Annotated in this window: 55 protein-coding genes and 4 tRNA genes (2 of these 59 running past the window's edge); 26 read left to right on the top strand and 33 right to left on the bottom strand. The window is 49.7% G+C overall.

The genetic code is table 11. From position 1 onward, the window contains the following. From dnaB to rpsF, 5 genes are all read right to left on the bottom strand, one after another. Positions 1-2,150 carry the 5' portion of a replicative DNA helicase gene (gene dnaB / locus EHSB41UT_RS09660; RefSeq protein ID WP_087109208.1) on the bottom strand. 751 nt of this gene lie to the left of the window's left edge, so only the first 2,150 of its 2,901 coding nucleotides appear in the window; it begins with the start codon at positions 2,148-2,150; its stop codon lies off the left edge, out of view. 139 nt (positions 2,151-2,289) lie between these two features. Next, on the bottom strand, positions 2,290-2,736 hold the full coding sequence (rplI, locus tag EHSB41UT_RS09665) for a 50S ribosomal protein L9 (RefSeq protein ID WP_087109210.1): 447 nt from the start codon (positions 2,734-2,736) through the stop codon (positions 2,290-2,292). Between the two features lie 27 nt (positions 2,737-2,763). Then, entirely contained in the window at positions 2,764-3,624 is an 861-nt protein-coding gene (locus EHSB41UT_RS09670; protein ID WP_133060459.1) for a hypothetical protein, read from the bottom strand. Between the two features lie 46 nt (positions 3,625-3,670). Then, the gene (gene rpsR, locus EHSB41UT_RS09675) at positions 3,671-3,895 is read right to left on the bottom strand and encodes a 30S ribosomal protein S18 (RefSeq protein WP_087109214.1); all 225 of its coding nucleotides are present in this window, start codon (positions 3,893-3,895) and stop codon (positions 3,671-3,673) included. A gap of 64 nt (positions 3,896-3,959) precedes the next feature. Beyond that, positions 3,960-4,352, bottom strand: a complete 393-nt coding sequence (gene rpsF, locus EHSB41UT_RS09680) for a 30S ribosomal protein S6 (RefSeq protein ID WP_087109216.1) — start codon at positions 4,350-4,352, stop codon at positions 3,960-3,962. A 320-nt stretch (positions 4,353-4,672) separates the two neighbouring features. On the opposite strand from rpsF, the gene EHSB41UT_RS24610 reads away from it, so the two are divergent. Then, positions 4,673-4,891: a cysteine-rich CWC family protein gene (locus EHSB41UT_RS24610; RefSeq protein ID WP_087109847.1), complete on the top strand. Its 219-nt coding sequence runs from the start codon at positions 4,673-4,675 to the stop codon at positions 4,889-4,891. Between the two features lie 5 nt (positions 4,892-4,896). Here the strand turns inward: EHSB41UT_RS24610 and EHSB41UT_RS09690 are convergent, their stop codons facing one another. The 3 genes from EHSB41UT_RS09690 to EHSB41UT_RS09700 form a co-directional block, all read right to left on the bottom strand. Further along, positions 4,897-6,123, bottom strand: a complete 1,227-nt coding sequence (locus EHSB41UT_RS09690; protein ID WP_087109218.1) for an EAL domain-containing response regulator — start codon at positions 6,121-6,123, stop codon at positions 4,897-4,899. 116 nt (positions 6,124-6,239) lie between these two features. Further along, complete coding sequence (locus tag EHSB41UT_RS09695; RefSeq protein WP_087109220.1) at positions 6,240-7,388, bottom strand: polyamine ABC transporter substrate-binding protein; 1,149 nt, start codon at positions 7,386-7,388, stop codon at positions 6,240-6,242. A 263-nt stretch (positions 7,389-7,651) separates the two neighbouring features. After that, positions 7,652-8,101 carry a c-type cytochrome gene (locus tag EHSB41UT_RS09700; RefSeq protein ID WP_242667273.1) on the bottom strand — a complete coding sequence of 150 codons (450 nt, stop codon included), beginning with the start codon at positions 8,099-8,101 and terminating at the stop codon, positions 7,652-7,654. A 379-nt stretch (positions 8,102-8,480) separates the two neighbouring features. Between EHSB41UT_RS09700 and EHSB41UT_RS09705 the strand changes: the two genes are divergently transcribed. Both EHSB41UT_RS09705 and EHSB41UT_RS09710 read left to right on the top strand, forming a co-directional pair. Further along, positions 8,481-8,557, top strand: a tRNA-Arg gene (locus EHSB41UT_RS09705). A 406-nt stretch (positions 8,558-8,963) separates the two neighbouring features. Continuing rightward, positions 8,964-9,614: a hypothetical protein gene (locus EHSB41UT_RS09710; RefSeq protein WP_087109225.1), complete on the top strand. Its 651-nt coding sequence runs from the start codon at positions 8,964-8,966 to the stop codon at positions 9,612-9,614. A gap of 58 nt (positions 9,615-9,672) precedes the next feature. On the opposite strand, the gene EHSB41UT_RS09715 is transcribed toward EHSB41UT_RS09710, so the two are convergent. Continuing rightward, on the bottom strand, positions 9,673-9,933 hold the full coding sequence (locus tag EHSB41UT_RS09715) for a hypothetical protein (RefSeq protein ID WP_087109227.1): 261 nt from the start codon (positions 9,931-9,933) through the stop codon (positions 9,673-9,675). A 151-nt stretch (positions 9,934-10,084) separates the two neighbouring features. Between EHSB41UT_RS09715 and EHSB41UT_RS09720 the strand changes: the two genes are divergently transcribed. Further along, complete coding sequence (locus EHSB41UT_RS09720; protein ID WP_087109229.1) at positions 10,085-11,320, top strand: ankyrin repeat domain-containing protein; 1,236 nt, start codon at positions 10,085-10,087, stop codon at positions 11,318-11,320. A gap of 19 nt (positions 11,321-11,339) precedes the next feature. On the opposite strand, the gene EHSB41UT_RS09725 is transcribed toward EHSB41UT_RS09720, so the two are convergent. Beyond that, entirely contained in the window at positions 11,340-12,926 is a 1,587-nt protein-coding gene (locus tag EHSB41UT_RS09725) for a hypothetical protein (protein ID WP_087109230.1), read from the bottom strand. A 121-nt stretch (positions 12,927-13,047) separates the two neighbouring features. On the opposite strand from EHSB41UT_RS09725, the gene EHSB41UT_RS09730 reads away from it, so the two are divergent. Then, a complete protein-coding gene (locus EHSB41UT_RS09730; RefSeq protein WP_087109232.1) occupies positions 13,048-13,392 on the top strand; it encodes a DOPA 4,5-dioxygenase family protein in 345 nt (114 codons plus the stop codon). A 25-nt stretch (positions 13,393-13,417) separates the two neighbouring features. Here EHSB41UT_RS09730 and EHSB41UT_RS09735 read toward each other — a convergent pair whose 3' ends face one another. Both EHSB41UT_RS09735 and EHSB41UT_RS09740 read right to left on the bottom strand, forming a co-directional pair. Further along, positions 13,418-14,224, bottom strand: coding sequence for a prolyl hydroxylase family protein (locus tag EHSB41UT_RS09735; RefSeq protein WP_087109234.1), 807 nt, complete (start codon positions 14,222-14,224; stop codon positions 13,418-13,420). Positions 14,225-14,240: 16 nt separating this feature from the next. Further along, positions 14,241-15,578, bottom strand: a complete 1,338-nt coding sequence (locus tag EHSB41UT_RS09740) for an aldehyde dehydrogenase family protein (RefSeq protein ID WP_087109237.1) — start codon at positions 15,576-15,578, stop codon at positions 14,241-14,243. Between the two features lie 161 nt (positions 15,579-15,739). Between EHSB41UT_RS09740 and EHSB41UT_RS09745 the strand changes: the two genes are divergently transcribed. Both EHSB41UT_RS09745 and EHSB41UT_RS09750 read left to right on the top strand, forming a co-directional pair. Then, positions 15,740-16,096, top strand: a complete 357-nt coding sequence (locus EHSB41UT_RS09745; RefSeq protein WP_087109239.1) for a winged helix-turn-helix transcriptional regulator — start codon at positions 15,740-15,742, stop codon at positions 16,094-16,096. Between the two features lie 2 nt (positions 16,097-16,098). Then, positions 16,099-16,662, top strand: coding sequence for a pyridoxamine 5'-phosphate oxidase family protein (locus tag EHSB41UT_RS09750; RefSeq protein ID WP_087109241.1), 564 nt, complete (start codon positions 16,099-16,101; stop codon positions 16,660-16,662). Positions 16,663-16,701: 39 nt separating this feature from the next. On the opposite strand, the gene EHSB41UT_RS09755 is transcribed toward EHSB41UT_RS09750, so the two are convergent. Further along, complete coding sequence (locus tag EHSB41UT_RS09755; protein ID WP_087109243.1) at positions 16,702-19,200, bottom strand: ricin-type beta-trefoil lectin domain protein; 2,499 nt, start codon at positions 19,198-19,200, stop codon at positions 16,702-16,704. A 196-nt stretch (positions 19,201-19,396) separates the two neighbouring features. Here EHSB41UT_RS09755 and EHSB41UT_RS09760 point away from each other — a divergent pair, with 196 nt between their 5' ends. From EHSB41UT_RS09760 to EHSB41UT_RS09780, 5 genes are all read left to right on the top strand, one after another. Further along, positions 19,397-20,239, top strand: a complete 843-nt coding sequence (locus tag EHSB41UT_RS09760) for a hypothetical protein (protein ID WP_087109246.1) — start codon at positions 19,397-19,399, stop codon at positions 20,237-20,239. 112 nt (positions 20,240-20,351) lie between these two features. Beyond that, a complete protein-coding gene (locus tag EHSB41UT_RS09765; protein ID WP_207626611.1) occupies positions 20,352-21,401 on the top strand; it encodes a phospholipase A in 1,050 nt (349 codons plus the stop codon). A gap of 600 nt (positions 21,402-22,001) precedes the next feature. Next, entirely contained in the window at positions 22,002-22,640 is a 639-nt protein-coding gene (gene pdxH, locus EHSB41UT_RS09770) for a pyridoxamine 5'-phosphate oxidase (protein WP_087109248.1), read from the top strand. 144 nt (positions 22,641-22,784) lie between these two features. Next, positions 22,785-24,842: an elongation factor G gene (fusA, locus tag EHSB41UT_RS09775; RefSeq protein WP_087109250.1), complete on the top strand. Its 2,058-nt coding sequence runs from the start codon at positions 22,785-22,787 to the stop codon at positions 24,840-24,842. A gap of 900 nt (positions 24,843-25,742) precedes the next feature. Next, positions 25,743-26,087 carry a hypothetical protein gene (locus tag EHSB41UT_RS09780; RefSeq protein ID WP_087109252.1) on the top strand — a complete coding sequence of 115 codons (345 nt, stop codon included), beginning with the start codon at positions 25,743-25,745 and terminating at the stop codon, positions 26,085-26,087. A gap of 2 nt (positions 26,088-26,089) precedes the next feature. On the opposite strand, the gene EHSB41UT_RS09785 is transcribed toward EHSB41UT_RS09780, so the two are convergent. Beyond that, the gene (locus EHSB41UT_RS09785; protein WP_087109254.1) at positions 26,090-26,926 is read right to left on the bottom strand and encodes a hypothetical protein; all 837 of its coding nucleotides are present in this window, start codon (positions 26,924-26,926) and stop codon (positions 26,090-26,092) included. Positions 26,927-27,002: 76 nt separating this feature from the next. After that, entirely contained in the window at positions 27,003-27,878 is an 876-nt protein-coding gene (locus tag EHSB41UT_RS09790; protein ID WP_133060460.1) for a hypothetical protein, read from the bottom strand. Between the two features lie 144 nt (positions 27,879-28,022). Here EHSB41UT_RS09790 and EHSB41UT_RS09795 point away from each other — a divergent pair, with 144 nt between their 5' ends. Both EHSB41UT_RS09795 and EHSB41UT_RS09800 read left to right on the top strand, forming a co-directional pair. Next, positions 28,023-28,703 (top strand): zinc metallopeptidase, encoded by a 681-nt coding sequence (locus EHSB41UT_RS09795; RefSeq protein WP_087109258.1) that lies wholly within the window; start codon positions 28,023-28,025, stop codon positions 28,701-28,703. 99 nt (positions 28,704-28,802) lie between these two features. Then, positions 28,803-29,993 (top strand): BaiN/RdsA family NAD(P)/FAD-dependent oxidoreductase, encoded by a 1,191-nt coding sequence (locus EHSB41UT_RS09800; RefSeq protein WP_087109260.1) that lies wholly within the window; start codon positions 28,803-28,805, stop codon positions 29,991-29,993. Positions 29,994-30,063: 70 nt separating this feature from the next. Here EHSB41UT_RS09800 and EHSB41UT_RS09805 read toward each other — a convergent pair whose 3' ends face one another. Beyond that, a complete protein-coding gene (locus EHSB41UT_RS09805; RefSeq protein ID WP_087109262.1) occupies positions 30,064-30,408 on the bottom strand; it encodes a DUF7225 domain-containing protein in 345 nt (114 codons plus the stop codon). Positions 30,409-30,651: 243 nt separating this feature from the next. On the opposite strand from EHSB41UT_RS09805, the gene EHSB41UT_RS09810 reads away from it, so the two are divergent. The 3 genes from EHSB41UT_RS09810 (at position 30,652) to EHSB41UT_RS09820 (ending at position 33,590) form a co-directional block, all read left to right on the top strand. Further along, positions 30,652-31,362: an AraC family transcriptional regulator gene (locus EHSB41UT_RS09810; RefSeq protein ID WP_087109264.1), complete on the top strand. Its 711-nt coding sequence runs from the start codon at positions 30,652-30,654 to the stop codon at positions 31,360-31,362. A gap of 131 nt (positions 31,363-31,493) precedes the next feature. Next, complete coding sequence (locus EHSB41UT_RS09815) at positions 31,494-32,408, top strand: DMT family transporter (protein WP_087109266.1); 915 nt, start codon at positions 31,494-31,496, stop codon at positions 32,406-32,408. Positions 32,409-32,555: 147 nt separating this feature from the next. Continuing rightward, positions 32,556-33,590, top strand: a complete 1,035-nt coding sequence (locus EHSB41UT_RS09820) for a CNNM domain-containing protein (RefSeq protein ID WP_087109850.1) — start codon at positions 32,556-32,558, stop codon at positions 33,588-33,590. A 50-nt stretch (positions 33,591-33,640) separates the two neighbouring features. On the opposite strand, the gene ybaK is transcribed toward EHSB41UT_RS09820, so the two are convergent. Beyond that, positions 33,641-34,120 (bottom strand): Cys-tRNA(Pro) deacylase, encoded by a 480-nt coding sequence (gene ybaK, locus EHSB41UT_RS09825; protein WP_087109268.1) that lies wholly within the window; start codon positions 34,118-34,120, stop codon positions 33,641-33,643. Between the two features lie 143 nt (positions 34,121-34,263). Here ybaK and EHSB41UT_RS09830 point away from each other — a divergent pair, with 143 nt between their 5' ends. The 5 genes from EHSB41UT_RS09830 (at position 34,264) to EHSB41UT_RS09850 (ending at position 36,994) form a co-directional block, all read left to right on the top strand. Then, positions 34,264-35,577: an NAD(P)-binding domain-containing protein gene (locus EHSB41UT_RS09830; protein WP_087109270.1), complete on the top strand. Its 1,314-nt coding sequence runs from the start codon at positions 34,264-34,266 to the stop codon at positions 35,575-35,577. A 115-nt stretch (positions 35,578-35,692) separates the two neighbouring features. Further along, positions 35,693-35,779, top strand: a tRNA-Leu gene (locus EHSB41UT_RS09835). Between the two features lie 47 nt (positions 35,780-35,826). After that, a tRNA-Leu gene (locus tag EHSB41UT_RS09840) sits at positions 35,827-35,913 on the top strand. Between the two features lie 280 nt (positions 35,914-36,193). Beyond that, a tRNA-Thr gene (locus EHSB41UT_RS09845) sits at positions 36,194-36,269 on the top strand. Between the two features lie 179 nt (positions 36,270-36,448). Beyond that, positions 36,449-36,994, top strand: coding sequence for a hypothetical protein (locus tag EHSB41UT_RS09850; RefSeq protein WP_087109272.1), 546 nt, complete (start codon positions 36,449-36,451; stop codon positions 36,992-36,994). Here EHSB41UT_RS09850 and EHSB41UT_RS09855 read toward each other — a convergent pair. Beyond that, positions 36,984-37,652 (bottom strand): recombinase family protein, encoded by a 669-nt coding sequence (locus EHSB41UT_RS09855; protein WP_087109274.1) that lies wholly within the window; start codon positions 37,650-37,652, stop codon positions 36,984-36,986. The genes EHSB41UT_RS09850 and EHSB41UT_RS09855 overlap by 11 nt on opposite strands. Positions 37,653-37,810: 158 nt before the next feature. Here EHSB41UT_RS09855 and EHSB41UT_RS09860 point away from each other — a divergent pair, with 158 nt between their 5' ends. Then, positions 37,811-38,242 (top strand): terminase small subunit, encoded by a 432-nt coding sequence (locus EHSB41UT_RS09860; protein ID WP_207626612.1) that lies wholly within the window; start codon positions 37,811-37,813, stop codon positions 38,240-38,242. A gap of 98 nt (positions 38,243-38,340) precedes the next feature. Here EHSB41UT_RS09860 and EHSB41UT_RS09865 read toward each other — a convergent pair whose 3' ends face one another. The 7 genes from EHSB41UT_RS09865 to EHSB41UT_RS09895 all read right to left on the bottom strand — a co-directional run bounded on the left by EHSB41UT_RS09865 (position 38,341) and on the right by EHSB41UT_RS09895 (position 43,379). Continuing rightward, positions 38,341-38,697, bottom strand: a complete 357-nt coding sequence (locus tag EHSB41UT_RS09865) for a hypothetical protein (RefSeq protein WP_087109278.1) — start codon at positions 38,695-38,697, stop codon at positions 38,341-38,343. Next, a complete protein-coding gene (locus EHSB41UT_RS09870) occupies positions 38,694-40,304 on the bottom strand; it encodes a hypothetical protein (protein WP_087109280.1) in 1,611 nt (536 codons plus the stop codon). Before EHSB41UT_RS09870 ends, EHSB41UT_RS09865 begins: the two co-directional genes overlap by 4 nt. Beyond that, positions 40,301-41,173 (bottom strand): toprim domain-containing protein, encoded by an 873-nt coding sequence (locus tag EHSB41UT_RS09875; protein WP_087109282.1) that lies wholly within the window; start codon positions 41,171-41,173, stop codon positions 40,301-40,303. Before EHSB41UT_RS09875 ends, EHSB41UT_RS09870 begins: the two co-directional genes overlap by 4 nt. Positions 41,174-41,249: 76 nt before the next feature. After that, complete coding sequence (locus EHSB41UT_RS09880) at positions 41,250-41,474, bottom strand: hypothetical protein (RefSeq protein ID WP_087109284.1); 225 nt, start codon at positions 41,472-41,474, stop codon at positions 41,250-41,252. Beyond that, positions 41,471-41,749: a helix-turn-helix transcriptional regulator gene (locus EHSB41UT_RS09885; RefSeq protein WP_087109286.1), complete on the bottom strand. Its 279-nt coding sequence runs from the start codon at positions 41,747-41,749 to the stop codon at positions 41,471-41,473. Before EHSB41UT_RS09885 ends, EHSB41UT_RS09880 begins: the two co-directional genes overlap by 4 nt. Positions 41,750-41,999: 250 nt before the next feature. Beyond that, on the bottom strand, positions 42,000-42,917 hold the full coding sequence (locus EHSB41UT_RS09890; protein WP_133060461.1) for a hypothetical protein: 918 nt from the start codon (positions 42,915-42,917) through the stop codon (positions 42,000-42,002). 102 nt (positions 42,918-43,019) lie between these two features. Continuing rightward, the gene (locus EHSB41UT_RS09895; protein ID WP_087109290.1) at positions 43,020-43,379 is read right to left on the bottom strand and encodes a hypothetical protein; all 360 of its coding nucleotides are present in this window, start codon (positions 43,377-43,379) and stop codon (positions 43,020-43,022) included. Positions 43,380-43,473: 94 nt separating this feature from the next. On the opposite strand from EHSB41UT_RS09895, the gene EHSB41UT_RS09900 reads away from it, so the two are divergent. Continuing rightward, positions 43,474-43,707, top strand: coding sequence for a hypothetical protein (locus EHSB41UT_RS09900; protein WP_087109292.1), 234 nt, complete (start codon positions 43,474-43,476; stop codon positions 43,705-43,707). 39 nt (positions 43,708-43,746) lie between these two features. On the opposite strand, the gene EHSB41UT_RS09905 is transcribed toward EHSB41UT_RS09900, so the two are convergent. The 8 genes from EHSB41UT_RS09905 to EHSB41UT_RS09940 all read right to left on the bottom strand — a co-directional run bounded on the left by EHSB41UT_RS09905 (position 43,747) and on the right by EHSB41UT_RS09940 (position 55,725). Beyond that, positions 43,747-44,142: a hypothetical protein gene (locus EHSB41UT_RS09905; protein ID WP_087109294.1), complete on the bottom strand. Its 396-nt coding sequence runs from the start codon at positions 44,140-44,142 to the stop codon at positions 43,747-43,749. Positions 44,143-44,283: 141 nt separating this feature from the next. After that, entirely contained in the window at positions 44,284-45,183 is a 900-nt protein-coding gene (locus tag EHSB41UT_RS09910) for a hypothetical protein (RefSeq protein ID WP_087109296.1), read from the bottom strand. After that, a complete protein-coding gene (locus EHSB41UT_RS09915; RefSeq protein ID WP_087109298.1) occupies positions 45,183-46,676 on the bottom strand; it encodes a DUF3696 domain-containing protein in 1,494 nt (497 codons plus the stop codon). Before EHSB41UT_RS09915 ends, EHSB41UT_RS09910 begins: the two co-directional genes overlap by 1 nt. A 146-nt stretch (positions 46,677-46,822) precedes the next feature. Then, on the bottom strand, positions 46,823-47,944 hold the full coding sequence (locus tag EHSB41UT_RS09920; RefSeq protein WP_207626613.1) for a restriction endonuclease subunit S: 1,122 nt from the start codon (positions 47,942-47,944) through the stop codon (positions 46,823-46,825). Then, positions 47,941-49,563, bottom strand: coding sequence for a type I restriction-modification system subunit M (locus tag EHSB41UT_RS09925; protein ID WP_087109301.1), 1,623 nt, complete (start codon positions 49,561-49,563; stop codon positions 47,941-47,943). The genes EHSB41UT_RS09920 and EHSB41UT_RS09925 overlap by 4 nt, the downstream gene beginning before the upstream one ends. A 27-nt stretch (positions 49,564-49,590) precedes the next feature. After that, positions 49,591-50,670 (bottom strand): Fic family protein, encoded by a 1,080-nt coding sequence (locus EHSB41UT_RS09930; protein ID WP_242667274.1) that lies wholly within the window; start codon positions 50,668-50,670, stop codon positions 49,591-49,593. Positions 50,671-50,822: 152 nt separating this feature from the next. Next, entirely contained in the window at positions 50,823-54,227 is a 3,405-nt protein-coding gene (locus EHSB41UT_RS09935; RefSeq protein ID WP_207626614.1) for a DEAD/DEAH box helicase family protein, read from the bottom strand. A gap of 76 nt (positions 54,228-54,303) precedes the next feature. Next, on the bottom strand, positions 54,304-55,725 hold the full coding sequence (locus EHSB41UT_RS09940; protein ID WP_087109306.1) for a tyrosine-type recombinase/integrase: 1,422 nt from the start codon (positions 55,723-55,725) through the stop codon (positions 54,304-54,306). Positions 55,726-56,105: 380 nt separating this feature from the next. On the opposite strand from EHSB41UT_RS09940, the gene EHSB41UT_RS09945 reads away from it, so the two are divergent. Further along, on the top strand, positions 56,106-56,519 hold the full coding sequence (locus tag EHSB41UT_RS09945; protein WP_087109308.1) for a NirD/YgiW/YdeI family stress tolerance protein: 414 nt from the start codon (positions 56,106-56,108) through the stop codon (positions 56,517-56,519). A gap of 242 nt (positions 56,520-56,761) precedes the next feature. Further along, positions 56,762-56,943 carry the 5' portion of a hypothetical protein gene (locus EHSB41UT_RS09950; RefSeq protein WP_133060462.1) on the top strand. It continues 2,446 nt past the right edge of the window, so only the first 182 of its 2,628 coding nucleotides appear in the window; the start codon lies at positions 56,762-56,764; the stop codon falls past the right edge of the window.

Consider the following 56,943-nt stretch of genomic DNA (forward strand, 5'->3'; position numbering starts at 1 on the left):
TTATCAACCGTCAGGTCATAAACCTGTTTGTTGCCCATCGACTCGATAGAAACAATCTCGTCCCAATACACATCGGACTCAGAGAGGTTTCGCAGATAATCATCATGGAAAAGCTCAGCTAACAATGCCGCACGCGTTCTGCTGATGCCACGACGACTGGCTCCTACCAGATGCGGGTTATAACCATCCGGGCAAACCTTGCCAGCAGCTGCAAATATCTCAGGCCAGCTGCGCTCACCTTTCAGGCCTAGAATGTAGTCACACACAGATTCCGGCAAGGTATCGCTGTTGTCGTGGGACTGCTTTGCACTCAGGGCAGTGCGCACTGCATCAACACGCTCTTCCTTACTGAAGATACCGATCTCATCAATAAAGGTCTGAATACCGGACTGACTGAGAATCTCCAACTCCCATGGCGTCTGGGCATTCTCATAGTTGTTGGCTTTCGCACGAATCTTGGCATTAATGCCAAAACGAATCAGCAGGTGTTGAATCCCGCGAATCAATTCCGGGCTGGAAGACGCATAAGAGATTCGGCACTGACCATTGCCCTGTACAAAGGCACTGCCATCACAGGTAAACAGATGACGAAGGAAGAGTGCGAGATCAGACTTTTCAAGCTGATAAACAATTTCAGGCAGCTCTTTCTCGTAAGCCAACTTATTCAACAAGTCCTGTTGTTCAAGCCAGGTCGCAACGCTGTTTTTACCTAACCAGGACGCAGCAGGGACACCCTCTCCAAACAGAGCGCTCTCTTCAACATCTAGAGCTTTGCACAATGCAGGAACAATACTTGAGTCAGGCGTGGAGATCGCGTTCTTCCAATGGCTCACGGTTGATTTGGCGACACCCAGAGCTTCGGCAAGTTGCTCACCTGTCAGATGCTTCTGTGCCATTTGCTGGCTCAATTGCGAGGCAAAACTCTCACGTGCACTCTGCACCTGCTCGTTATCACTGCTGACACGAATCGAAGGTGTTCTGGTTCCGTTATCAATGCGTGTACATTTAACTGATTCAAAACCACTAATGGCTGATTCAAAGTCAGCAAGAACAGACTCGTCCTTGTTGGTAAAGCGCAGAGAAGACTGCGTCGTACCGCCATCGCCAATAAAATAAGCAAGGGTTTTCAATTGGTATTCAGGTAACGTCTCACGACCAAAGACTGGCAGCACACGAGGAACAGCAACACAATCGCCAACACTCAGCTCACCCAGAGGCTTCCAGCCGTCAGCAGACAAAAATGGATGAGTCAGTGTTGTCTCAATGGTTCTACCCAAAGCCGTTCTGACTTTAAATACTGGCTTCATGCCATCATCGACAAAAGCACTTGGGCTAGCAGGCAGAAGACGGAAATCATCGCCCAGCGAGAGCAGCACGCCTTCTTTATTACGTACGATGTCATCGATCAGAACCAGCTTGCCGGTTTCTGGATCAAGCACCCGACTGCCGGCAACGATGCACTTACCCATGGACGGACGTGCAGCTACGACGATCATGTCCGACCTTTGGAAACCGGATGTCATCTCATCCAGATCTTTAAAACCGGTAGTAATACCCGTTATGGCGCCGGTGGTTTTGTAGAGTTCGTCGATCTTCTCTACGGCCTTTTTCAGAAGTTCACGCGCCCCAATTGGGCCGCCTTCCTTCTCGCGGGATTCGGAGATGTTGAACATCTCTCGCTCGGCCATCTCGACAATATCATCCGCCTTCTTTCCTTCCGGGCGATAGGCAGAATCAGCAATACGTTGGGAAGCACTGATCAAACGACGCAGTACGGCACGCTCACGGACAATTTCCGCGTACGCGTCCATATTGGCAACGCTGGGAATGCTTTCTACCAGTTCGGTGAGGTAGATAACGCCACCGGCATCCTGCAGCTCACCTTTACGGTCCAGCTCTTCAGCTACAGTCACCGGGTCAAACGGCTTCATCTCCTGCGCCAATACCTGGATGCAGAGATAGAGCTTACGGTGAGCCGGGTTATAGAAGTCTTCCGACGTTAAAACATGGCCGACCTTGTCCCAGGCCTCGTTATCCAGCATCAGGCCGCCCAGCACAGACTGTTCCGCCTCAATCGAGTGAGGAGGTGTTTTCAGCGCAGCCAGCGCCTCATCAATAGGCAGCTCTTGGTTAGTCTCTGTGTCGAGCATGATGGTGGCAGGAACCTGTAACGAAGAAGATCAATTAAAAAATATCTTACCCGCAAGAGGCAGATAAATAAAAAGGCGGGCATAAAAAAACCGCCAGCATCAAGGATACCGGCGGTTTTTATTAAGAGCGTTCGGAAACTTATTCAGCTTCAACGAAGATCTTAACGGTAGCAGCTACGTCAGTGTGCAGCTGCAGAGCGATGTCGAATTCGCCAGTGGTACGGATAGGACCGGCAGGCAGACGAACTTCGCTCTTGGCAACTTCAACGCCAGCAGCAGAGATAGTCTCAGCCAGGTCACGAGTACCGATGGAACCGAACAGCTTACCTTCGTCACCAGCCTTGGCAGTGATGGTCAGTTCGATTTCACCCAGTTGCTCTGCACGCTTCTGTGCTTCAGCCAGCTTCTCAGCAGCAGCAGCTTCCAGTTCAGCGCGACGAGCTTCAAATTCTGCAACGTTAGCCTGGGAAGCTGGAACAGCCTTACCGAAAGGGATCAGGAAGTTACGGCCGTAACCAGCCTTAACCTTAACCTTGTCACCCAGGGTACCCAGATTTGCAACTTTCTCGAGAAGAATAACTTCCATTTGTCTCTACCTTTCACCAGGTTTGGATTAGTCCGACACCTTGTTTGCCATAAGTTCGAGCCGGGCCCGAAAATCAAACAAGCTGTCCAGACAGGCAATAAATACAACCAGCGGATACACCACAAGCAGCAACAAGTAGTAAGGCAAAAGCCAGACTTTCCCTACCCACTGCTTCCAGACCAGGGCGTGTACAAGAACAGACCCCATAACCAGAAACGGCATCAGCAGGAATGGCTGCCATGCTGCGGTTATCAACGACTGGTTGAATGAAACCAGTACAACTGTCGCCAACAGCAAAAAGCTGGCAACAGGCGAAAAGCGTGAAAGGTACAGTTCCCGCTGAAAACCACCGGGGTTATACAGCAAATCCTGCCACTTCCGTCCTATCATCAGAGCCAGCACAGCGCTGAAGCTGACAATAAAACCCACACTTTCCAGAAAACTGCTTTCGATAAGAGCATCAAGCTCCTGTCCACTCATTGCCAGCAACGAGTGTAGTTCTGATCCGAAAAGCTGATAAAAGACACTTCTGACTTCTTCCATCAGGGGCCCGTAATACAGGCTGATTCCCCAGGCTGAAAGCAGTCCGGAAGGTACCAGACTCATCAACGTCATAGACCAGGACTGTGTTTTCCTGAGACACATGGCCATAACCATGGCAACAAGAATACAGAACACCCCGAGGGGCTGTCCGGCCCAAGCCCAGATCAGAGCTGGTAGTAGCGCCCAAAGCCCCACTACCAGTCCATCAATGTTGCCACGCCGTAATATCACCAGCGTGACAGCCGATGCGCTTAACCAGAACAACATTGGCAAAGCCGCCATCAGCAAAGCAAATACGCACGCATGAAAGCGGCTGCTCATCACAATACCAGCCAGAGTGCGCATATGCATTTAACCGGCTATTTCATGTGAAAGCCGTTTGCCCGACTGATCAGTGGCTGTCAGTGTAAGGCAGCAGAGCTACATAACGAGCACGCTTGATGGCAGTAGCCAGCTGACGCTGGTAACGAGCCTTGGTGCCAGTGATGCGGCTAGGTACGATCTTACCGGTTTCGGTGATGTACGCCTTCAGGGTGTTCAGATCTTTGTAATCGATCTCTTGAACGCCTTCAGCAGTGAAACGGCAGAACTTACGACGACGGAAAAAACGTGCCATGTGCAACGCCTCCTTTCTGTGTCCCGAGCCGAAGCTCAGAACTGACGGTTAACCTGGAACAGGATTACTCTTCTTCAGAAGAAGAAGTTTCAGCTACTGCTGGCTCTTCACGACGCTCACGACGCTCTTCGCGACGTTCTTCAACCTGCATCATGATGGAGGCTTCAGTGATAGCTTCGTTACGACGAATAACCATGTTACGGATAACAGCGTCGTTGAAACGGAAGTTGCTGGTCAGTTCTTCCAGTACAGCTTCGCTACATTCGATGTTCATCATCACGTAGTGAGCTTTGTGGATCTTCTGGATTGGGTAAGCCAGCTGGCGACGGCCCCAATCTTCCAGACGGTGTACGCTGCCGTTATCTTCTTCGATGAGCTTCTTGTAACGCTCAACCATTGCAGGTACTTGTTCGCTCTGGTCAGGGTGTACCAGAAAAACGATTTCGTAATGACGCATGACTGCTCCTTACGGGTTAATAGCCTCCCACGGCCTGCAAAAACCCACTTTCGTGGTACTACTGCAAAAGCCCGGTAAGGCAAGGAGTAAATGGGAACGTCTGAATGGTTTCAGACAAAAACCCACAGATAAACCTGTACACGAGTGGCACAGGAACAGGGCATTCTAGAGAAGGGCGATGCCCTGCGCAAGTGGCGGAGTCGCTGTCGGCGCTGCTGCCATCCGTCAGCCACCTGTGGGAACCCGATATTTTGTCTCGCATCCACCCGCAGGTATATTCTTCAACCGCCATTATTTCGAGTTCCGGCACAGGTTATCTCATGGAAAATGAACTGCAGACCGAAGATCAATGTCCCTTATGCGGTGAGCCCGTAGGTTGCGGTATTACTGCCGGAAATGACCATTGCTGGTGTTTTGAAATGCCACCCTCACCACCAGATATGGAAAAGCCAGAGGGTCTGGATGGGCAGGCCTGCCTGTGCAACAGCTGCCTGATGAAGCTGAAGAAAGGGGAGAAGCTGGCTACACCAGCCAAGTAAGCGGTTTAATTCTGGTCAGACAACCCAGCCTGAAACCTTTGCTGCCAGCCCTGCTCCCAGGAATCCAGATGATTCCAGGGCATGGGGCGGGCGACAAAATAACCCTGAACCAGATCACACCCCATACCGGCCAGGGTATTCCATTCATCGATCTGTTCCACACCTTCTGCCACGGCTTTCAGCTTCATCCGCTGGGCCAGCTCGATATTGGACTCCACTATCGTTCTGGCACTGGCTTTGGTCTCCAGATCTCTTATAAAGGTGCGATCAATCTTCAGCTCGGTGAAAGGAATGCGGTTGAGCTGCTGGAAGTTGGAAAAGCCGGTGCCGAAGTCATCAATGGAGAGGGGGAAGCCTTTCATTCGCAACCGAGCCAGGGTTTCCAAGCTGCGCGCCACATTCTTCATAACTGCGGTTTCTGTCAGCTCCAGCGTCATCCGACAGGTTGATACGCCGTGGTGCGCCATAATCGCCTCCAGCTTCTGGGGCATATCAACATCCTCCAGCAACACCGGAGAGAGGTTCACGGCTATCGAGAGGTTACGGCCTTCCATCTGCCATTTACGCAGATCCTCAATAATCTGGTGAACCTGCTTCCAGGTCAGCAGATCAATCAATCCATGCTCCTCCAGCAAAGGAACATAGCGGGCCGGCATCACGATGCCTTTTTCCGGATGATTCCAGCGGGACAACGCCTCCGAGGAGATCCAGGCACCGTCCTTTATTTGCACCTTGGGCTGATACCAGACGGTGAACTCATCGTTATCCAGCCCATGACGAATATCTTCGACGGTGAACTCTTCCGGTTCAGCCGCCGGGTTACGGGATCTGCGTTCCTTGCGGTACTGCTCGATCACCCCACGCATCTTGTCCCGGGTGACCGGCTTTTCCACATTGGTCAGCACCTGAACCCCATGTTCGTGAGCCATATCTTCGACGGTATGAATCAGGGCTGAGTCCAGGGCGCTGGCAATCACTACTGCGTCTGCAAGATTGCGCTCGGCCAGGTGCCGCAGAAACTCCACGCCATCCATGCCGGGCATATCCAGATCACTGAGAACAATATGAATTCTATCGGGGTGGCCAACTATCTGGCGGAGGGCATCATCGCCATCGGAGGCGGCAAGGACATGGTCGCAGCCAAGGTCTTCCAGCACCTTGGCGGCTACTGCTCTCTGGAAATTATTATCTTCGACGACCATCAGGGTCAGTCCTTTACCCTCATCGGTCATATTCCGAAAGCCTCTGGCATCGATAAGTCCTGTTACGGGAAGTTGGAGCTAACAGGGTATTTATCGACGCTTTCCGGCCTGGCTCAAGAGAGCCAGACCGGCATTAGCAGCAGGGATCAGCCGCCAGTGGTCAGACGCGTCCACTCACGGGTGATCAAACGGCGCAGCTTGTTATCAACCGGCTCGAACAGCCACAGGGTTTCTTCAACCTGTGCAGTCGGGTAGATACCCGGATGGTTGCGCAGCTCTTCGGTCACCAGCGGGGTGGCAGCCTTGTTCGGGCTTGGGTAGTACACATAGTTCACGATATCAGCGGAAACCTGAGCATCCAGCAGGTTATTCATGAACTTGTAGGCATTGTCCTTGTTCTTGGAATCCTTAGGCATGGCCATCATATCGATGGAGATGCCAGCACCTTCCTTAGGAATCACGTAATCAACCTTCACACCATTACCCGCTTCAACCGCGCGCTCGGTCGCGATCATGGCATCGCCAGTCCAGGTGACAGCCACACACAGATCACCATTCGCCAGATCAGTCAGAGCACGGGCCGGGTTGAAGTAGCGAACGTGAGGAATGATCTTGGACAGCATTTCGGATGCCTGACGGTAATCACTGGTGTCCTTGGAGTTTGGATTCTTACCCATGTAACGCAGAGCAGAGGAGAAGATCTCGGTTGGCGCATCAGCGAAGGCCACACCACACTTCTCCAGCTTTTCCATATTCTTTGGATCAAACACCAGTGCCCAGCTATCGACTGGCGCATCCTTACCCAGCACTTCTTCAACCTTGGCACGGTTCAACGCGATACCGGTTGTTTGGGACAGATAAGGAATACCGTACATGTTGCCCGGATCCACAGTCTCAAGCAGCTTCATGGTGGCAGGATTCAGGTTGCCGTAGTTAGTCAGCTTGCTCTTATCCAGCGGCTCGTAAACACCAGCCTTGATGTGGTTCGCCAGAAAGTCGTGGGATGGGAACACGACATCGTAACCGCTGCGGCCAGACAGCAGCTTTGCTTCCAGAACTTCGTTGCTTTCGTACACATCATAGGTAACCGCAACATCGGATTTCTTTTCAAAGTTCGGAACTGTGTCTTCAGCAATAAAGTCATACCAGTTATAGACAAACAGCTCTCCGTTCTTTTTATCAGAACCGGAATCAGCTTCAGCAGAAGCAAAAGAGGCTGCAGGCATCACTGCTGCAAGAACGCTGGTAACGGCAGCAAACTGCGCTGCGCGAAACGAACTGAGAAAACGAACCATGATAAGGGTTCCCCAGATATGTAAAGAATGGAAAGTATAGATTTGACCGAATGCACAGCTAAGCAACGAAAGGCTCAAAGCCAACACAACGGACAACAAGACCAAATCCTGCGTCTTAGCAAAATCGGGTGCGGAGAATAACAGCTCTATCCCTGCATTCAAGAGCTGGAGACAGGAAACAACAGATAATTACATAAGGGAGATATAAGCAACCTTACAGCGAAGGTTGCTTATGACAGGAGCAGACGAATCAAGGCCCGTTATTAAGGCTTAAGACCACTCATGTATTCGATAGCAACACTGATCTCTTCATCGGAACAGTCCATGCAGGTACCTTTTGGCGGCATGGAACCAATACCCTTGATCGCATTGCTCAGCAGTTGGCTATAAGAGCCTGCTGCGGCCAGCTTGGTATCCCAGGCGGCCTTGTCGTCTTTCTTCGGTGCTCCCAGAACACCGGCAGTATGACAAGCTGTGCAATAAGTGTTGTAGATAGCATCTCCGGTGCGGGGACCACTGCTGGCAACAACTGGTGCTGCAGAAGCGCAAGGCTGCCCTTCCAGGCAAACTTCACCTACAGGAGCAATACGCTCAGCGATCTCTTTACGGGTAGCCTTATCGACGTCGGCCGGCGCTGCCAGCACCAGACCGCTCATCATTCCCCCAAACAAAACAGCGGCTTTCAGTGCGCGCGTGCTAATGACGTTTGCCACTCGTCGTTCCTCATGATTACTCACGGACTTATTTGTGGCCAATCACCCTCAATGCTTACCTTCTTTTTGTGTAATGCGCCTGTCCATGTTCATTAGTGCAAGTGCAGATTCAGGTAAACGAGTAAAAGACCCATTTTTTATAGACAGACGCGATTATAGACAATCGCCACCCTGCCAACAATCACACAAGGCAATGGTCAAGACGTATCCTACACAATTTTTATAGTACGTATTTCCAAACCCGCCCCAATCACCGCTACGAAGCCTGTCAGAGCTTGAGAATCCGTAAAAAACCCGTAGACTTGCCCATGCGTCATGAGTATTATGAGCGCCGTTTTCTGAGTGACTCTTTGGGGTAATTTAGAAGACATTTGCATAAGCACCCATAGCTCAGCTGGATAGAGCGCTGCCCTCCGGAGGCAGAGGTCAGAGGTTCGAATCCTCTTGGGTGCGCCATGCACATCAAAGACTTACAGCCAAACGGCGTAGGTCTTTTTTTGTATCTGAATTTTGGGTCGTCAACAGGGCGTCTCACCCCAGACATATTGCGCTCCGCTCCCGCTCCCCCTTCGCTTTCTGCAATCCACTTTTGCTCCCATCCCCCACTTACCTGACTCATTCAGCACCACTGCCGAATGAGGAAAGAGCCTAAGCGTATATCTGAATAAGTATGGTGAGTTTCATACTTTAAAGCGGTCCCCACCGTGATGAGATCCTTTCCTTCCACTAACAGATTACGGCCATTAAAAACAAGAAATTTATTTAAAGTGCCTTAGTAAACTTTTCAAATCCCCCTGTGATACAAATCCTTCACTGCATTTCATGCAGGCGTTTTATAAGACAAATAATAAAAAGGCTCTCTATGATTGGACTATGCGGTGCCAATAAAAACGACAAGATCACACTGGCAAAACAGATCAGTCAGAAAGAAGACTTTCTTCTTATCTCTATCGATGAAGAAAAAATACTCACCAGTCTGGGTATGAAACTGGGCGAAAACTATTCATTTTCTGAGCGTCTTGGATTTTATCAGAGCCTGTTATCTCACGCTGAAAAGGAGTGGAGCGATACCAATGGCAACAACTTCATCACAGACTTCACACCACTCGATATCGCCGCACGTTTGATGGTAGAGACAGCCAACACACCTCTTTCCGCCATGGAGCAGGCGACACTCTATGAGTTTCGGGAGTCCTGTGAATATCAGACAGAAGACAGCTTTACAGCCACACTTTACGTTGAGCCCACTGAGACCATGATGGGAAAAATCGCCGAAAAACCGGGGGATATCACTGCAAGTCACCGCGAGTGTCTTGATGCTGTAACCCGAGGATTAATGTACGGCACTTATCCGGTGGGCACGATGGGAGGCTCCCCCATACGATTAGGAGTCGTCTCTCGTTATGAGAGTGAAGAGAGCAGCAGAGCAGATTCAGCAATCAAGTTGCTGGACGAAGTTATGGGCATCTTTGAAATTATTAGGCCCGATAGGGAAAAATCTCCCGTGCATTAAGAACAATAAAACACGCGCGTGCAGCTCTCGCTGCACGCGCTATTCTGAAAGGTCGCGATTAACAACCACCATCTCCCCCACAGCCTCCATCACTTCCGCCACCACTGCCATCCCCATAAAACACACCAGATGAACCGCCAGAGCCTGTTCGAGTACTGCCGGAAGATGCACTAGGGAATATGAGTGAAACAAACGCACCTACAGAAAAGAACCAGCCCATCACATACAGGACATCACTGATCAATAAGGAAGAGGATTCGGGATCATTGAAATGAAAGCAGGCAACGGCACAGGTAATGAGTAAAAACAGTTTCAGCATAAGCGACCTCTTTTAATATTTTCTATTCGGCCTGCTTTTATCATACCGTTCCGTTAAGAATTTACGAATCTCACCGCTAATCCCCAGACAGAAGTATTCCCGCCTGCAGCCGATATCCAGTGGCATCAGCCTCTCAGGAATCGCCGGATCAATGAAGAACCCTCTGATAACCGCATTGCTCTCTTTATCTCTGCCCCTTATTGCGGGCTTGAGCACAGCGGACAATGCCGTTGATAGCCAGATTATTCCCGAGTATGAGCTTGCGGAGACTAAGACCGCGAACGATAAGGTGGAAGAGATTGTTCTGCGAGCCTATGCCCAAACCTTCGAGCAGTTAAAGCAATCCGAAGGTCCAGATGAGGCCATTGCCCTGTTGAATGCACCTATTTCCGGCAAAACAGAAAAACGCGGCCGTCACCTGTTGTCCTTTGCTGCCTTCAGTGGCTTCAGGATGCTGGCACAGTGGGGGCTGGAAAATGGTGCCGATATCAATGCCGGGGATAAGGACAATGCCACAATGCTGCGTATGTCCATGGCTAACCGGCTGTATTACATGGTTGATTTCGTTTTGCATCACGGTGGCAACCCCAATCTTATTGCCGGTGATGGCCAAAGAAATATGATTGGGGACATGATGACTTTCGGGTGGCCCCTGCGAGGGTTTGAGCTGGCCTGGGAGTACGGAGCCCGACTGGAGAATGCAGCACAGAAGACCAGGTTGATTCAATATCTAAGCGAGAAAGACATGTCTCGTGAGGACAACGCCAGGCGGCAGGCATTCCTCCGCCGCCTTGATGCTCCGGAAGCAATCTATTCAGGAGCCTGGCAGCAGGCTGCCCCTGCCAGACAAGTTGAGACAGAGATGATCGATGTTATGGATCGTGAAATCATCGCGGCTATTGAAGGGGGAGAGTTACCACCCTCTTTTATTGCCGCTTTCAGCTGTCATGGAACGCCGCTGCCGCACTATCTCTCTTTCAACGGTATGACCAAGAGCCTGAACATGATTCTTGAGCAAGGCAATGGTGTTGAACTTGCCAGACTTCGCGATAGAACGGGCAATGATTTACTCACTGCCGCCATTAAAAGTTTAAATGTGGACGCAGTCAGGGCTGTTTTGAATGTCTATCCGCAGGCTGTCGTGCAGATAACGCCTAATCTCCCCAATTACTACAGTGCCGGAGATTACCCACTTCATATAGCCGTTAAGTGGATGGTCTCTGATGAAATCTTTGCTCTGCTGCTCAAGCATGGTGGCAGTGATTCTTTAAACAAGAGAAACAAATCCGGCCAGACACCTTTAGAGATGGTTGAGTCATGGTATACCTATGGTTATCTGGAGCAGGACGCTTATGACAGGCTCAACCGTGCACTACAACAATATTAAACGAAGAGGGAACTTTCTCTTAAGTTCCCTTCCCATCATCGCTTTCAATTTGATTCAACCTTTGGGTTATCGACACAAGACAAAGCGCTTTGCGATCATCAGGCAAGTCTCCCTTTTCTATACGACTATATAGACCTTTCAGAATTTCCGTGCTCATACATTCATAAAGCTGACCAAAGAACGAGATAGCTTTATCCGGCGTAAAGCGGCAGACCTGTTCATGATTCTGCCAGTTCTGCGGCATAAGCAGAGAGACCTCCTTTGGATAATCTCGCAGTACATAACAACCGACCATCTGCCCATTATTATCCTGTTTCATGCCGCTACGTGGACGACAAAGCATCTCTTTTTGCTCACGCAACAGAGCCAATGTCTCAATGGCTAATTGAGCACGGCTTCCGGGGAAATCTCGGGGGATCAGTTTTTGAATATCCGCCTCAAGATTCTTGGCATCCTCACCACTGACCGGTAATTGCTCGACCATACTCTGGTATAAATCATCCTCGGCCTCCTGATCAGTTTCATCATTCAGGGTTTTCAGATGAATCTTGGCATCGTTGTACCAACCCCGCAGTTTCTGGCCAACCATATTTGTCAGTGCTTCACGTTGAGGTTCTGCATTGGCACCTCCTGAAAAGTGAACCCTCCGCAGACCTTTAACCGCAGATGGCTCTTGGCGGGATTTTTCAAACATTGCATCCAGCATGGATAAAGACGTAGCGGCCGAACAACCTGTCGCCTTAACCAGTGCCTTTTGCAGTAATGGCTCCAGAAGATCCCCCTGTGCAAAAAGGTGCTGCAGGGCTGCAAGGATCTCTAATGCTTCAGCCGCCACTTCTCCCAGTTCATTTACAGGAATAAAACCATGATGAATGCTTTCCAGATCGTTATAGTCGAGTCGAGCAATACACTCTTCCAGCGACGCAAGCCTTTCAGGTTTATACAGCTCCCGGAGATGAGCCGTTAGCAGCTGTTCCACTGTCTGGATTTCTTCTTTCAGCCATTGCCTCGATTCCGCACTCAAATCGGTATGCGCTGATTGTTTATGGAGTGCCCATGATCGAGTCAGTAATAGTTTTGCACTTTCAATAGAAGGTTCGATGGATGCCAGCTCGGCACTGGGATAATCCCTGTTCACCATAAATGGCGACAGGCTTTGGCTTAGAATTGCCAAGGCTTTGTCCTTCTCTCCGATACAACCTTCAATGCTTTCGGCTAAAGCAACGTCCAGACACTTTCCAACGTCTGGAAGCTGTTCAAACTCCAGCCAATCGCGCAAAGCCTTCGACAGCTGTTCTCTGGTTACCTTATCAGGATCCCCACCCAACAGATCCAGAAGCTCGGTACCCTCGAATCCCATCATAAGAGTATCTTCAGTTACCGGTCGAGTTGGGCAAACTTTCAAGGGTCTTACCTTACGGGTAGCACCTTGATCGGGAGGAGCATCCGATTCTGAAGACTGTCTTAAACCCTCTGTCACATGCGGATTCGGCTGAGCCTCTTTGACTCGGGTATGGCCAAAGCCGACAGATTCCGTCTCTTTAGTCTGAACAGTCTGGTCAGCGGGTTGTCCCGAATTTGGTGGGGAAGCGGGTAGGCGATCCATGGCCTTTCTATCCTGATCTTTTCTTCAGTGTAAGACATGCCGGAGGTGACTAATCAGAGTACACTGCGCTGATACCGGCTAAGCCAAAAACAATAACATCCCAATAATTGGAGCAGTCACGTTGTCTAAACCTCCAGTCAATATCCATAAGGTCTACCACGCCCACGTTTATTTTGATCAGAGTACTCTGGCTTTCGCCACAGAACTCTGTGAGCAGGCTGGGCAGAAGTTCGGCCTGAAGGTTGGTCGTGTCCACCAGAAGAATGTTGGTCCACACACCCGCTGGAGCTGCCAGATTCTGTTTACCTTTAAAGATTTTGAACCGTTTATTCCCTGGCTGGATGCCAACCGGGATGGGCTCAGCGTACTGGTGCATGGCGTGACCGGAGATGATCTGAAAGATCATACCGACTACGCCTATTGGCTGGGTGAGGCGGTGGAAGTGAATCTGGAAGGGCTGAAGTAATTCAACCCTTCCGAGCCGAGTGATATCAGATCTCGAACAGGATATCGGTACGGATAATATATTTCGTACCTTTGGTGATCGGCTCAGAGCCATGCAGGCAGTGCAGCGGATGCATCCCGTGAGGGAAGCACAGCACACCGCCTGCTGGCGTGCGAATCTTCACCGCTTCCACATCATCGCCCCGACGGGCGGGACGCGACGGATCATTTTTATTCACCAGAAACGTGGTTTCGCCGCCATCAAAATCCTCACTAAGCAGAATCAAGAAGGTCATCTGGCTCCAGCGATCCTCATAGGCCTGCCCGATCAGATCACCATCGATGACCCGACTGCCCGGCCATGAGCCATCGGTATGAATCTGGAAATAGTCACCGGGCTGGTAGCGGTAGAAGCGGAACCGGGCATTGATACCCAGAGCCTGCTTGCCGCCAAAGATCCCTTGTTCATCCGTAACCAGATGCTGGCAACGTTCCCAGATTATTTTGTCGATGCTTTCATCAACCACCCAGGTCACGTTGTGGTTATGGCGAATCTCCCGCGGCAGAGAAACGGCAGCATCCTTCAAGTAGCCCAGCTCTTCTGTGGACTGGATCAAACGTTCACACTCTTCTGGTGTAAGAACATTTAACAGCTGGAAAGCGCCGGGAACACCCGGCACTTCAACCCGCTCGACATTACTGGAGTGAGATGCTGCAAGCTGCGTTGGATTAGGCTGATGGTTAGCCCAGGTTGGCAGGGCTGCATGTTCCGCACCCGGCTCATGGGCAACTACATAGAAGCTATCCCTATAAAAGCTATCTCTTGAACTCGAGGTCGTTTGGCTGTTTATCATTCTGACCACCTTCCTTTTATTTACCGATCACCCGTACCTGCGCAAACTGCCTGTGCCCTTCCGCTGAACCATGGAAACCAAAGCCGCTCTGCTTGGCTCCAACCCATGGCGCCTCGCCAGCACCACCCGGCCCCTGGTTGATGCCGACCATACCGGCTTCCATCTGCTCGGCGACGGCTTCTGCACCTTGTCCGCCAAAGACCACTGCGCCCAATCCATAGATGGAATCATTGGCACGTTCTATCGCTTCCTGGATATTGGTGAAACGGCTGATCGCCACCACCGGGCCGAAGGTTTCTTCACTCTCCATCCGCATAGCTTTCGTCAGGCCGGTGATCACCGTTGGCTGAATATAACGCTCCGGCTGGTTGGAACCGCCTAACAACACCTTGGCACCATGAACTTCCGCATCACGGATATGCTCTACGATACGGTTGTGCTGTCGTTCATTAATAATGGGGCCAACATTTACTCCCGGCTGATTCCACGGCCCAACACTCAGAGATGAAGTCAGTTCCACAACCCGCTGTTCAAAACGGTCAGCAATGCGCTCATCCACATAGATACGTTCGGTGGAGGTGCACATCTGCCCGGCATTCTCGACACTGCTGCCGACAGCAAAACGGGCTGCCGCTTCGATATTGGCATTATTCATCACGATCATCGGATCATTGCCGCCCAACTCCATCACCAGACGTTTCAAAGAACCGGCAGCACGCTGCATGATGTCTCGCCCGGCAGCCATCGAGCCGGTGAAGGCGACAATGTCCACGTCACTTTCCACCAGTGCTTTACCCTGTTCGCTATCACCATGAATGATCTGCAGTACATGCTCAGGCAGTGTCTGGTTGAGAATCTCGACAAACGCCTGGGCAATCAGTGGGGTTTCTTCTGAAGGTTTGAAAACAACAGTATTACCGGCAATCAACGCCGGAATTATCAGGTTATTCGCCATCGCCAGCGGGTAATTCCATGGCGAGATAACGGCAGCTACACCCAAAGGCTGATACTGCAAAGTTGTGCCATGGCCAAGGTTGCGCGACTTCAAAGCCTCGACCACACCCTGACCGATATACGGCCCGGAAAAGATACTGCCCTGCACTTCACTGGTAGAACGTCGTATATCCTTACCCATCTCCATACTGAGCAGTTGAGCCAGTCTTTCAGCATGGGGCTCGGCTTTGGCATAGGCCGCCTCAACAATCGCCAGCTGTTCTTTGGCTGTTTTACGGCGCCAGATTTTGGCTGCCTCTTTCGCCTGTGCAACAACGGCTGGAATCTGATCTGCAGGGGTAACGGTGACTTCCCCGACCAGCTCGCCATCGGCCGGGTTAAATGACTTCAATACATTCATGGCTTTCTCATAGACTTACTGGTTGTTCTTGTCGCTGACTGCGCTTGTCACTTATTGCTCTTGTTTCTCACGGCACTGGTCAGTGTTTACTGTGCCGGTATACTATTTCCCCGTAGAGAACTAAATCAACCAGTTAACTTTTAGTAACCTGGATAACAAGAATGTCCGAAGCTGCCGTTACCGCTCCCCGCTCGCGCAAGAAAGACCATGAAATCTGCCTTGAACCCTGCTCTATAGAAAAGGCCATGCGCCTGATTGGCGGCAAGTGGAAAGGCTCTATTCTCTTTCATCTCAAAGATGGCCCGGTGCGCTTTAATGAGCTTTCACGGATGCTGGGCGGTGCCAGCAAAAAGATGATTGATCAGCGTCTTAAAGAATTGGAAGGGGAAGGCATGGTGCTCCGCAAAGTTATGAGTGATCGTCCAATCGCCGTCAGTTACGAACTCACCCCGTTCGGTCAGTCGGCTTTGGGTATACTGAATGAACTCAAAAAATGGTCAGAAGAATATGAGGTATAGGGATGGGAAAGCTTCATACAGAAATAACGGATGAACAGCAGGCGTTTATTGAACGCCAGCAGATATTCTTTGTGGGCACTGCAGCGACTGAAGGATCGGTCAATATCTCCCCCAAGGGCATTGATAGCTTTCGGGTCATCAACCCGAACCGAGTTGCCTGGCTGAACCTGACCGGGAGTGGCAATGAAACCTCAGCCCATGTTCAGCTGAACCCTCGTATGACCATTATGTTCTGTGCATTTGAAGGGCAACCTTTGATCCTTCGCCTGTACGGTCAGGCCAGAGTTCTGCACCAGCAGGATAAAGACTGGCAGAAATACTTCGATCTATTCCCCGATCATCCGGGAACACGGCAGATATTCGTCGTCGATATCGAGCGTACCCAGAACTCCTGCGGCAAAGCTGTGCCTTTGTATGACTATGTTGCTCAGCGGGAGGGACTGCTTAGCTTTGCTGAACGCCGTGGCCAACAAGGTATCGAGGAATATTGGGAACAGACTAACCAGACCAGTCTGGATGGCTTTCCAACCAATATTGTTAAGCGGTCAGGTATTGAAAAGAAGTAGAGGGCAGCCTAAGCCACCCTCACAACCTACTTAGCCTGCTTACTCCACCCGGAATGATGAAACATCATCATTCATAGATGAGAGAAAGGGTTCAGATTCGGTAACTGTGCGGGAACTGCGGCGGAAGTCGTAATCCTTATAGATAACGGCCCGCGCACCACCACTTAGTTTCATTGATGTGGTTGTGTCGTTTAAACCGTACCAGCCCATATTCCGGTAAGCCTGCCCGGCCTCAGCACAGAGCGGCGTTCCTTTATAGTCGGGATGTTCATAGGCACAGGCATAACGATCGCTAGTACGGGACTCTATCCGGATGGAAGAGACGGAATCATTCAGCTGATCCATCTCTATCGCATCATCCATAACCTTAATTTCACGCCCGTTAAAATCCCTGTCGCTATAAAGAATGGCAGTCAGGTCACCATACAGTCGGAATGAACTGATTCTGTCGTTGAAATGGTTTAGCCAGTCAACACTCTCCGATGTGCAAAATGCCTTGCCCTGAAAATTGGAATGCTCATAGAAGCAGGCAAAGTCGCCATTTTCCGGCACGGCAACATCACCATTCTCATAAACGACAGACCACAGCTGATAACTGTCACCACGGAACTCTCCAATGGTGGCATTGCCATTTGTCACCTGCAGAGCTTTTTGGGAATCCATGCGAGATCGAATACTGTTCCCCATAAAGCTCCAGGCCTGATTGGCATTTTTATGGCAGCTGTGCAGCATGACATTGGCGTTCTCTGCGGAAGAGCCGCCCTCAACATCCAGGCAGGTAAACCAGTTATTACGGGAGTGAATACGCCCTTCACCATCTCGCATCCATTTCTGGCTGTTGGTTGAGCTGCACTCTGAAAGAACCGTGTTACCCGAGCCATCGACTGTCAGGCACTGGCCACCTTGCTGCTCTTTTAACTGGAACCATTTGTACTGATCGAAGACCCGCTCAAACCTTTGGTTGGCTCCACCGTGCTGCTGCCAGACGGTGAGATTGGCACCCGGATAATTACCATTGGCATCCATTACTAGTGAGTAGTTATGACGGCTGCGGACAAAGCCCTCTTCATCCAACCCCCAACGCATATTGTGTTTATTCTGGCAGGTGAAGATCTGCACATTGCCGCCGTTGGATGCATTACCCTCAGACAAGTCCAGGCAGAAACCATCATTCTTCTTATTCACCAGCTTGGCACCGCGGGTATGGCCAGCCGTTTCACTGGCGCGCAGATACCACTTCTGGTCATGGCGCTGTTCGGAACACGCGGCCAGTTCAACATTCTGTTTATCGTTCATAACGCCATCTTTGACCGACACACACAGTCCGCTGCGCTGATCCTTCAAAGCAAAATAGTCCGGGCCAAAATCCTGCTCTATGGGCCTGCCCGTCTGCCCTATCTTTGTGCGCTGATTATTCAGACGCCAGTAGCCGGCTTTCTCTCCTGCGGTAAACCGTACGCTATGGTCTTCTTTCAGAAGCGGACCACCTTCGTTTTTCTGCACGCCTGTTGTCATGGTGAAGGCGTAACTTTGTCCTGTAACCAATGGCTGGTCAGGAAAGAAGGCCACGTAATAATCACTGGCCCGCACATGGCCCGCCACCTTCTGCCCGGTGGCATCGGTCACAAAAACATTCTCACCATTGAGACCTGTGAATGTGCGATTCATCACCATCACGAGATGGGCATCGGCATCATGGCTTTGCCCTTCGGCCGGCCAGCTCAACATCACTGGATTAATCGCTCCCAACCCCTCTGGCGAGATAAATGCTTTCCACATTTCCTGCCAGATACTGGCGGTGATCTCACCGTACAGTGGCAGACCAATGGAGTCGGTCATCATATTTTTCATGTACCAGGGCGCATAAGACATGTAATCGTCATAGGAGTTCTCAGCGATAAACTTGGCCGGCTCGAAGGTCAGCGCAATGTTATGGGCTCGGAGACCATCACCCAGATAAGCGGCATCGGTTTCCACACCCAGTTTTTGATAGGTTTCAATCAAGTCGGGATAGGGCGCTGTATAGCTGAAGGTGAAATGCTTGCCGGCTTTCCACATGGCGACATCACCACCGGTATCCAGATCACCTACCCAAAGATCATCACTCCAATACTCCTTCAAAAACCCCTTGCGCATCATCATGATGTCCCAGGTGGAATCCTGAATACTGTGGGCCAGAATGCCCATGTAATTGCCAACCGCTTTTAAACACTCCGCATCACCTGCGGCATAGCAGTTGGCGACATCATATTTCTGGTTAATGTGATCAAAGTAGGGGCGATGAAAACCTGCGCCATGAGTTCGGCCAAAATGACCGTACGCCTCACGACCCGGTAAAACTTTTATCGCTTGGCCAAAATCGGGATAGACCGTTCCGGTCAGCATAAAACGTTCATAGTCGGTGATGACGTTTTTCAGCTCACCGGCCGGTAATTGCTCAAGTGCATCCTTACTCATGTTCAGATGCGTCGTCATGCCTGCTGCATTAACAAGTGACGTTGCGCTGAGTGCGGCCACCAGTGTGAGGGACTTTTTCATTGTTTTGGTTTCTTATTATCCGGGTTAATCGAGACTGCCAGGCCGCCCTCTACAGTAATCCAAAGGCACTACATAGCCACACAATAGCTACAAACAGTACGAAAGTGCTAAATAAGTTACATACCAATAACGAAACCACAGGTTTATTACAAATTTTCTGTGTTTATAAAAAGATTGATGGTTCTACACTAAAGGCATGAAAAAGCTTCTTGCCTGCGCTGGTGTGTTCCTGGTTTCCCTACTCACCAGCTGCGATACCACAATATCAACAACATCAGCACCAGAAACATCGGGGCAGGTCAGGATCCATCCGCTGTGTATAGATGAGCTGGTTCCCCTGTCGGGCTCAGTCGATCAAAGCATTACGGTTGATCTGCAACAGTGCGCCAGCAAATATAAAGCCTTTTCCTTTACTCACCCCAAGCCCTGGCAAGCCAGTTGGGAGAAACAACAGTCTGATGACTCCTCCCCTCTTTATGAGGAACTGCCGGCCTTTGCGGAGTATCAGGTTATTGGAGGGTTAGCTTCCGGCCTCACTTTACTCAGCTACAAAGTAAATTATGGAGGCTCCGGCACATTCAGTTATGCGCTGGTTGTTGAAGGCTTCGATGGTCACTCAGGAAAACTGACCGCCTATAAAACGGTTATCGGGGGAGATCGTTGTGACGGCGGAATTAAAGATGCCATGATCACCAGCCCGGAATCCTTCATGCTGGTGAAACATGCCACTCTGGCAGAGCTTGTCCGCAGAGGCGAAGCTAAAGCCGATGAAGGGACAGAGAACAACCTTCCGGACTGCTCCACCTGTTGTGCCGGCACGATACTGGAGAGCTATCAGGTTGATGGTGCAAAGCAGTTAAAGCAGGCTTTGTTTTACCCACCAGCTGACACCTTGCAGGCTGCCAGCCAAAACACCAATGAACGGTGCCTCTATCTTCGGTTGGGGAAAGGCCAGTACTCCCAACGCCTGAACCCTGAGCAGCTTCATGAGTTACAGACTTTGTTTCACAACCTGTGCGAAGGGAAAGGTTCGGATTAGCTCTGAGTAATATCCTTCATTGTGAAGAATCGCCACTCTCTGCATAATAACTGTGCAATCGGGCACAAAGCCCCGCCCCAAAACTAATCCGGCGAACAACATTCACAAAACAATGAAAGTAAGGACAGCAAACACGCTTGCTGCAGCTATTGCAGTAACGACCGCTGCTTTTGCCAGCATGGCTCAGGCAAATCCACAGGTCGATTCGACGCAGTACCAGCAATGCATTATGGAGCACCTGGCAACTGCAGCACCGGATACGACTGTTTCCGAACTTAAGGCCCGCTGTGAATCATTAAGCCAGAGCATCAGTGTTGCCGCTTCCGAGCAACCGGCCGAGCAGACACAAACACCGTTCGAGCACCGTTACACCGTTGAGCACGAGACCCGTGATGAACTGTTTGTGCTCCAGCCGCACAAACCCAACTACCTGCTGCCGATTTCCCATAGCTTCTCCAGAAACTACGTGACCGATGGTGATCAGACCTACAAACTGGACAGTAATGAAGTCCAGTTCCAGATCAGTCTGAAAACCCCTGTGGCGCAGGGGCTGTTCCACGAGAACGGCGATCTTTACTTCGCCTATACCAACCGTTCCTGGTGGCAGGCTTATAACAGTGATATTTCCAGCCCGTTCCGGGAAACCAATCACGAGCCGGAAGTGTTCTACAGCTTTACCACCGATCATGATCTGTTCGGCATGAAGGTGCGTAATCTGACACTCGGTTTGAGCCATCAGTCCAATGGTAAGGGTGGTGATCGTTCCCGCAGCTGGAACCGGGTTTATGCATCGGTACTGATGGAGAAAGGTAATTTCTACCTTCACCTCAAGCCATGGTTCCGTCTGAAGGAAAAAGAGAAAGATTACGTTGGTGATCCGAACGGTGACGATAACCCGGACATCAACAAATATATGGGCAATGGTGAACTGTCCATGTTCTACAAGTTCTCCAATGAACACAGCCTGAGCCTGATGCTGCGTAACAACCTGCGCAAGGATAATAAAGGTGCCGCCCAGCTTGGCTGGTCCTTCCCGCTGCCAGGTGCTGAAAGACTGCGCGGTTATGTTCAGTACTTCAACGGCTACGGTGAAAGTCTGGTCGACTACAACGAAAGCGTCAGCCGCCTCAGTATCGGCTTTATGCTGACCGACTGGCTCTAGCACCAGAAAGAGTAACGAGAGAAGGGCTGCACACTGCAGCCCTTCTTTTTTTGAGGCAGAAAAAAACGGAACCAATGGTTCCGTTTTGAGTGCTCTTTCAAGCGGATTGCTTTATAGAATGTGTGGTCAAATTTTTCTTTTGGCTTCCATGCTTCCGAATCTGCCGGACCATTTCATATGGTCTCTCATCAGTATCCGAGCTCCCACTACTTCGGATCAGCCACAAAAAAGCATCCTGCAAAACAATCCGTTCGTACGCCATTATGGTTTTTATTATCTGGCAAGAACTGACTTTATTATTTTTATTAGTAGTCATTTATTATTTTTATTGTGCCCGTATAAATGCAGAGCCGATGCCAACTTTAGAAAGTCATTTAATTTCAATAGGTTAAGTCGAAACCCACTTTTCTAAAGCAAGCAGATCGCACCAGCTGTTACGTGTGCGCACCCGTTTGAGGTAACACATTCCACTGTGAGGTAACACCGGGTAACAAATTCGCACAACCTCTTTATCCGTTACCGACACAGTGCCATTATGAGACTGCCATTATTTGAACACGGGCTTCCGTCCTTCAGTCACCACCGTAGCGGAAACAGGCAATGGATCTCAGCGCATTACGAGAAGAATACACACGCGATGGTTTAACCAAAGATCAGCTCGCTCCCCATCCGGTGCAGCAATTCACCCAATGGTTTGAACAGGCGCAAACCATGCAGCTGGCCGAGCCCAATGCCATGAGCCTGGCTACAGTGTCTGCTTCCGGACAACCCAACCTCCGCACTGTTCTGCTGAAGTACTTTGATGAGAAAGGCTTTGTGTTTTTCACCAATTACAGCAGTAACAAAGCCCAGGAGATTGAAGAGAACCCACAGGTTGCGATTTCATTTCTGTGGCTGGGTTTGGAACGGCAGGTCATTATTCGCGGTACAGCTGAGAAGATCAGCAAGACAGAAACCATGAAGTATTTTCTCAGCCGGCCCCATGGCAGCCAGCTCGGTGCCTGGGTTTCCCACCAAAGTTCTGTAATTACCGGCCGCAAGGCGCTGGAAATGAAGCTTGATGAAATGAAGCGCAAGTTCAAACAGGGAGAAGTGCCTGTTCCTTCCTTCTGGGGTGGGTATCGGGTTAAGCCGCACAACATTGAGTTCTGGCAGGGGCGCCCGAGTCGTCTACATGACAGGTTTGCCTACTTCCTGCAGGATGATGGTCAATGGCAGGTTGATCGGCTGGCACCTTAAGGCGTGTTTTCCAGGGAGTCGTCTAACGGCTCCTTTATTGACGCGGAACAAATTATTCCCATAACCCCCTCCATATACTGATCCGTAAAAACCGCAATCACTTTTCCTGTTATTAAAAACGAAGAATCCCACAGGAGGGATGTGATGACCGGCTACACAAGCGATCAGATTCGTAATATTGCCCTGCTTGGTCATGCAGGGAGTGGCAAAACTTCACTTGCAGAGGCTTTGCTCTACCACAACGGCAGCATAACCGCGCCCGGTAGCATAGAAGGGCGCAACACAGTCTCCGATTTTACCGACCTCGAAAAGCAAGCCGCACACTCCCTCGAAACCTCCGTCCTGTACCTGCCGAATTCCAACAACTGCATCAATCTTCTCGACACTCCGGGATTCCCTGATTTGTTCGGTCGGGCTATAGCTGCGTTACCCGCAGTGGAAACAGTTGCGCTTGTTATCAACGCCCGTAACGGGATTGAGCCGGTCACCCGTTATGCCTGGCAACAACTGAAAGAACGTCACAAGTGTGGTCTGATTGTTATCAACCACATGGATGAAGCCGATGATCTGGAACAACTGGTTGAAGAGATCAAAGCCACCTTTGGCAACCAGTGCCTGCCTATCAACCTGCCAACACCAACCGGCATAGTCACTGACTGTTACTTTGATCCGGATGAAAGCATCACCACCTCCTTCTCTTCTATTGAAGATGCCCACCGTCATCTGGTTGAACAGGTTATAGAAGTCGATGAAGAGTTAATGGATCTCTACCTGGAACAAGGTGAGATCATTACTGTTGAACAATTGCATGCACCTTTTGAAGCTGCATTGCGGGAAAACCATCTCGTTCCCATCTGCTTTACCGCCGCAACAACGGGTCAGGGTGTCGAGTTGTTGCTGAAGGTTCTGTCTGACCTAATGCCTACTCCGCTGGAAGGGAATCCACCGCTGTTTGTTAAAGGCACCGGTGATGATGCTGTAGAAGTGTCTGTCGTTCCGGAAACGGATCAGCATGTGATTGCCCACACCTTCAAACTGAATCAGGATCCTTTCGCCGGCAAGCTTGGCACCTTCCGAATTCATCAGGGCATAGTGCGGAACGGCAGCCAGTTATTTATCGGGCTGGGCCGTAAACCGATTCGCATCACTCAGCTGGTCAAACTGCAGGGCAAGGAACAGATTCCGGTTCAGGAAGCATATCCCGGTGATATCTGTGCCATTCCTAAAGCGGATGCGCTTTATTTTGATGCAGTACTACACGACTCTCACGATGAAGACGATTTCCACCTTCGTCCGCTTAACTTCCCGGCACCGGTTGCCAGCCAAGCTGTAGTCTCTGCCAACCAGGGCGATGAACAGAAAGTGTCCGAGATTCTTCAGCGCATGTGTATGGAAGATCCATCACTCAAACTGGAACATCGGGAACGCCAGAATGAAACTGTGCTTTTAGGCTTGGGTGAACTCCATCTGAAGACAGTTTTCGACAAGATGTCTGCTGTGTATAAGTTGCAGGTTAAAACCTATACACCTTCCATCGCCTACCGGGAGACCATCACCCGCAATGCCGAAGGCCATCATCGCCATAAAAAACAAAATGGCGGGGCAGGGCAGTTCGGTGAAGTCTTCCTTCGTATTGAACCGTTACAGCGTGGTGAAGGTTTTGAGTTTGTCGATGCTGTTGTTGGGGGCGCCATTCCCGGCCAGTTTATTCCAGCAGTGGAAAAGGGCGTGCGCGAAGTTATGAGCCAGGGTGCGGTTGCCGGCTATCCGATTCAGGATGTGAGAGTCACCGTTTACGATGGCAAGCATCATCCAGTGGATTCCAAAGAGATAGCATTCGTTCAGGCCGGTAAAAAAGCCTTTATCGAAGCGATGCATGCAGCACGCCCCATTCTCCTGGAACCGTTTGTGGCGATGGATATCACCGTACCGCAGCAGGCTATGGGAGATATTACCGGCGATCTTTCCACCCATCGCGGGGTCGTTAGCGGAACCGATGCCTCCGGGCAGGATCTGATCATTCATGCACTCGCACCCTTGGCCAGTGTTCACGATTACAGCAATCGTCTGAAAGCCATTTCTGCCGGGGAAGGGTCCTACACGCTGGCATTCAGCCATTACGACCCGGTTCCGGCAACTGTGCAAAAAGAGCTGATTAGCGCATGGCTGGATCCGGACCATACCCCACACGCTGCCGCATAATCATCGCTTTATCCACATTCCACACCAAAGCCTCTGTTCACAGGGGCTTTTTTATTCACAACAAGAAACTCCCAGCCTTTTCCCCTGTTATTAACTCTTCTCCCACGGGAATAACACAGCCTTCTGTGGATAACTTTTGATCTATCAGTTATTCACAGGAAACCGTGCACAGCTTGTAGAAGACTACCGTATAGCCTGTGCCCATCCTGTGCTGACTAAAAATTTACAGGAAAAAGATGTTTACATCCGTTGCACAAACATCGGATAAGAAAAAATAACCTGGTTGTGGAAAAGAGAGGCTGCCAGTGCACTTTCTGTTGATAAAAAACTGTCCAGAACCCTCTGGATCAAGGCCTTCAAGGCTCACAGGAAGGAGTCTACAAGGTTATCAAACTTCATTTTTTATCGCTGTCAGGATTTTCAGAACGAGAACAAGTTACTCCCGGAGAATGACAGGTTAATCCGCTGTCATCCACAGAGATATACAGGGATATTCCCGGAGCGGAAACAAAGAGGAAAGGACCACCACCTGCGCCATACCAGGTGGCGTTCATAGAACCTCTCAGCCGCCCTTTATTGTTTTATTGGGAGCAGGCTGACGGGCAGGGCTGTTATTTTTGTTATGAGTTCTACAAAGCACAGTCCGTGCCAGATAAATGAGAAGAGGGAGGGTTTAGGGAAGTGCAGAACTCGTGCGGCTTTTTAATAACACCATGCCCTTTTGAGACGTTACCCACATGACATCCGGTGTTAACATAATAATTATGCAGGTAATAACAAAGTCGAACACATCGATCTCTAAAAAGCCTGCCAGAACAATTATTGAGGCTCAACCTCACACAAAGTGCGTTTCTTACTCTCAGCTGTGGTTTGTCCACAGCCCATCAAAAGGAGTCCGTTATGCGCAATACATCTTCGACTTGCACACCCAATCGGAAAAGCCTGACTACCCTTACGCTGATCTTGGCGCTAAGTCTTCCTGTCGCCACAATTCAGGCATCAGATATTGTTATACATGACTCTGGCGCAAGGATCGCAGGAGAACTGATATGGAGTGAGAGCCCGGCAGCACAGGCGCCAGTATCGACACTTGCTCTGTTTTCACTAAAAACCGAGAACTGTGGAACGCTGGACTTTCAAGCCAGTATGGCAGGACTGATCTGTGTGAACTGCACTCAGAATACCGGCGTACTCAAGCAGTGCCAGATTCCAAGAGAGAATAAAGGCTGGCGTTATCAGCGGTAGAGCTAGAGCTTTTCTACCCGTAGCTCGATAAGACCGGATTCGCTGCTGGCATCATCACTACGAACAGTTAAGCCTCGCTTGCTGGTGTCAGTGGCAGAGCCGGTACTGCCGATTTCAATCCATTGGCCTAGGCCACCTGAAACCGTTGTAGATACCCTTCGGGTGTCGATCGCTTGCGAACCATGCTTATCATCCGTCTGTAGAATATCCAGCAGCACCTGCTCGCCCACCAGCCTTGGGATCACATAAAAGCCCTGATCAGCAGGGAGGTATTCTGTCACATACTGCCGGTTACCCAGTCCATCAATCTGCACAGTAGTGACCGGGCGGGATTGTCCAACGGCTATATAAGCGGGCATACCGGCCGTCGCCCGCACACTTTGAGTGCCATTACTTTTCCCCTTGGCACTGTCACTACGAATGGTGATTGTGCCGGGCTGATCACTATTGCCGACCTGAACCCGGCCATTAGCAAAGGTGCCTTCGGCTGAGAGTTTTTGTTCGTTATAACTGCGAGTCTTCGGGGTGCGTACTGTAATTAACAGCTGCTGAGGGACAGTGTCTATTTGCTTGAGCAGATCTTCGACCAGCGCTTTTTCTTTATCTGTTACTTTCAGGATCAGCTGATTGTTGTACGAGCTGACAGTTGCATCCTCGGGCAGCAGCGCCTTAACCGCAGGGAGCACCTGATCGGGTACGGAATAGGAAAGGGGAATGACCACCAGCTCACGCTCATTGGCGAAAGAAGGAGACATCAGGACAAATGATAGTGAGACACCAACGGCAATCACTTTGACTGCACTGTGAATTTGTTTTGAAAAAATACGACGTTTGCCCATGCCCATTCCCCTTTTGCGATAAGGCTGCCGATTTTTATAAACCGTAATGAAAGTATACCGGCTTCACATCAATGAGCTACAAGCCTTCATCATCAGAATCGCCCCACAAATCCACCTCATTAATATTTACCTTTGGAATAGTGGGCATGCTTTGTGCTGAAACCTCAAGCGATGAGGAGAGTCTGACTTCAGAATCACAATGCAGATTTAATCTGTCTGACCTGGAGCGGTCTGGCTGCAGCTTAAGCTGACAACTGATTTGTAAATGCTGCCCCGCATAGAGTTCTTTTTTTCTTTTCCTGAATTTTGGGATCAACCTGAGCTTATGACAGATGGTAATCTCACCGGGTGTTTGCGTTGACACTGCTATGGAGCCCACTTTGATTTTAGAAGTGATGTCGCCAACTGTGTCCACATCCCACAAAGGCTGGGCAAGGTTCATTCTAATCCACCCAAGCAGTCCATTAGAGAGTCGCTGAACATAACTTTTGGTTAATACGTGCCAGGCTGTCGTGCTCAGTAGTGAACGCTCTTGAAGCAAATGCTGCTTCAGAAACCCAAACACCGGATACTCTTTGGGTTTTACCATACGAGAAAGAGAGCTCAGTACTCCAGCATTTTTGTCCGACTCGATTGTCTTGTTATCAATAGAAAGTACTTTCGCAAGGACACCTGCATCAAACTCTTCCTGATCAGATAACCAGAAGTTCATCGATTTCATAATTGACCGGACTTGAACAACAGATATCTCGTTAAGTGCGGAAGATAGCGTTTTGTCCTCAATCGCTAAGTGTGTTTTTTTTAGCAACTGTTCGCTAAATGATGGCGGCTCCTGAACGTCTCGACTGAACGCCTCGGCAGCCACATCACTGCCCACCTCATCTCCAGGAAAATGCACCCAATCTTCATCAGAATCATAAGAGCCCACACCACCCGATGCCACGTGATTCATATCCAAGCCTTCTTGATATAGAAAGGCCAATGGTGTCGTGAACGACCTCTGAAAATGTATAACGGCCCGGACAGGCACAATAACAATCCTTTTAATCATCATTTTTAGGTAGTATTCAGGATATAGTCACAATAAGAATGTCCTATGCACTTTGCACTGTTGGCACTGGCGATCCTGGCTCTAGTCTTCGGTCCTCAAATCTGGATTAATCATGTCCTGCGTAAATACAATCGTGAGCGCCCGGATCTTCCCGGAACTGGTGGAGAGCTCGCACAGCACCTGATTGAGAGGTTTGAACTCGATGCATCGGTTCTAATGGGGGGCAAAGATGATAATTATTACGACCCTGCCCAGAGAATCGTCTTCCTATCACCTGATTATTACGATGCGCGTTCAATTACAGCTGTAGCCATGGCCAGCCGTCTTGTCGGCTACGCTATGCAGCATGCAGAAGAACATCCGGGTTTTCTGAAGCGCTATAGTCGTCTTAGTTTTGCCTTAAGAGTGGAACGGTTTAGTGCTATTGCCTTAATGATTACTCCCGTAATTTTTCTACTAACCCGAGTTCCACATAGCACCTTGCTGACCATTGTTATCGGTGCCTCCGGCATGCTGGCAGCCATCTGGGTGCAAATCCTGAACCTACCGGTTGAGAAGGATGCCAGTTACAACAAAGCTCAACCAATTCTGGAGGAGGGTTATCTTTCGCCTGTGGATATACCCGGTGCACGAAGAGTTCTAAAGGCAGCTGCTTTTTCGTATGTCGCTGCTGCAATGACCAGCCTGCTAAACCTTGGCCGATGGTTTTCGATTCTGCGCCGCTAAATCCCGTGCTGACCTACAGACTGCAAGGGTTATAACCACTGGTATCAGCGGTTTTAACCCCTTATAGTTCCCGGCTTTTGCCTGTCGGAAATCCAGAATATGTCTCTACCGAAAAGCTGCGATGTTGTCATTATTGGTGCCGGTGCTGCCGGGCTGATGTGTGCGCTGACAGCAGGCCAGCGGGGCAGAGATGTTCTGGTACTGGACCATGGCAAACGCCCGGGTCGTAAAATCCTGCTGTCTGGCGGTGGACGCTGTAACTACACCAATATGTGGGCCGAAGCTTCCAACTATCTGTCTCAGAACAAGCACTACTGCAAATCAGCCCTCAGCCGTTTTACCCAGTGGGACTTCCAGGCCATGGTGGATAAGCATGGTATTGCCTGGCATGAGAAAACCCTCGGCCAGCTGTTCTGCGATAACAGTTCCAAAGATATTCTCGATATGCTGCTGGCCGAATGTAACCAGCCAAATATCAATATCACCAGCAAGGTTGAGATCAGCGAAGTTGCTTCCCGGGATGAGGGCGGTTTCACCATTACTACCAGCATGGGAACAGTGCAGGCTCAGTCTCTGGTTATTGCCACGGGTGGATTGTCTTTCCCGACCATGGGCTCGACTGACTTTGGCTACCGTATTGCCAAACAGTTTGGTCACAGCATCGTAGCAACACGCCCGGCTCTTGTTCCCTTTACACTGGGCAAAGACGATATGGCACGCTTTGCTAATCTTTCCGGCATCAGTACCGAAGTTATTGCCAGCTGTAATGGCGCCAGCTTTCGGGAAGCCTTGCTGTTTACCCATAAAGGTTTGAGCGGCCCATCCATCTTGCAGGTTTCCAGCTATTGGAATCACGGTGATGCCATCACCATCAACTGGCTGCCACATATTAATGTTGAAGAGTGGCTGCAAGAGCAAAGAACGGCTCGTCCGCGCGCCTTTCTAACCAGCATTCTTGCAGAACATCTGCCGAAGCGCCTGGCCACTGCTCTGGCAGATTGGATTGGCGAAAAAGGCGAAGCCAGCCAGTGGCGTAAGGAAAGTGTTCAGAACATTATCACCATGCTGAGCGAGTGTCGTTTGGTTCCTAATGGTACTGAAGGCTATAAAAAAGCAGAGGTGACGATTGGCGGCGTCAATACCGATGAACTGTCGTCCAAGACCATGGCCAGCCAAAAGCAGGACGGTCTCTATTTTATTGGTGAAGTGGTAGACGTTACCGGTTGGCTCGGAGGGTTTAACTTCCAGTGGGCGTGGGCCTCTGGTCACTGTGCTGGCTTGTTCGTTTAACTTTCTACACACCACATAAAAGACAGATTTAACTTTCTGTCTTTTATGTGATCAATATCCCCCATTCGATTTATTTGCACATAGCTTCCAACTGGGATTGGGATATATAGCTCCCTTCATAATAACAACCGGTTAAAGTATTTTTTGACTTATCATAAATAAATCCGGTGTAAGGAAAATCAAACCCTTTGTATTCATATTCTCCAGTTAAACCCGTATGCTCTAAAAACTTTCGATCTGGACTCTCTCCACGATCAATCCCTTTATTCGTACGGTTGTAGCAGTAATCAGAAGGGATTATCGAGTCTTTATTAATATTTTCCTTCCTATGCACAAGCTCGATGATCTCACTACGTGTAAATTTCAACTTCCCAGATTCACGCAAGACTTTCTCTACAATTTCGTTAATAGGCATATAAATATTCTTAATGTTGATAGTTGTTATTTAACTTTTATGCGTCGATGACACTCTACAAAGAAAAGGATGTATCTGACATGTGCATTGTAGCGGTAAACTGCATATTTTTATTTTTTAGAAAATTCGCTGCTTATTAAAAATTGATTTACAACTCAAATAGTCGATCATTATGAGATAAATACTTGGTTTATGACCTCCACAAAATAGTTAATACCCAAAACTCTTGTGCATGAACATTTAATGAAAAACACTCTCTCAATCCACTCTTACACAGATCAGCGTGCCAGTCATTTCCACGACTGGCACCAACTGGTGCTGCCGCTCAAGGGTGTGATTGATATTGAGATTCCCGGGTTTGCCGGTTCGGTACGTCCGGGCGAATGTGTGTTTATTCATTCGGGTCAGCTGCACCACTTTAAGGCGAATGCCAAAGCCCGGTTTGTAGTTGCGGATATGCATCATGTGCCCTGGGTCGATGACAGTACGGGCTGGACAGTATTTTCTCTATCCCAACCCATGGTTCGTTATCTGGAGTTTATCGCGGCGCAACTCGAGCATCAGGTGAACCCAGATCTTGAACACGCCATGATGGAGACGTTCACCCTCTTGCTGGCGGAGCAAGAACCTCATCGGCAACTCAGCGCCCGTATTCGTCAGGTTCAGGAGCATATCGCCTCCCACCTTCAGGATTCGCTGACCATTACCGATCTCGCGGCAGTCGCCTGCCTGAGTCCAACCCAGTTTAAAAAGGTCTTTCGGGAACAGACGGGGCTCAGCCCTCTCAAGTACATGACACAAGTCCGAATGGACAAGGCCAAAGCCCTGCTGATGCATACTGACTATCCGGTGCAACAGGTTGCGGAACAGGTGGGTTATAGTGACCTCTCAGCCTTTAGTCGCAGGTTCTCCAGCTATTTCGGGCTTTCGCCAAGAGCCTTCTTTCAATCCTGAATACTCCGCCAGCCTCTCAAAACAAACATCCTAACGCCCCCTAAAAGCGTCCGTTCTGCAAAGTCTTATTACTTTCCACCCTCTATCATTCTTATCTGTTCTCAGTTGTATCCTGCATGGGAGGGAATTTTATGCACTCAGCACTAATCACCGGCACGGGAAGCTGGGCAGGTATCGTCGCGATACTTATGGCCTGTCTGCTTTGGGGCACGACAGGCACCGCAGCCAGTTTTGCTGAACAGGTCAGTCCTTTAGCGACCGGCGCTTTTGCCATGGGCATGGGTGGGTTATTACTGGTACTGGCCTCCTGCAAATATCTGCGCAAAGACGCTGCACAATTGAAACAGCAGATACGCTGGATTATGGCCGGAGGATTAGCCATTGCCGTTTATCCTTTGTGTTTTTATTCCTCAATGCATTATGCGGGCATTGCCGTAGGTTCGGTTGTCTCACTGGCCAGTGCGCCTTTCTGGAGCGCCTTGCTGGAGCTATTCGTCGACAAACGTAAGGTGTCCAACCGCTGGCTTATCAGCTTCCTTATTGGCTGTACTGGTATTGCTCTGCTGGCGTTTGCTGAAAACCACAGTGGCGAACAAGACTCTCTATTGCCGCTTTACAACCTTGGCATAGTGGCAGGTCTGATGGCCGGGCTTACTTATGCGCTCTACTCCTGGACAACACGCAGTCTGCTTGAGAAGGGTGTGCACGCCAAAGCAGCCATGCCCAGCCAGTTTGCTGTAGCGGTTATTATTCTGCTGCCATCATTGTTGATCACAGGAGATAACCTGTTCGCCACAACAACAAATAGTGCTGTTGCTCTTTATATGGCCGTGGTTCCGATGTTTCTTGGTTATCTGGCATTTGCTTATGGACTGCGATTTATTCCGGCCAGTCAGGCGACGCTGTTAACCTTGTCTGAACCCTTGTTCGCCACCTTGCTGGCGGTCATCGTCGTCGGGGAGCGCATCAATGCCATCGGCTGGGTAGGTATGGCACTTATACTACTGTGTTTGCTTATCCAGACACTGGGCAAGAAGCCGGCCTGATGGAATACCGATATCCCGGGTGTTGCCTGCCAGCAACACCCTTTGACAATGAGGGGTATCACCAGAAAAAACTCCATAATTTTTTATCGCTTAACACGTCTCCCTCGCGCTAGAATCAGGTTTCCTTATCTACTATTGGAGCCATCCGTGGTTACGCTTGTTGCGTATGTTGTCCTCGCCATTGCAGTATCTTTTCTCTGTTCAATACTCGAGGCCGTTCTTCTCAGCATATCCCCAGCCTATGTCGTTAGTCTGGAACAAAAAAACAGCCGCTGGGCTCCTTTGGTCAAAGAACTCACCGAACACATTGACCGTCCACTCGCCGCAATCCTGACTCTTAATACTATCGCGCACACCATTGGTGCTGCTGTCGCTGGTGCTCAGGCCGCCAAAGTTTTTGGCGATGCGTACCTTGGAGCGTTCTCTGCTGTTCTTACTCTGCTGATCCTGTTGTTGTCGGAAATCATCCCGAAAACCATCGGCGCAACCTGGTGGCAACAGCTGGTACCGTTTATGGCGGTATCCGTGCGGGCTATGGTGAAGATGCTTCTACCGCTGATCTGGATAACTGAAATCCTGACCAGCAAGCTGACTCACAAAAAACAGGCCAATCCCTATCTTCGTGATGAGATCCGGGCAATGGCTGACCTTGGCCACCAGCTGGGTGCTTTGCAGGGTGTAGAAGCGGAACTGATGAAGAACATGCTCAAGTTCCGTGATCTTGAGATTGTTAAGATCATGACACCACGCTCCGTGATGTTCGCTCTGCCGGACAGCATGAGCACGGATGACTACGTGAACCAGTTTGCCGGCTCCGGTTTTACCCGTATCCCGGTTTATGGCACCGACCCGGACGATATCAACGGTTTTGTTATCAAGAACGATATCTTGTTGTCTCATTTTGATGAGAATAAAACCGAGACGTTCCGTCACCTCAAGCGTCCGATCATTACCGTTCTGGACAAAGAGCCTCTGCCAAAGCTGATGGCAACCTTCCTGGAGAAGCGCAGCCATATCGCTATCGTCGTTACCGAATATGGTGATGTGCGCGGTATCGTGACTTTGGAAGATATGATCGAAACCCTGCTGGGTCGTGAAATCGTCGATGAGAGCGACGAAATTGTCGATATGCAGCAGGCCGCCCGTACCAAGTGGGCAGCCCGTTTGACCGCTTCCGCCTGATTATCAAGCTAAAGCTTTCAAGTTAATCACAAAGAGGTCTGGCAGAAATGTCAGGCCTCTTTTGCTATTGGAGCCGTCACTCCCTGAGTGAGTGAACAGAGATCAGCAGCTGACAGCTCGATTTCCAACCCTCGCTTGCCGGCACTGACATGAATCGTTTCAAACCCCAATGCACTTTCATCCAGCAGGGTTGGTAACCGTTTTTTCTGGCCGAGCGGACTGATCCCTCCAACCACATAACCCGTTGTGCGTTCGGCAATAACAGGATCGGCCATATCGGCTTTTTTGGCTTTTAAAGCTCTGGCACAGGCTTTCAAATCCAGCTTGCCCGGAACTGGCACTATCGCCACGGCCAGCTTTTTAGGGTCTCCGTTCAAAGAGACCAGCAATGTCTTGAATACTCGACCGGCTTCAACACCTAAAGCTGCAACAGCTTCCTCGCCAAAAGAAGTACAGCTGGAGCTGTGCTCATACTCATGCACTTTATGGGCAACACCAGCCTTTTTGGCCACAAGAACTGCCGGAGTCATGGATTTTCCTTTATCAACATCACTGCACTGCCCTCATTTTATGGTGTGCCCAGCTTAAAGGCATCAGGAAAAGGGTGTACGCACGATCTAAGATCAAGGAAGCAGACAACGACAAACACAATAAAGCAGGCTGTAGGTACTCTGTGAGCAAACATCCAACCCATGTTGCTGTTATTGGTGCAGGCATTTCCGGTCTGATGGCTATACGTCATCTGGTCAAGGCGGGCTTGAAGGTCAGTTGCTTTGAACAAAACAGCTGCATTGGCGGGCTTTGGAATTTCCAGCCGCTTGAACAGCTGGTCGATATCCGTAAACCCCATGTTGAACCAGCAACCGCTCTTTATAAAAATCTCCGCACCAACTTCCCCCTGCCTTTTATGACCATTCCGGACTCTGTCGGCTATCCGGAAAATACACCGCTGTATCCGCTCTGGCAGACGGTTCAGCAGTATCTTGAGGATTACGCCTCTCACTATCAGCTACTTCCCCATATTCGTTTTCAAACCAGAGTGACGGACATCGCCAAAATCACTGGAAAGCAGCCCTGGCAGGTTTCATGGAGTAAAGATGGCAAGGATCAAAAGGAATGCTTCGATAAAGTTGTTATCTGCAACGGTCACAACAGCAAACCTGTTATCCCGAAGATTGCTGGCCTTGAAACATTTAAGGGGCTGGTCACTCACAGTTTGTTTTACCGGGAACCCGAGCCTTTCAAGAACCAAAACGTTGCCATTCTTGGCATAAGTAATTCCGGCGAAGATCTCAGTCTCGATCTCAGCCAGACAGCAAAACATGTTTATCTTTGCGGGCGAACGGCCACGGGCCGAAGTGCAGTTTCTGACCGGGGAGGCCTTCCTTATGGCCCTCGAAACAATATTACCCAGCACCCGGAAATCATCAGTGCCTCTGGCAAGACTCTGGTGCTTAAAGATGGAACCACGCTAAAAGATGTAGACACCTTGCTGTTAACCACCGGCTATAACCACGGGTTTCCCTTCTTTCCGGATTTATCAGCTGTCGGTCTGAAAGCCGGTGATCGCTTTCTCTCTCCTCTCTATATAGATACGTTCCATGCTGATGACTCCAGCCTCGCCTTTATTGGGCTACCGGCTTATACCGCAATCTTCTGGCTGGCCTGGTATCAGTCCATCTGGATTGCCAAAGTTTTCAGTAACCAGCTGACTTTGCCGGACAAGGCGGCCCGGAATTATGCAGTGAGATGGCAGATCGCCCAGTGCCAGGCGCTTGGTCTGGAAGAACGTCACTATCAGGTTTACAAGGAGCGACAGTTTCCCATGCTGCAAAGAGTGGCTCGCATGGCTGGTGAGTCGCTACCCAATGCAAAGGCAGAAAGCTGTCTGCTTCAGTCCTTCCAGCACCGTGTTGATTACCCGGATAATTTCCGGGACATCCCCTTTGCAACAATCCCTCCGCTGAAAGACCTGGGCTTGCGGTAATTACTACCCTGTTTTGTGGAAGCTAAGTTGTTGACACAAAAAAGCAATCTCTCTAATATTCGCCTCGTTCGCTGAGGGCGGCAAAGAAAACCACCTCATTGAACGCTGGAAAGATGCCCAGGTGGCGGAATTGGTAGACGCGCTAGCTTCAGGTGCTAGTGTCCGAAAGGGCGTGGAAGTTCGAGTCTTCTCCTGGGCACCAATCATCTTTCCAGACAATCCTTGCTGACGATTTAAAACATCAGCTTTGCCCAGGTGGCGGAATTGGTAGACGCGCTAGCTTCAGGTGCTAGTGTCCGAAAGGGCGTGGAAGTTCGAGTCTTCTCCTGGGCACCAATTCCCAAAAAAGCCAGTCTCTTTGAGACTGGCTTTTTTCATTTCTGCTTTCTGAAAATTTCATTCCCGCTGCAGGCATCTCAGCCTGGGATATTAGTCCCCACTTTATCTCTCCATCTCTGAGCTCAGGCCAAAGGTCGTTGTTCGGTCGCTTTATTCTGTACTTGTTAAATAATCTGGTCGAGATACAGGATGCTGTAGAAATATCTCTCCATTTTCATGGAGTTGCTTTCAAACGGTATTGACAATTTTCCCACTCATCCATAATATTCGCCTCGTTGCCGGCATAGCTCAGTTGGTAGAGCAACTGACTTGTAATCAGTAGGTCCCGAGTTCGACTCTTGGTGCCGGCACCATACATACAAAGGCCTAGAGGGTTAATGCCCACTAGGCCTTTTTTTATGCCTGCGATTTACTCTAGGTAGCACTCTAGGTTTACCGAGAGCAGGGCCTTGCCTTCCATCCCCCCTCATCGCCATACTTCCCGCAATCAGCGATCTAAACAATAAAATCTATAAATAGATGGGGATGATATATGTCCACTTCATGGGGCGAGTGGTTTCTTGAAAGCATTTCTTCTTTAGAAAAGCGGCTCAACTATATCCTTGAGATGAAGCGTGTAAGAGAGCTTTGGCTCCAAGGAGAACTATATCTACTCTCCTCAGACGAACAGAATCTAGATCTCAACCGCCGAGGCATAATCCCTGGTGGAGAAGTAGACCTGATTGGCCAACACCCACGCATGATCGCTGAGCTAAAAATCTGTGGAAGTGGTTATTACCCAAAAACTCTGTGCGGATTTCATATCAGCAATGAACTGGCCGCAAAGGATGAATTCACTTTTGAAGACATGAGATCACACCACTCCACAGAGGGAAGTGTCTTTAAAGATTTCTGCCGCCTATATGATGCTGACGACTCCTATGAGAAATACATGATCATTGTCATTCCTAAGCTTTGCAGAAGAGACACACTGGGCCAGATCCTTGAACAGACTATTTTCCCTGGGCTCGAGTTCCATCGGCATCATGAATATTTCGACATCAGAGTTTTTCAGCTCCCAAATCGTTCTAAGTTTTAAGCACTTCTAGCCTCTTCAAAAGACGCGACACCTGAGAACTCTGCCAAATACCGTTTCTTACGGTCATAACTCCTGCAGTATTCAAAGCTTCTGCAATCTCACGGGTAGTCTTCCCTTGGTTAACCAATGGTATAACAATTTTCTCCAGCGCCTGAGCCCGTCTATCAGCCTCTATACGTGCTGCTCGGTTACGCTGGCCTGTCTTGTCCCTCAGACCGCCCAATTTCACGCCTCTGGCCTTTGCTTCCCTTAATGCGGCTTTCGTGCGGGCAGAGATAAAGTCACGCTCCTGTTCAGCCAGAGCGGCGTAGATGTGTAACTGGAACTTGTCGGCATGGGGCATACAGGCCACCTTAATTCGTAGCCTGCGGTCATCAAGAAGAGAGGCAATGAACGATACCTTCCGGCTCAATCTGTCCAGCTTGGACACCAGCAGCGTGGCTCCCGTTGCTCTGGCCTGATCCATGGCCTTGGATAGTTCTGGCCGCCCGGCTACCGTTCCGCTCTCCACTTCCAGGTACGAAGCCAGCACTTCATGATTACCCGTAGCATAACCATCCAGATACAACGCGATATCCCGATCCTGGGCTTCAAGGCCGAGACCGGACTCTCCTTGCCGCTTCGTGGAAACACGCCGGTAAACGATGTACTGATCCATGCTGCTGCCCTGTAATCTCTGGTGTTCTTGTTTGTAGAGCAGCAGGTATAGGCTGTTTGCAACAAATAACAACGTCCGTTGTGGGTGTTGCAGAACTCAACCTCAATAGCCAATAAACCCGGTGTGGTAGAATATGCGCATCATCAGGGAGGATGGTTATGCAGCCAAAACATCAGCGGTTCGTAGACGAATACATTATCGACCAGAACGCTACACGTGCGGCTATCGCTGCCGGTTACAGTGAACGGACAGCCACCAGTCAAGGGTCACGCCTGTTAACAAAAGTTAAGGTTCAGCAGGCTATCGAAGAACGGCAGAACCAGATTAGCCAGTCTCTGCAGATAACAGCCAGTGATAAACGGGAGCGCCTGTGGGCCATTGCCACGTTTAATACCGAGACCATTGAAGATCCCCATGGGGAAATGCGAATGCGTGATCCCAGAGCGGCTACCAGCGCCATTGCCGAGCTAAATAAAATGGATGGCGCTTACGTTCAGGCAGGTAGCGAGCAAACACAGGTGACGTTTATCCAGAACTTCGGTGACGATTGGCACGAAACACCGTTGCTGGTCAGTGAGCAGGATATGTAAATGTTGGGGGGGGGTAGTACCGGGGTAGCTGGACATGGGACTCCCCCCACCGTTTTGTACCAGTGGGGGTAGAACGCATACACCGTTTATAGTTATCTCTAACTTCTATCGCGACCGGTCAAATCTTTCTGGATAAGCTGCCGCAGAGCTGTCAGATCGGGGTATACCCCTTTGCGAATATCAAGAAGATCATCTTCAGTCAGATAGTCACATAGCAAGACTGTTATTGAGATCGATAGCCCTTCACATAAGAACCGAAATGCCTCACCTACTGTTGATGTCCCCTGTTGCCCAGCCAATGCCTTGAGCAAGAAGGGTTTATCCTTTTTGAGATGTGCCATGACCTGATCTGTTAATAAAGACTTCGGACCGTGGAATACCAATTTCTGACTGCCTACCAGATTGACACTGACTCCGTGTATTTCCAGCCATGTGAGAAGTTGGAGCGGGCTCATATGACCCGCTCCGTAAGCATGTCACCGGAATTATCAGGCTTTTTAGGCTCACTAACTTCACTATGTGCACTCTGAGCTTGATAACCCGGTGTAGGTAGTGCACTTACCGCACGTTTATAGCCAGGTAAAAGCTCCACCGTTACCAATTTCCCATGGCTGTTTCTAGGGTCATCTGCCTTGGGGCATATCAGGTTGATTCCGACCTCATGGAATCCGGCAGCATGACGCTTGAGTGCGTTTGCCAAGCCCTTACCGCTGGTAACCCACCCCACGCTACTACGTGGTCTATAAGGCTCCAGTCGAGATAATAATCCGGCATAATTTCCTCGGTACACCAGATCTGACTGACTGTTTTCACACAGTTTTATCAGGGCCATACAGACTGGGCTAGTTTCCAGGCTGGTCAGTATCAGCTCCTTCTTATTGGCGCGAAGCAGGTCATTAAAAGAGTGCTGACTCCCCATAACCCGCCCCACAGCTTCCCCCATGTAGCCGAAGTCAACAAGCCGGGGAGGGTTCTCAAGTTTTATCTCCGGTAACACTTTCAAGGCGTCAGCTATAAGCTGAAACAGTGCACCCAGTATTCGGGGGTGGGCTTCTGCATACTCCTCCTCCAAACACTTCTTCGATTTTCTTTGATTGTCAGGCAGAGCCTCCAGCTCGATACTTACGCAGCGATCAATCAGGTCCATCCTTGTCGCCATGGCCGTAATACCGTTGATAATTTGCGGTCGTAACGCCTGCAGGACGGTTTCATCGGCGTCGGAATGTGATGTACGCTTCACATATGCAGACCCCGTGGAGACTTGACACAACAGATCCTGTTCCCGTCCTGAGAGATCGGACCGGTTTTCTATGGTAACGACCCACGTATACTGGCAACTGACGAAGAAGGCCTGTTCGCTATCTGGCAGGTTTCGCAATGGTGCTGTGCTTGGATCTGTCAGAGAGCGTACCATTTCGGTTAAATGACTCTTTCCTGAACCATGGTCGCCGAGCAGTTCAAGTACAGGCTTCTGAGTATCTTGACGCAGAGCATCTACAATCCACCCAAGAACCAGCAACTGGCAGTTTTTGGGGATGTTCACAAATCGCCACAGTTCATTTATATCGCCGCCTCTCACCGGAGTGGGAAACGCTTTCATCGTTTTAGCGCGAATAAAGGGCACCGGGCTCTGATCCAGAATGCGCCAACCTTCAGCGGTAATCTCTACAACCTGCCATTTGTCATTACACAAATCGATATACCACTTACCATCCACGAAGGCTGTGCGAATGTAGACCTGGCGTGTATCCCCTTCAAACAGCGCCAGCCCCGCCAGTGTCTGACACACTTCTTTCAGGGATTCCTGCTTCGCCATTTTTTTGTAATTGCTGAAATACCAATACCTCAACGTATATTGGAACTCTTTACTGGATATCGGCCAGTGTTCCTGAACGGTTGGGCTGCTGTAATATGAAACGAATGCCCGTCCGTCCTCGGTTTTGTAAAAATCACACTTCGCTTTTGCCAGTTCAAAAATTTTTTCTACGGCATTTTTAGATTGTTCAACGTGTTTATCCGGCGGCGTTGAAAACGCCGCCTTTATCTCTTCCGAACCGGTCATAAGAGACTGCCCAGCATCAGATCATTAAAGTCCGTTCCTGGCACGCCTTCCGGGAACTTGGGCAGAACAACATCTGCGTGAACCTTTTCAGCCGCTTCATTCGCCTTCAACAGCCCAGTATTAATTTTCTTAAACCGGTCATTATCCGCTGCTATGACGATTCGGATATGGGGATACTTGCTGCGTATCGCCTCAGCCACGGGTAATATATTTCCGGCATTAAAGGCGACCGCAACTGGGGTTCCGGTTATTTCATGGAGTGTTGCTCCAGTGGCATACCCCTCCGCGATAATCACTTCATGCTCAATATCGCCAATCAGATGCATACAACCGTTTATTCGCCCACCTTTGGCAAAACGCTTCTCACCGTCCCCATCGATATACTGGATACTCCATAACACGCCATCTATATCACGGAGCGGAATCAGCAGGCGATCAGCAGCCTGGCGTATTCCATATGGTCTAACACGCTTGGTAGCCAGATAAGGATGGCTGGCCGCTGCACGCCTCGCATTCTTCCAGCGGTTGGCTGCCAAGGTTCGCGATTCTCGCTGCACAAGATCCTTCTCATACCGAGCAAATGAGCAATCTCTTTTGTGCATATATTTCTGCTGTTGCCGCTGGTTCCATGTTTCATGTACAGGTCGATTAAGGTGCACAGTTTCACGGTCGCCGGTTTTAAACGAACCAAAAACCGCAATATCAATACCAACAATGCAAATAACCCAAGCACTGGGTCGATTAGGTTTATCGCCTTCGACGCAATAATTGTATATCGTCCCCGGAACTAGACTGGTGACATCCAATTCCAGCGGCATCAGGCCACACTTGGCCATTTTACTAATAAGTAAATCTAATCCATTCATCATTCAGGCTTCCTGCCATTATTGGAAATGGCCAGCGGAACTTACTGCACCGCTGGCGGTTATGAATAAAGCTCTCTTACTAAGCGTCGTAACCTGCACGGCGGAACTCAGAAGCGATAACGTCTCGTCTGATATCGTTGACGATCTGCGAGAAGCTACGCTTACTGTCTTCCAGATCGGCTATGGCGTTTTCTATCGCCTCATCTGGAATTTGCAGCTCTTTGAGACTGGCGGTATTCCACCTTCTTACTGCGATTTTGATGAGGGAGACAAAAGCCTCCCGGTCATTTTTTACTGTATTCATGATTGCTTCCTCGCATCCATGCGTTCTTTTGCCCAATCGATCAGTTCAGATAGAACCCAACGGGCACCTTTATTACTTTGCAGAATGATAGGCTCAGGAAACTGCTGCCCCGCCATCAACCGATATATAGTGGTCCGACTTATATCAAAGGTATCTTCAATAAATTGCCGTCGAACAAAGCGAACCTGCGCTGTTTCCAATTTCTGGAAGGCGGCAAGCACTGCCTCCATAACGCTCTCATCTTCGAGAGCTGGCTTACTATCCGTGTCAGCCATATTACTGTTCTCTTTTGGTTTCTAGGGACTGCTTTTTGTGCCCGGGTACATACCTGACAATACAAGAGAAATAGCCCTCTGCAAGGCGACGCAAGTACCCCGACACTTTTCAAAAACCCTTCAATACAAGCGTTTTTCAGGAAAATACAGGAAAAACAAAACGACCAAGTAAGTCTAAATGGAGGGAAATCAAATGGAGAAATTTACAGAAAGAGTGGCCTGAAAAGCTCAGGCCGGTAGAAGTGGATATTTACTTGCTGATGACATCTGCCAAGAAATCATCAATTAGACGCTTCTCCTTCTTGGCGCCATTATTAGTGGCTTTTCGTAAATTATCCGTTGAGCCACCCTCGATAAGGAAAACCCTCTCTAACGTCTTCCAATACCCGTGCTTCGCATCCGGGCACAGGACTCTTGCCAAATAGTTGAGCGCCCCCTTACTGCTTGCCCAGGTGATTACGCCATAACCCGTCAAAGCGTGATAAAACCAACCGTACGTGTGATCCTTAGTTATAAGCCCATTTTCCGATAGGAACTTGAACAGCCGTTTATAATTTACTCGGCTCGACTGCCAGTAAAAGGAGAGGGCTCGGGGCAAATCGTCTTCAGAATGTCCATCATAGTGATACGTTTGCTCTCCACACGCTTTCTTGCGCCCGATAATCGCGGATTTTTGGATGTCAGGTAGTCCATTGAAGTGCTTTACTTCTTCGATAACCACGCCTAGGACAAATAATTTTTCTCTTGCCCCTTGTCTCAGATCATCTGCAGCTTGGGATGCTTGGGCATCATCAGCGAGATCTGCATAATACTCTTTCAGTGCCAGTAATGTTTCGAGTGGTTGTGGTACTTGGATATCGTAATACCGCTTTTGTGCCTGACTCATTTCTTCCATAGCCATGGCTTCATCGTAAAAACGATCATAGAAATCAGCCGTTCTTCCTGTTGCCGGCTTAGACAGCATAAATTTCAGGGCTCGCATTTCCGGTGACAAACGATGCTCCACATCATGAGCTTCCCATAGCTCTCGACAGGCGTTCGCCAATTCTGCTTCTTGCTTTTCACGAATCTTGTTACGAATGGATTCCAGCTCTTCCGGCGAAATAGCATCATCATTCAATATAAGGTTTTCTTCTACGTTGTCTTTGTCTGCGATGTGGTCAGCCATGCTGATTACCATTTTTATTCTTATAATCTTCAAGCTGTCACTACTTCTAGGGGCAGTCAACCTGCACTTATCTGGCAGGCCAGGAGAATTTAGAGCTGGCAGCTAATCGCTCTCTTCCGCTGCCGCTAATTCTTCTCCAATCTCCCGCGAAATGTCCCGCATCTCGGCCTCCAGAGCCTCACTGAGTGCGCCGGTGCTGAAGTAGGCTGGTACGAACTGGCATAGGTTCTGGTATTCGTTGTGCTGGTGTATCACGCGCAGGTATTCATTTAGGCGTTGGGGGGATGTTGTTGGCCGCTGGAGGTCTTTCTTTACCCGCTCTTCGTACCGGCCCATTTCCTCATCGTCGTCGTAATCGTAGGTCGCAACGTACAGCTCACGGGCCAGCCGTTTCTGGGACCATCGGAGTCGCTTGAGGTCATCCTTGATTGTTTTCTGCAGGTTTTGTGTTTCTGTCCCCATTTGTCCCCAAGCACCTGTTTATTGTTGGACTCAGCCCCGGCGGGGGCCACTCACCGGACGGAAGTCCAAAGATAATTTTTATAAGGAAAAAACAATGAACAAGCCCATGACTAAAGCCGCTGCTGCCCGCATCCAGTCGGCTGCTGCAAAGCAGAATGGCGGACAGGTTGAGAAAGGCTCTTTCGCTGCACGGGCCATGGCTGCTGCCGCCCAGAACCAGACGGGTAACAGCAACCCTAACTGGCCCAGCAAGAACCCTGGTAAGCCTTCTGGCGGTAACCGTGGCAACAACCCTCCACGCAATACCCCAAGCAAGCCTTCCAAGTAAGCGCTGATACAGGCTGGCGGCAGGGATGCTGCCAGTCTTTTAATTCATACACGCCTTGGCATTTTTTCCAAAGGCTCTGGCCAACCCCTTTTCATCCACCAGCGAACGCGTATATGAAATTTCGTTCATGGTGTCCTCTAACGCACAGGCACAGATCTCATTCTTTTTGGAATAATGCGTATAGCGGACAGGCCTTACATCTCCATCAAGACAGGCCTTCATCAGGGCATATTCTGTTTTTATAGGATAACGATTGTCTGTGATCGCGTAGTCAATAAAGATACTCCCACCATAGGCTAAAGCGGCTGTTATCAGCGCGACCTTGGCTGGTTTCTTGATATCGAACTTTTCAAACTTTTGCTGGCACTTCTGGCAGTGGAGCTGGATCTCGGCGCCCAACTCAACCTCATTACCGCATTTACACTGTTCAGCCATTCCTTGCTCTTATTTTTTTGATGTTATTTTTTTGCAGAGTTTACAGACTTCTTTCGGGTAAAACATTGCTGAACATGTGCACCATGTACACTCTATGCACGCATTTTCCCATAGGAGTGCACATAGTGTATGTGGTGCACGTTATTTGGAGCATTTCACCCCTGACCACCTATTTTTCAGATTCAGGCGCGGAGAGAGCTGGGTTTCGTTATAGTCACGAGCTTTTTGCTCTAATGTGCTGCGATTCATAAGCTGCACATCGGTTGGGGTCTGACGCTGATCATGGTCATTGGGCTCTTCAAAGCCACGGTCGTAGATTATCCCGCCCTTACCGGTAAACAGGCCTCGGGCATGAACGTAGCCACTACCATCATCAGATACATGGTAGAAATTCAGCTCGATATTGTCGGGTATGTTTTCCAGAAGCGTCTGCAGCGCTGGGACTATCACAGAATCCCAATCTGGCTTGCCATCTTCTTCTGCATAAACATGGAATCTGACCCGCGTTTTACGGCAAAGGGCCATCATAGCTAATAGCGTTTTCCGGTAACCAGTTTTGGTAATACAGAAGTAAGGATCAAACAGCGTGACCTTCTCAGCATTAGCCAGTAACGCCTCCGCTGCATGTGCCAGAGCCTCTGCAGTTCGTTCAATCTGTGGGGTGATAGAGAAATCCGTTTCACGCAAGTTATGGATAGAATGAATAACCGTAGGCGGCTCTGGTTGCGTATTATCAACAATTCTGTGGAATGGCTTTTCTTCATGGCTATGGGCTGCCGACTGAAACCACTCGGAGTCATCAAAGTTACGTGAAAAACTAGCCAGCGCGTTATTTTTTAGAATTTTCAGGTCTTCACTGATGTAATCGGCCTGGTTAGAACTGGCCTGTCGGCTAATACGCTCAGCCACTTCACCAAACCACTTCTTCGGGAACGTGGAGATCAGCGCGCCTTTATCAAAGCCAAAGCGGGCCTCAAGCAGACGAAGGTCAGATATATCCTGAATCTGATCAGGATTGATGGCAAACTCCCGATGCAGCATTAGAAAAGCTCCTTGCGGCGTTCTTCAAAGAAGCCGTTTGGCCAGGGAGCATCAAACTCGCCCTCATCTGTGATATTGATTGGTGTTAGGCGGGTACCATCCTTCGTTTTTTCGCAGAAAATAACCTGCACATCATCAGAGGCGCAGGAGAAGTCATCATTCATCAATGTCCCATCAACTGTTTCCCTCCGTCGACGCAGTAAGCGAAGAAGAATATGCTCGCTATGCGTTTCCATCAGGAACATTTTCCCTGGAACATCATCATGAAACCACAGCATGATATCGGCTAGGGCTAACTGCCATTTTGGGTGTATATGCAGTTCTGGTTGTTCACAAGAAACTATCTTTATGTTGTTGTGACACATCCCCACAACAACAGGGACGACTTGAGAAATACCAACACCAACCTCTGTCAGCATTTGAACTTGTTTAATGTCATCGTCATATATGTAAGCACCCGGTATGCGGTGGGCTGCTTCATCTGATGTATAATGCGTTCTAAAGTTATAAGGTGTATCGAAAAGATTAGGGTTTGCAAAACACTCTAGTACCCGAGCGTATAAATCATCACATGGCTCTGCATCTATAGCGGAGGTGTCATTCGCTAAAGCATCCCAGCCTCCGCTACCATCATACCAACGATCAGGGCGACGCCCTTTAACAGTACAAAACGTATTATCTGGGACTGTTCGTAACGGCCCGATATGAACAAGCTGTTTCAGATAAGCGACCACATCTTCTAACGGTGCCAATACAGCTTGAGAAAACGCAACCTCAACGATTGCACGACCTGCCTCTGGACCGACGTCGTAAACCTCTTCCCACGGTAGTGGCACCCAGAAAAAGCTAACTTTCTTAATATACTCTGTCAGCACCCTATTCAGATCTAATGGAAAACCGCCACTCTTTACTGCTTTATCGATAGGTTCGAGATCTATCAGATCGTGATTAATCAGCCACTGGTCAAAAAACTCAAGGTGGGTGACCATGGCGGACTTGGAGCCACCTTTTTGCTCAATTCGACAGACCTTTCTACCGTCTGCATAACTTTCATACGCTTTAATGTAAGGGGTGCCTAAATGTGTACTCCAAGCAATTTCAAACCGGCACTCCCAGTTATGCATATAAAACTCTGGCTGCCCACCGAAATGCTCATGCATTAAAATTTCGTCTGGCTCCTCCATGTAATGCTCGAGCAAATCACATTGATCTTCCAAATCGACAGACATCCCTATTGTCAGAACGCGGTCAAGATCACGACAATGAAGTAAGTCGGTAAACCGACCGAGAGATAGCTTATGCCCTGTCAGTTGACTGTACTCAGGATCAAGGTTGTTATTCGCAAGAATCTCATAGAGATAGAGCAGGCCATGAAGAATAGTGCTCTTGCCGGTACTGTTCGCGCCAAACAGCAGGGTGATAGGAGCCAGTGGAATCGTGGCTGTATCTTTAATGCCCTTAAAACCGCCTAAGGTCAGCGACTTTATTCTCATGGGGTAACCTGAATTTTGTTATTCGTTATCTATTACTGACTATCATATGGCGGTAGGACACATTCGACAATCACAGCCTTACAGGGGTAGTGTCAGGAGATATAAAATGCCGCTTGGGTTAAGCGGCATTTGGGTAGGGTAGGGAATTACAGCTCGCCTGCGAAGGCTTTTTGGCTAAGGGCTATAAATGCTTCGGAAACACACTTTCGCGAAGCATCAACTTTATAGGACATAGATCGAACCTTTTTGACAACCAAAGCAAACTGTTCTTGTACATCTGCAGGAGGAATAGCGATTTCGTATTTATTCAACTCCGATTTTGTGATGTGTTTCATATCTATTCCGGAAAAGTTTTGCTTCGCTCTCTCAACTATAGAACCAAGTGCAAATTCCAGATAAGTACGATCCAATTTGATCCGAGGCTTAACATTAAAAATGTGCTGATTCAGCAGACCCGGCTCATCATTCCAAGTAAACACCCCAAAAGAAACTAGTTGACCAGCCCAAGATAACAAAATATCACCCTTAGCAACGTAGTGCTTTTCATCATAATGGCCTGCATAATAATTATACTCAGCCGATGAGTTCTTTAGATTTTGTATACGAATTATTGGCAAGCCTTCCTTAACCCACTCCGTGGATTTAAATGCCCTACCATTTATCAAGTCAAGCGACTCTCCGACTGTTTTGCACTCCCAACCTTGGTCAGTACCAAACATATCCAGGAACACACTCCGTAAAAACTCATCGGCAAGGTTGATGGCCTGCTGGCGTTTCTGGCGCAGTTGGTCGGCCTTATCCAGAATGGCGGCTATGCGTTTTTGTTCAGAGAGTGGAGGGAGTGGGATTTCAATCCGCTCCACTTCTGTTGGCCTTGCCCGAACCAAAGAGCCTCCAACCCCCGCAACCGTATTCATAAATTGCTTATGAAAAATATCCGAGGTCAGAAAATATTTCAGGTATTGCGGGAAAACTTTTTCACTCCGAAAAATAATCCATTCACCTGACCCCATCAATCGATGTTCTCCAGCATTACCAACAACCCAGCATCGGCGAATGTGTGGAACAATTTTCGAGAGCAGCACGTCATTTGGCTGTATACAGCTCTTTGATGACCCGATCTCACTTCCTTTCAGTATTTCTGGTTTCCCAGCATCATGAGCAGGAATGCTATAAAGCTCAAAAGTCTCTTCAACATGTTTTTTGGGGTTGATGGAACCACCCCGCTTTAGCATTAGATCTCCTGCCAGAACAGTAGGCCAACTCACAACATCGCCTCCAGCTCTTCCAGTTCATTCTGGATATCCACCTCCAGCGCCTTCAAACGAGCCAGAATCTCCTTCGGCGGCTCGTACTGCTCTTCCTGGTACACAACCTCTTTATAACGGTTGATAGAAAGATCGTATTTATTACTGGCAATATCGGCCTTGGGAACGATAAATGCCTGCTTGGTGCGATCGGTCCAATCCTGCACTGCGGCGATAGCCTCAACCTGTTGTGCGTCCAACTGGCCTTTGATCTTGTAACCGATAAAGTCATCCACCGGCAGGTTTTTGCTGCGGCGGTACTGCTTCCAGCTTGCCACCATATGGGGGATATCGTTTTTGGCAATCGGGTTGCGCTTATCGTCCAGGCTGTAACCATCGTTCTGTAGATCGTAGAACCAGACGTTATCGGTCTCGCCGCCCTTGGCAAAGATCAGAATCGCGGTGGCAACACCGGCATAGGGTTTGAACACGCCGGATGGCAGATTGATCACTGCTTCCAACTGGTTATCTTCAACCAACTTCTGACGCAGGCTCTGGTGAGCTTTGCTGGAGCCGAACAGTACGCCCTGCGGAACAACCGTGGCACTGCGGCCACCGATTTTGAGCATTTGCAGAATACGGGCCACAAACAGCAGCTCGGTCTTTTTGGTGCTGACGGTTTTCAGCAGGCTCGGATCAATATCTTCCGCATCCAGCGTACCGGTAAATGGCGGGTTGGCCAGAATCAGATGGAAGCCGTTGTGGGAGGCATCCGGGTACTTGTCGCTAAAGCTCTGGCTCATGGTGTCCTGATAATGGATATCCGGCTCTTCAATGCCGTGCATAATCAGGTTCATGGCCGCAATGCGAAGCATGGTGGAATCAAAATCGTAACCATGGAACATATCGGTATCCACATGCTTACGGTATTCAGCCAGCAGGTTACCGGAGAAGGCGTGCTGCTGTTCCAGCGCGCCCTTTTCATTGACCACCATTTCGGTATGGATGCTGTCGAGGGAGCTGTAACGCTCCAGCAGGTATTCGTAACTGACAGACAGGAAGCCACCGGTACCACAGGATGGATCACAAATACGTTCCCCCCGGGCCGGGTTCGGTTCCATCATCTCGACCATGGCGCGGATAATATGGCGCGGGGTACGGAACTGGCCGTTGATGCCGGCGGTGGTCAGCTTGCTGAGCAGATATTCGTACAGATCCCCCTTGGTATCGCCACGGTCTAGGGGCAGAGCTTTAATCATCTCGACAGCTTTTACCAACAGACTGGGCTTGACGATTTCCAATCGGGCATCGGTCATAAAGTCGCCCAGCAGTTCGTTACGCTCGGCCACTTTGCGGAAGTGACGGAACACCTCGTCACGCACCACTTCCATCATTTCATCCGCGCCAAGCTGGCTGAAGTTACGGAAACGGTAGTCCTGCTCATGGGTTTGGAAACGCGGGGTAAAGTCGATGCCGGCCAGCATTTTGCGCTGCTCGTCTTTGGCTTCGTGCATATCCAGCATGCGGGTGAACAGCAGGTAAGTGATCTGTTCGATAACCGTCAGCGGATTGGTGATACCGCCCACCCAGAACTCTTCCCAGAGTTTGTCGATTTTGCCTTTCAGCTCGCCTGTGATCATGAATAGTTTCTCTGAATAAAATAGAAATTAACGGCCCAGTGCCAGGAACAGGTTCACCAGCGGGTCATTGATGTAGTAATTGGTGCGGCCCATCTTCTGCTTGCGTAAAAAACCTTTGTCGCAGAGTTGGTCCAGGTACTTGGTTGCGGTTAAACGGCTGACACCCAGATCCCGTTCCAGATACTCAATTTTGGTGTACGGGTGGCAGAACATATTGTTAAGCAGATCCTGACTGTAGATTTTTGGCAGCTCTTCACGAATGCGGTGCTTGGCTGCCTGCATCTGGTTATGGATCGCTTCGATCAGGGTGATCGTGCCTTTCGCTGTCTCTTCTATGGCACTTAACATATACAGCAGCCAGCCTTCCCAATCGTTCTGGTCTCTCACAGCCTGCAGCCGCTCGTAATACTGCGCCTTGTTACGAATGATAAACCGGCTCAGATAAAGCACTGGCAGGTCCAGCAGTTTCTGGGCAACCAGATAAAGGATGTTGATAATGCGCCCGGTACGGCCATTACCATCATAGAATGGGTGGATGCTCTCAAACTGGAAATGGATAACGGCCATTTTTACCAGCGGGTCATTGTCCGAGAGATCCGGGTCATTGATGTAGGCCACAAGGTTTGTCATCAGCGAGGCGACATCATCCGGATTTTGGGGTGGGGTATAAACCACTTCTCCGGTGAACTGGTTTTTCAGTTCTGTGCCTGGCAGTTTACGAAGGCCTGCCCGGTTCTTCTCCAGCGTTTGCTGAATATCCAGAATATCCTGCAGCCGCAGCAGACCGGTATCCCGCACCTTTTGGAAGCCACAGCCCAGAGCCTGAACATAGCTTTTTACTTCTTTGGCTGCCGGGTTATAAGCACTGGCAGCGGCATCATCCCGGAACAGGTCATCATGGGTGGTGACAATATTCTCAACCTCGGAACTGTCCTTTGCTTCCTGCAGGGCAAGAGTGCTTAGAAGAATCGCCTCGTTGGGGATAGACCGTACTACCCCCTTGAGTTCAGCCAGATGACGGTGGGCTGAAGCCAGCTTCTTGAGAACTGGCCGCGTTTCAAGCTGCTCCTCATGGGATAGAGGGAGATTTTCAGGAATAAAGCTCACCCAGAAGCCCCACATATATAAAAAATGAATTATCTATACACTTTAGTTGAATGTATATAAGAAAAGCCTGTTTTCTATATACATCCGCCCAAAATGCATAAAAACAAAGCCCTTTTATACATATGCCCCGATCTCCTGCCGAGGCGGACAACTTACAGAGCTGCCTCGCCCAACGGTACGTTCAGAGAATCCACAATCTCTTTAATCGCCAGCATCTGCTCCATTTCCGGGAACAGGCCAGACAGGCCTTCGCTATGGATATGGGTAAATGGCTGGGTGAACAGGGCTTTCATCTCAATTGTGCCGAAATCCCGAATATGGTTTTTCAGCATATCCAGAAAACGAATCTGCTGGCTGCTCAGGTTATGGGCAGCGGCAAACTGGGCGAACTTCTCGGCTACGGCACTACGGTCCATCCCTACCAGCGTGCGAAGAATCTGGTCCAGGCTGGCGGTGGCTTCCGGGTAGAAATCCTTGAGTACCCGAATATCCACATTGGGGTTCTGGATCAGTACCAGTTTGGCAAGATCGTCCAGCTCGTTATCGCTGACCGGCTGGCCGTTACGAATTTTCAGCAGTACCGAGTTAGAGGTAAACAGCGGCTCTAGTGCCCCCTGCACCTGCTGACGGTAGATTTTAAAATCCACCGATTTGATATTGGCCTCAACGGCTTTGGTCTCAAATTTTGCAGCGTCTTCCTTTACATCAATAAAGGCCGGGGCGGTGGGTGGCGGCGTAACCGGCTCTTCCATCAGGTACATCAGCCCACGCAGGCGAGTGCGTACATGTTCCAGATCGGCAAAGGTGGCACTGTTCCACCAGTCCTGATCACGGACCTGTTTGATAATTTCGCCCTGCTGTTGAACCTGACCAAGGTGAACCGGCAGACGTTCAACCTTCTCGACCACATTGACCCAAAGCTGGTGCTTTTTATCCGGGTTGCCGAACAGGGCTGTCTGGGCCGCGATCATATCCATATCAAAGCGCATGGCTTTTCCCTGCCCGCGCACATCCACCCACTGCATCAGCGGGCCAATCTCATCCACAAGCTGCTGCTGGATTTGGGGCGCGAACTGCTCCAGCACTCTTTGATCGGACAGGCGTTCACGCACCTGCCACTTTTCTTTTACGGCGATGGAGTCTTTATCCAGCGCTTGTATCTGCTGGGCGATCTCGCCGGTGACGGTTTTCAGCTCATCCAGCTTGAACTCTTTCTGGGCGGCTTTGCCCAGCTCCACCCAGGCCTCCAGTCGTTTCTGGGCCAGCGGCTTGCTGACCGAGACTTTGCCTTCTTCCTGGTTCATGGAGTGAAACTCGAAGTTGCCCCAGTGATCGAAGATAACAAAGCGTTGTTTATCTTCTCCCGGACCAAAAAGGTTCGGGCACAGGCGGGTACCACGACCGATCATCTGCCAGAACTTCACCGGAGAACGCACCGGCTTGGCAAAGACCAGATTCACAATGGAAGGAACGTCGATACCGGTATCCAGCATATCCACCGAGATAGCGATAGTGATCTCATCCTTGGCGGGTGTGGCAGAGATGTTCTTGGCATCGCCTTTAAAATCACCGATCAGAGACTGAGCCCGTGGATCGTGGGAGCCAATCACCATACAGAACTGACCGCCATACTGGGGGTACATTTCCCGGAACACTTCTTCCAGCAGTTTGGCGTGCTTCAGATTGCGAGCGAAGACAATGCTCTTGCCGGGGAGCTGTTCATCTTTATCCCGGATACCGTTCTCCATCAGGTTACGCATAATGGCGCGGTTGGTATCCCGGTTGTAGATGGCCTTGTCGATGACGCCGGCCTCAAAGTCCATGGTGTTCGGGTCGTAACCCTGCTCTTCCAGCTCGGCAATCTGCTCGGCGGTAAGGTTATCTTTCTTGATGCCTTCCCGCAGAAACTGGGTGGTGTGGGAGATCACCTCAAACGGCGTCAGGTGATTATCGGCAATAGCCGCTTCCAGCGAGTATTCCGCTGTTGGAACCTTCTCGCTATGACCAAACAGGGAGAAGGTGCTGCGGCAAACCATCTCGACCGGTGTGGCAGTCAGACCAACCTGCAGGGCATCAAAGTATTTGAACAGATCACCGTAGACGTTATAGATGGAGCGATGGGATTCGTCGGCAATAATCAGATCGAAGTAGCCGACATCAAACTTGTCCATCACACCTATCATGCCCGGATAGGTGGCAATAATGATGCGAGCCTTCTGCAGCTCTTCCTTCTTACTGACGCCGAGCTGGCAGATAGGTTCTGACAGAAATTCATTAAACGCCTGGCTGGCCTGATTGCGCAGTTCCTTACGGTCACAGAGGAACAGTACCCGCTTGGCCCAGCGCGCCTGCAGCAGTCGTTTCGTCAGGGAGATAGCAACACGGGTTTTCCCGGTTCCCGTTGCCTGTACGACCAGCGCCTTACGGTGCTTGTCCATAAAGCGCTCGCTGACACGGGTGATACTCTCCAACTGATAAAGACGGTTGGTAATGCCGGTATCAATCGGCACTTCATTGTTCAGTGGTTTGCGGGTACCACGCTGCTGGATCAGGTAGTGCAGGCTATCCGGGCTGTAGAATCCAAACAGCATGCGTGGTGGGTAATTGCTGGCCGGATGGTCGTCCCAGATATGGATCTCGTGGCCATTGGTGTAAAAGATAACCGGACGCTGGCCGTGTTTTTTCTCCAGCCAGTTGGCGTAAAGCTGCGCCTGTTTGCGGCCATTATTGGCATCAACATTGGTGCGCTTGGCTTCGATAACAGCCATGGGTTTGCCGTTATCATCCCACAGGACATAGTCCGCATAACCGACACCACTCTGGGTTGGCTGCTCAAAGACTTCTTCTTCCTGAGTCACCTGTATAGTGGGTTGCAGATTGTCTCCAACATCCCAGCCTGCGACTCTTAGTTGAGAATCGATCAGGCGGCGGCGAGTTTCGGCTTCATCCAGGCCCAGCAGATTGGCAACGTGTTCATTACGCTGCAGCGTTTGCTGCATACGTTTATTCAGATCTTCTGCTTTCTCTTTCTGCTGCTGCAGTTCCCGCAGAATGCTGATTTCCCGCTTCTCGGCTTCTTCCAGCTCGGCACGGGCTTTATCAAGCTGTTCCTGTTTTTTCTGCAGTTCGGCTTGGCTGAGAGCTGCCTTCTCGACCTGTGGTGGCTTAGGCTCCTGATATTTGCCAAGGGATTCCGGCGTGCCGTTGCCGTAGCTGAGGTAAACCCAGCCACCGACATAAAAGGCCTCTTTCATCAGCCACAGGGCATCATTAGGTTTGATTTTTTCGCCGTGGGCTGCGCGGTTGCCATGAATGCGCAGCGCGTCCATTTTCAGGACAACACTCTTGGGGAATGCTGATTGGAAAACATCCGCGTGGAGCAGATCATAGATGCTGGAGCGATAGCCTTCGGGCAGACGTTCCTGACGGTAGAGCCAGCGTACTGTCAGTTCAAGAAAGTTCCGCAGCTTAACCAGACAGCTTTCAGGATCAGTATGGAGATATTCTTCTGCCTTAGCCCCCAGGTTAGCCAGTTCCGGCCATCTGGTTCGTAACATCTCGAAATTGACTGACTTCTGGGACTCCATCGTGCATCAACATCCTGTTTATGGCCGGTAATAACGAACCATTATTCTACTTATGTCGTGTGGCTGGCAAGGTGTCCGCGAGAGAGTAAGCATGATTGAGATATTGGTAGGACCAGTCTACGTTTAAGTCCTGCATGATTCGCATCTTGTTTTTAATAACCCTGCTGAGCACTTTCTCATAGAGCCGGATAGCGAATCTCTTGGTTGGCAGATGATGGTGCCTGTCATAGTGTTTAACCACCACACCTGTATGGCCATGGGACTGAAGCAGGTTGCTGTCTTCCGGCCTAACGCCGGCATCTGTAAGGAGGTAATTGGCAGTACGACGAATATCGCGGGCGGTAAACTTTTCCGGTTCGGTGATGCCTGCCTGCCGGGCTTCTTCACAGCGGTGTTCATGCCAGCGGTCGAAGACGTTTTTCAGGCTATCGAGACGTACGGGACGCCCCTTCTCGGTATAGAAGGGTCCATCAAGATCACCATTGTGAGCCTGAACATAGCGAATGATCCGAATCGCTCTGGCCGTTAGTGGAATCACATGCTTTCGTATACCGCCTGTGCCCTTTTTCTCGACCAGTGTGAGGGTACGACGCATAAAGTCATAATCACTCCAGCGCGCATGAATAAGCCGTTTGGGGCGTTGGCCGCCGGTTGCAATCATAAGACGGGCCAGTGATGCCAGTATTGGCCCAACTTTGTTTATACCTTCTATATAGAGATAAAAATCGCGTAGTTCGTCGTAGGCCAGAATACGATCGTCGGCACCTTCTGCTGTTGAATCCTTTTTGACAAGAGAGACCGGATTACCTGCCAAGTGAAAGCGTTTCTCGCCCCGTCTAGCTGGATCATAGTCTGCTGCAGCTCCAACCTGGAAAGCTGCATGCAGAGACGCCCGACAACGGTTACTTTGGACTCGTGCATTACGCTGATGAATAGGGGCCAAAATATCGACTATGTCATCCGGTGTAATTTCACGCGCCTTCTTTCTTAACAAGCTTGGATGCGCTTTATAAACATCCTTATTAAAGGTTTGCTCAACTTTGGCAACGGATTCTTTTCCATCTTTTTTTAACTGGGAAATGTAGTTCTGGAGCAGGTCATCAAAAGTGCCGTGTCTGGATTCAGCTTCGCGCTGCCTGATCTCGGCATCGTGGGCCACCTTGGCTTTCTGGCTCTCGAGTGCCAGGTGTTCTTTGAGGTCTCGGGGTTCTATTTCACGCCGGGTACGAGCCAGCTCAAAGGCTTTGTCTCTGCATTCCTGTAGCGAGACTCCATGGCTGCGCTGCTTTTCTTTATATGTACCGAGCAAAATGAGTATTGGCTTTTTTCCTCGCCAGTAACGGAAATAACACTGCACCTTACCTCGCTCACGCCAGAACAGCAGGGCACCACTTCCCCGGCCCAGTGATTCCGTCAGCTTCTTATTTTCCCCAAGATTGACAACTACCTGATGGCTCAGTTTTGTCATTATTTTTCGGCTCTGATTTTTATATGGTTTTGGTCGTTTACCGCTGAGATAACACTCTAGGTATGAAACAAGAATAGACGGGAATGCTAGAAACAGAAAACATAGATTTGGGACGCTACAACCATTGCCACCATTGGCCTGTAGCGTTTATTTGGTACAATCTGGGAACGCTTGGGAATGTGATTTTTGGCCTCTTGTAATCAGTAGGTCCCGAGTTCGACTCTTGGTGCCGGCACCATATTCTAAAGCCCGAACAGCTCTGCTGATTCGGGCTTTTTCATGCCTGAAATTTATCCCGCCTACTTATAACTCCGCAAACTCCTGCACCATAGTCTATTTTATCTAAGCTTTGGAAATAGCAAGCTAGAAACAAAACATCTATGGCAAGGTTTCCTGTTCGCTCGAAGAATTTTCTTACAGCTCTGATTTCAGCAGCGGCTCTTTCGCTGTTTCCACAATATGGGGCCACACAACCTGCCGGGCAGCACACTCAGCAGGAACAAGTCCGCTACCCGGAAAATGATGAACCAACCCGGCTGACAATCAGGGAAGCCTTAAGGGCCGAACGCCATAACTATATGATTGAACTGTCAGGTGTTGTGCTTCGCCAGACCGGCCCGCACAGCGCCATCATTCATGATGGTACAGCCGCTATTGAGGTCGAACTTCCGCCAGCACAGGTTCCCAGCCATGGACTCAAGGCAAACTCCCATGTTCGGGTTCGAGGAGAGATAAATCACGAAGGGCACAGAGCCCATGAAGTCGAAGTCACAGAGGCCTTCTGGAGTTTCTGAACCCTGTTTTTAGGCACAACTCTAAACTACCACCTAATATTACCTCCCACTTCGCCCCCCTCCGACCAGTTAACTCCGGTGGTTCTGTTATGAGTCCCACGTACTCCTCTAGAATTTTTGTCGCCCTATTTGTTTTCACTTTTATTTTGACTGCTCCTTTTTCCTGGGCAGCCAAAAGAACGTCCAAACTTGAACTGAAGTCTGCCCCCACGGATAAGACACCGGCAGAAACCTATGATGTTGTGTTTGACGATACGAACCCGACCGAAAATCTATTCATCAGTACCGGCGAGGAAGACGACCCTTACGCTATTCATATAACGACCGATCCAGATACAGATGCTCTTCATGTTCATCTCAGAGAATATTCCCCCAGGGCCAGCCTGAACACACTGAAGAAAAGTACGCCGAAAGCTTCTCTGAC

The organism is Parendozoicomonas haliclonae, assembly GCF_900174585.1.
Taxonomy (GTDB): Bacteria; Pseudomonadota; Gammaproteobacteria; order Pseudomonadales; family Endozoicomonadaceae; genus Sansalvadorimonas; species Sansalvadorimonas haliclonae.

What these genes read in the sequence shown, in the direction of transcription:
- EHSB41UT_RS09885 (WP_087109286.1), bottom strand. Translation starts at nt 41,749, where the DNA reads ATGGCTGACACGGATAGTAAGCCAGCTCTCGAAGATGAGAGCGTTATG.
- EHSB41UT_RS09670 (WP_133060459.1), bottom strand. Translation starts at nt 3,624, where the DNA reads ATGCGCACTCTGGCTGGTATTGTGATGAGCAGCCGCTTTCATGCGTGC.
- EHSB41UT_RS09935 (WP_207626614.1), bottom strand. Translation starts at nt 54,227, where the DNA reads ATGTTACGAACCAGATGGCCGGAACTGGCTAACCTGGGGGCTAAGGCA.
- EHSB41UT_RS09765 (WP_207626611.1), top strand. Translation starts at nt 20,352, where the DNA reads ATGAAAGTAAGGACAGCAAACACGCTTGCTGCAGCTATTGCAGTAACG.
- ybaK (WP_087109268.1), bottom strand. Translation starts at nt 34,120, where the DNA reads ATGACTCCGGCAGTTCTTGTGGCCAAAAAGGCTGGTGTTGCCCATAAA.
- rpsF (WP_087109216.1), bottom strand. Translation starts at nt 4,352, where the DNA reads ATGCGTCATTACGAAATCGTTTTTCTGGTACACCCTGACCAGAGCGAA.
- EHSB41UT_RS09755 (WP_087109243.1), bottom strand. Translation starts at nt 19,200, where the DNA reads ATGAAAAAGTCCCTCACACTGGTGGCCGCACTCAGCGCAACGTCACTT.
- EHSB41UT_RS09690 (WP_087109218.1), bottom strand. Translation starts at nt 6,123, where the DNA reads ATGACCGATGAGGGTAAAGGACTGACCCTGATGGTCGTCGAAGATAAT.
- EHSB41UT_RS09745 (WP_087109239.1), top strand. Translation starts at nt 15,740, where the DNA reads ATGTCCGAAGCTGCCGTTACCGCTCCCCGCTCGCGCAAGAAAGACCAT.
- fusA (WP_087109250.1), top strand. Translation starts at nt 22,785, where the DNA reads ATGACCGGCTACACAAGCGATCAGATTCGTAATATTGCCCTGCTTGGT.
- EHSB41UT_RS09735 (WP_087109234.1), bottom strand. Translation starts at nt 14,224, where the DNA reads ATGATAAACAGCCAAACGACCTCGAGTTCAAGAGATAGCTTTTATAGG.
- EHSB41UT_RS09800 (WP_087109260.1), top strand. Translation starts at nt 28,803, where the DNA reads ATGTCTCTACCGAAAAGCTGCGATGTTGTCATTATTGGTGCCGGTGCT.
- EHSB41UT_RS09695 (WP_087109220.1), bottom strand. Translation starts at nt 7,388, where the DNA reads ATGGTTCGTTTTCTCAGTTCGTTTCGCGCAGCGCAGTTTGCTGCCGTT.
- EHSB41UT_RS09760 (WP_087109246.1), top strand. Translation starts at nt 19,397, where the DNA reads ATGAAAAAGCTTCTTGCCTGCGCTGGTGTGTTCCTGGTTTCCCTACTC.
- EHSB41UT_RS09940 (WP_087109306.1), bottom strand. Translation starts at nt 55,725, where the DNA reads ATGACAAAACTGAGCCATCAGGTAGTTGTCAATCTTGGGGAAAATAAG.
- EHSB41UT_RS09725 (WP_087109230.1), bottom strand. Translation starts at nt 12,926, where the DNA reads ATGGATCGCCTACCCGCTTCCCCACCAAATTCGGGACAACCCGCTGAC.
- EHSB41UT_RS09865 (WP_087109278.1), bottom strand. Translation starts at nt 38,697, where the DNA reads ATGAGCCCGCTCCAACTTCTCACATGGCTGGAAATACACGGAGTCAGT.
- EHSB41UT_RS09915 (WP_087109298.1), bottom strand. Translation starts at nt 46,676, where the DNA reads ATGAGAATAAAGTCGCTGACCTTAGGCGGTTTTAAGGGCATTAAAGAT.
- EHSB41UT_RS09740 (WP_087109237.1), bottom strand. Translation starts at nt 15,578, where the DNA reads ATGAATGTATTGAAGTCATTTAACCCGGCCGATGGCGAGCTGGTCGGG.
- EHSB41UT_RS09710 (WP_087109225.1), top strand. Translation starts at nt 8,964, where the DNA reads ATGATTGGACTATGCGGTGCCAATAAAAACGACAAGATCACACTGGCA.
- EHSB41UT_RS09900 (WP_087109292.1), top strand. Translation starts at nt 43,474, where the DNA reads ATGAACAAGCCCATGACTAAAGCCGCTGCTGCCCGCATCCAGTCGGCT.
- EHSB41UT_RS09850 (WP_087109272.1), top strand. Translation starts at nt 36,449, where the DNA reads ATGTCCACTTCATGGGGCGAGTGGTTTCTTGAAAGCATTTCTTCTTTA.
- EHSB41UT_RS09860 (WP_207626612.1), top strand. Translation starts at nt 37,811, where the DNA reads ATGCAGCCAAAACATCAGCGGTTCGTAGACGAATACATTATCGACCAG.
- EHSB41UT_RS09780 (WP_087109252.1), top strand. Translation starts at nt 25,743, where the DNA reads ATGCGCAATACATCTTCGACTTGCACACCCAATCGGAAAAGCCTGACT.
- EHSB41UT_RS09870 (WP_087109280.1), bottom strand. Translation starts at nt 40,304, where the DNA reads ATGACCGGTTCGGAAGAGATAAAGGCGGCGTTTTCAACGCCGCCGGAT.
- rpsR (WP_087109214.1), bottom strand. Translation starts at nt 3,895, where the DNA reads ATGGCACGTTTTTTCCGTCGTCGTAAGTTCTGCCGTTTCACTGCTGAA.
- EHSB41UT_RS24610 (WP_087109847.1), top strand. Translation starts at nt 4,673, where the DNA reads ATGGAAAATGAACTGCAGACCGAAGATCAATGTCCCTTATGCGGTGAG.
- EHSB41UT_RS09890 (WP_133060461.1), bottom strand. Translation starts at nt 42,917, where the DNA reads ATGGCTGACCACATCGCAGACAAAGACAACGTAGAAGAAAACCTTATA.
- EHSB41UT_RS09905 (WP_087109294.1), bottom strand. Translation starts at nt 44,142, where the DNA reads ATGGCTGAACAGTGTAAATGCGGTAATGAGGTTGAGTTGGGCGCCGAG.
- EHSB41UT_RS09790 (WP_133060460.1), bottom strand. Translation starts at nt 27,878, where the DNA reads ATGAATCACGTGGCATCGGGTGGTGTGGGCTCTTATGATTCTGATGAA.
- EHSB41UT_RS09880 (WP_087109284.1), bottom strand. Translation starts at nt 41,474, where the DNA reads ATGAATACAGTAAAAAATGACCGGGAGGCTTTTGTCTCCCTCATCAAA.
- EHSB41UT_RS09795 (WP_087109258.1), top strand. Translation starts at nt 28,023, where the DNA reads ATGCACTTTGCACTGTTGGCACTGGCGATCCTGGCTCTAGTCTTCGGT.
- rplI (WP_087109210.1), bottom strand. Translation starts at nt 2,736, where the DNA reads ATGGAAGTTATTCTTCTCGAGAAAGTTGCAAATCTGGGTACCCTGGGT.
- EHSB41UT_RS09785 (WP_087109254.1), bottom strand. Translation starts at nt 26,926, where the DNA reads ATGGGCAAACGTCGTATTTTTTCAAAACAAATTCACAGTGCAGTCAAA.
- EHSB41UT_RS09805 (WP_087109262.1), bottom strand. Translation starts at nt 30,408, where the DNA reads ATGCCTATTAACGAAATTGTAGAGAAAGTCTTGCGTGAATCTGGGAAG.
- EHSB41UT_RS09750 (WP_087109241.1), top strand. Translation starts at nt 16,099, where the DNA reads ATGGGAAAGCTTCATACAGAAATAACGGATGAACAGCAGGCGTTTATT.
- EHSB41UT_RS09855 (WP_087109274.1), bottom strand. Translation starts at nt 37,652, where the DNA reads ATGGATCAGTACATCGTTTACCGGCGTGTTTCCACGAAGCGGCAAGGA.
- EHSB41UT_RS09875 (WP_087109282.1), bottom strand. Translation starts at nt 41,173, where the DNA reads ATGATGAATGGATTAGATTTACTTATTAGTAAAATGGCCAAGTGTGGC.
- EHSB41UT_RS09925 (WP_087109301.1), bottom strand. Translation starts at nt 49,563, where the DNA reads ATGATCACAGGCGAGCTGAAAGGCAAAATCGACAAACTCTGGGAAGAG.
- EHSB41UT_RS09720 (WP_087109229.1), top strand. Translation starts at nt 10,085, where the DNA reads ATGAAGAACCCTCTGATAACCGCATTGCTCTCTTTATCTCTGCCCCTT.
- EHSB41UT_RS09910 (WP_087109296.1), bottom strand. Translation starts at nt 45,183, where the DNA reads ATGCTGCATCGGGAGTTTGCCATCAATCCTGATCAGATTCAGGATATA.
- EHSB41UT_RS09945 (WP_087109308.1), top strand. Translation starts at nt 56,106, where the DNA reads ATGGCAAGGTTTCCTGTTCGCTCGAAGAATTTTCTTACAGCTCTGATT.
- EHSB41UT_RS09895 (WP_087109290.1), bottom strand. Translation starts at nt 43,379, where the DNA reads ATGGGGACAGAAACACAAAACCTGCAGAAAACAATCAAGGATGACCTC.
- pdxH (WP_087109248.1), top strand. Translation starts at nt 22,002, where the DNA reads ATGGATCTCAGCGCATTACGAGAAGAATACACACGCGATGGTTTAACC.
- EHSB41UT_RS09715 (WP_087109227.1), bottom strand. Translation starts at nt 9,933, where the DNA reads ATGCTGAAACTGTTTTTACTCATTACCTGTGCCGTTGCCTGCTTTCAT.
- EHSB41UT_RS09815 (WP_087109266.1), top strand. Translation starts at nt 31,494, where the DNA reads ATGCACTCAGCACTAATCACCGGCACGGGAAGCTGGGCAGGTATCGTC.
- EHSB41UT_RS09810 (WP_087109264.1), top strand. Translation starts at nt 30,652, where the DNA reads ATGAAAAACACTCTCTCAATCCACTCTTACACAGATCAGCGTGCCAGT.